The organism is Campylobacter sp., assembly GCF_052169515.1.
In the GTDB taxonomy this organism is placed as follows: domain Bacteria; phylum Campylobacterota; class Campylobacteria; order Campylobacterales; family Campylobacteraceae; genus Campylobacter_A.
Map to the genome: position 1 here is coordinate 1 of NZ_JBQNCH010000014.1, position 56,934 is coordinate 56,934.

The 56,934-nt window shown below is 38.6% G+C and carries 58 protein-coding genes, 1 tRNA gene and 1 pseudogene (1 of these 60 only partly in view); 33 read left to right on the plus strand and 27 right to left on the minus strand.

What is annotated here, in order from left to right; translation table 11 throughout:
* Both ACTTKV_RS06210 and ACTTKV_RS06215 read left to right on the plus strand, forming a co-directional pair.
* On the plus strand, positions 1-1,676 hold a 1,676-nt coding region (locus ACTTKV_RS06210), incomplete at its 5' end, for a 4Fe-4S dicluster domain-containing protein (RefSeq protein WP_442549744.1).
* A 132-nt stretch (positions 1,677-1,808) separates the two neighbouring features.
* A complete protein-coding gene (locus ACTTKV_RS06215) occupies positions 1,809-2,315 on the plus strand; it encodes a DNA-deoxyinosine glycosylase (protein WP_442549745.1) in 507 nt (168 codons plus the stop codon).
* A 238-nt stretch (positions 2,316-2,553) separates the two neighbouring features.
* Here the strand turns inward: ACTTKV_RS06215 and ACTTKV_RS06220 are convergent, their stop codons facing one another.
* From ACTTKV_RS06220 to ACTTKV_RS06255, 8 genes and pseudogenes are all read right to left on the minus strand, one after another.
* Entirely contained in the window at positions 2,554-2,976 is a 423-nt protein-coding gene (locus ACTTKV_RS06220) for a Sua5 YciO YrdC YwlC family protein (protein WP_442549746.1), read from the minus strand.
* 2 nt (positions 2,977-2,978) lie between these two features.
* Positions 2,979-3,092 (minus strand): annotated as a pseudogene (locus ACTTKV_RS06225) (DMT family transporter); the annotation flags it as partial.
* 20 nt (positions 3,093-3,112) lie between these two features.
* Positions 3,113-3,790 (minus strand): DUF799 domain-containing protein, encoded by a 678-nt coding sequence (locus ACTTKV_RS06230; protein ID WP_442549747.1) that lies wholly within the window; start codon positions 3,788-3,790, stop codon positions 3,113-3,115.
* Positions 3,780-4,184: a DUF4810 domain-containing protein gene (locus ACTTKV_RS06235; protein WP_442549748.1), complete on the minus strand. Its 405-nt coding sequence runs from the start codon at positions 4,182-4,184 to the stop codon at positions 3,780-3,782. The genes ACTTKV_RS06230 and ACTTKV_RS06235 overlap by 11 nt, the downstream gene beginning before the upstream one ends.
* Positions 4,169-4,837, minus strand: a complete 669-nt coding sequence (locus tag ACTTKV_RS06240) for a CsgG/HfaB family protein (protein WP_442549749.1) — start codon at positions 4,835-4,837, stop codon at positions 4,169-4,171. The genes ACTTKV_RS06235 and ACTTKV_RS06240 overlap by 16 nt, the downstream gene beginning before the upstream one ends.
* A gap of 177 nt (positions 4,838-5,014) precedes the next feature.
* On the minus strand, positions 5,015-6,346 hold the full coding sequence (locus tag ACTTKV_RS06245) for an acetyl-CoA carboxylase biotin carboxylase subunit (protein WP_442549750.1): 1,332 nt from the start codon (positions 6,344-6,346) through the stop codon (positions 5,015-5,017).
* Positions 6,346-6,798, minus strand: coding sequence for an acetyl-CoA carboxylase biotin carboxyl carrier protein (gene accB, locus ACTTKV_RS06250; protein WP_084109605.1), 453 nt, complete (start codon positions 6,796-6,798; stop codon positions 6,346-6,348). Before accB ends, ACTTKV_RS06245 begins: the two co-directional genes overlap by 1 nt.
* Positions 6,799-6,929: 131 nt before the next feature.
* Entirely contained in the window at positions 6,930-7,766 is an 837-nt protein-coding gene (locus ACTTKV_RS06255) for a DUF3737 family protein (RefSeq protein ID WP_442549751.1), read from the minus strand.
* A gap of 124 nt (positions 7,767-7,890) precedes the next feature.
* On the opposite strand from ACTTKV_RS06255, the gene dcd reads away from it, so the two are divergent.
* From dcd to ACTTKV_RS06310, 11 genes are all read left to right on the plus strand, one after another.
* The gene (dcd, locus tag ACTTKV_RS06260) at positions 7,891-8,451 is read left to right on the plus strand and encodes a dCTP deaminase (protein WP_107788670.1); all 561 of its coding nucleotides are present in this window, start codon (positions 7,891-7,893) and stop codon (positions 8,449-8,451) included.
* A gap of 190 nt (positions 8,452-8,641) precedes the next feature.
* Positions 8,642-10,612, plus strand: a complete 1,971-nt coding sequence (locus tag ACTTKV_RS06265; RefSeq protein WP_442549752.1) for a motility associated factor glycosyltransferase family protein — start codon at positions 8,642-8,644, stop codon at positions 10,610-10,612.
* A 2-nt stretch (positions 10,613-10,614) separates the two neighbouring features.
* The gene (locus ACTTKV_RS06270) at positions 10,615-11,802 is read left to right on the plus strand and encodes a UDP-N-acetylglucosamine 4,6-dehydratase (RefSeq protein WP_442549753.1); all 1,188 of its coding nucleotides are present in this window, start codon (positions 10,615-10,617) and stop codon (positions 11,800-11,802) included.
* Positions 11,789-12,940, plus strand: coding sequence for a LegC family aminotransferase (locus tag ACTTKV_RS06275; protein WP_442549754.1), 1,152 nt, complete (start codon positions 11,789-11,791; stop codon positions 12,938-12,940). Before ACTTKV_RS06270 ends, ACTTKV_RS06275 begins: the two co-directional genes overlap by 14 nt.
* A 35-nt stretch (positions 12,941-12,975) precedes the next feature.
* On the plus strand, positions 12,976-13,863 hold the full coding sequence (locus ACTTKV_RS06280; RefSeq protein WP_442549755.1) for a methionyl-tRNA formyltransferase: 888 nt from the start codon (positions 12,976-12,978) through the stop codon (positions 13,861-13,863).
* Positions 13,853-14,854 (plus strand): N-acetylneuraminate synthase, encoded by a 1,002-nt coding sequence (neuB, locus tag ACTTKV_RS06285; RefSeq protein ID WP_442549756.1) that lies wholly within the window; start codon positions 13,853-13,855, stop codon positions 14,852-14,854. The genes ACTTKV_RS06280 and neuB overlap by 11 nt, the downstream gene beginning before the upstream one ends.
* Positions 14,851-16,011 (plus strand): UDP-N-acetylglucosamine 2-epimerase, encoded by a 1,161-nt coding sequence (neuC, locus tag ACTTKV_RS06290; protein WP_442549757.1) that lies wholly within the window; start codon positions 14,851-14,853, stop codon positions 16,009-16,011. The genes neuB and neuC overlap by 4 nt, the downstream gene beginning before the upstream one ends.
* A complete protein-coding gene (locus ACTTKV_RS06295) occupies positions 16,008-17,054 on the plus strand; it encodes a nucleotidyltransferase family protein (protein ID WP_442549758.1) in 1,047 nt (348 codons plus the stop codon). The genes neuC and ACTTKV_RS06295 overlap by 4 nt, the downstream gene beginning before the upstream one ends.
* Before the next feature lie 13 nt (positions 17,055-17,067).
* Positions 17,068-17,970 (plus strand): Gfo/Idh/MocA family protein, encoded by a 903-nt coding sequence (locus ACTTKV_RS06300; RefSeq protein WP_442549759.1) that lies wholly within the window; start codon positions 17,068-17,070, stop codon positions 17,968-17,970.
* The gene (locus ACTTKV_RS06305; protein ID WP_442549760.1) at positions 17,963-18,670 is read left to right on the plus strand and encodes an acylneuraminate cytidylyltransferase family protein; all 708 of its coding nucleotides are present in this window, start codon (positions 17,963-17,965) and stop codon (positions 18,668-18,670) included. Before ACTTKV_RS06300 ends, ACTTKV_RS06305 begins: the two co-directional genes overlap by 8 nt.
* The gene (locus tag ACTTKV_RS06310; RefSeq protein WP_442549761.1) at positions 18,657-19,427 is read left to right on the plus strand and encodes an oxidoreductase; all 771 of its coding nucleotides are present in this window, start codon (positions 18,657-18,659) and stop codon (positions 19,425-19,427) included. Before ACTTKV_RS06305 ends, ACTTKV_RS06310 begins: the two co-directional genes overlap by 14 nt.
* Positions 19,428-19,640: 213 nt before the next feature.
* Here the strand turns inward: ACTTKV_RS06310 and ACTTKV_RS06315 are convergent, their stop codons facing one another.
* Positions 19,641-21,149, minus strand: coding sequence for a flagellin B (locus ACTTKV_RS06315; RefSeq protein ID WP_442549762.1), 1,509 nt, complete (start codon positions 21,147-21,149; stop codon positions 19,641-19,643).
* A 186-nt stretch (positions 21,150-21,335) separates the two neighbouring features.
* Between ACTTKV_RS06315 and topA the strand changes: the two genes are divergently transcribed.
* The 3 genes from topA (at position 21,336) to crcB (ending at position 24,899) form a co-directional block, all read left to right on the plus strand.
* Entirely contained in the window at positions 21,336-23,453 is a 2,118-nt protein-coding gene (gene topA / locus ACTTKV_RS06320; protein ID WP_442549797.1) for a type I DNA topoisomerase, read from the plus strand.
* Positions 23,454-23,698: 245 nt separating this feature from the next.
* Positions 23,699-24,538: a biotin synthase gene (locus tag ACTTKV_RS06325; protein WP_442549763.1), complete on the plus strand. Its 840-nt coding sequence runs from the start codon at positions 23,699-23,701 to the stop codon at positions 24,536-24,538.
* Positions 24,513-24,899 carry a fluoride efflux transporter CrcB gene (gene crcB / locus ACTTKV_RS06330; protein ID WP_442549764.1) on the plus strand — a complete coding sequence of 129 codons (387 nt, stop codon included), beginning with the start codon at positions 24,513-24,515 and terminating at the stop codon, positions 24,897-24,899. The genes ACTTKV_RS06325 and crcB overlap by 26 nt, the downstream gene beginning before the upstream one ends.
* Positions 24,900-25,017: 118 nt before the next feature.
* Here the strand turns inward: crcB and ACTTKV_RS06335 are convergent, their stop codons facing one another.
* Together ACTTKV_RS06335 and ACTTKV_RS06340 are read right to left on the minus strand one after the other, a co-directional pair.
* Positions 25,018-25,356: a hypothetical protein gene (locus ACTTKV_RS06335; RefSeq protein ID WP_442549765.1), complete on the minus strand. Its 339-nt coding sequence runs from the start codon at positions 25,354-25,356 to the stop codon at positions 25,018-25,020.
* 3 nt (positions 25,357-25,359) lie between these two features.
* Positions 25,360-26,682, minus strand: a complete 1,323-nt coding sequence (locus tag ACTTKV_RS06340; protein ID WP_442549798.1) for an NFACT RNA binding domain-containing protein — start codon at positions 26,680-26,682, stop codon at positions 25,360-25,362.
* 169 nt (positions 26,683-26,851) lie between these two features.
* Between ACTTKV_RS06340 and leuC the strand changes: the two genes are divergently transcribed.
* Positions 26,852-28,117 carry a 3-isopropylmalate dehydratase large subunit gene (leuC, locus tag ACTTKV_RS06345; RefSeq protein ID WP_442549766.1) on the plus strand — a complete coding sequence of 422 codons (1,266 nt, stop codon included), beginning with the start codon at positions 26,852-26,854 and terminating at the stop codon, positions 28,115-28,117.
* 453 nt (positions 28,118-28,570) lie between these two features.
* Here the strand turns inward: leuC and ACTTKV_RS06350 are convergent, their stop codons facing one another.
* Positions 28,571-28,777 carry a hypothetical protein gene (locus ACTTKV_RS06350; RefSeq protein ID WP_442549767.1) on the minus strand — a complete coding sequence of 69 codons (207 nt, stop codon included), beginning with the start codon at positions 28,775-28,777 and terminating at the stop codon, positions 28,571-28,573.
* 66 nt (positions 28,778-28,843) lie between these two features.
* Here ACTTKV_RS06350 and mobA point away from each other — a divergent pair, with 66 nt between their 5' ends.
* The 6 genes from mobA to ACTTKV_RS06380 all read left to right on the plus strand — a co-directional run bounded on the left by mobA (position 28,844) and on the right by ACTTKV_RS06380 (position 36,995).
* On the plus strand, positions 28,844-29,419 hold the full coding sequence (mobA, locus tag ACTTKV_RS06355; protein ID WP_442549768.1) for a molybdenum cofactor guanylyltransferase: 576 nt from the start codon (positions 28,844-28,846) through the stop codon (positions 29,417-29,419).
* Positions 29,412-30,377 carry a phospholipase A gene (locus ACTTKV_RS06360; RefSeq protein WP_442549769.1) on the plus strand — a complete coding sequence of 322 codons (966 nt, stop codon included), beginning with the start codon at positions 29,412-29,414 and terminating at the stop codon, positions 30,375-30,377. The genes mobA and ACTTKV_RS06360 overlap by 8 nt, the downstream gene beginning before the upstream one ends.
* A 169-nt stretch (positions 30,378-30,546) precedes the next feature.
* Complete coding sequence (locus ACTTKV_RS06365; RefSeq protein WP_442549770.1) at positions 30,547-31,941, plus strand: GntP family permease; 1,395 nt, start codon at positions 30,547-30,549, stop codon at positions 31,939-31,941.
* On the plus strand, positions 31,938-33,071 hold the full coding sequence (locus tag ACTTKV_RS06370; protein WP_442549771.1) for a glycerate kinase family protein: 1,134 nt from the start codon (positions 31,938-31,940) through the stop codon (positions 33,069-33,071). The genes ACTTKV_RS06365 and ACTTKV_RS06370 overlap by 4 nt, the downstream gene beginning before the upstream one ends.
* Positions 33,072-33,253: 182 nt before the next feature.
* Positions 33,254-33,991: a 4Fe-4S dicluster domain-containing protein gene (locus ACTTKV_RS06375; protein WP_442549772.1), complete on the plus strand. Its 738-nt coding sequence runs from the start codon at positions 33,254-33,256 to the stop codon at positions 33,989-33,991.
* Between the two features lie 13 nt (positions 33,992-34,004).
* Positions 34,005-36,995, plus strand: a complete 2,991-nt coding sequence (locus tag ACTTKV_RS06380) for a molybdopterin-dependent oxidoreductase (protein ID WP_442549773.1) — start codon at positions 34,005-34,007, stop codon at positions 36,993-36,995.
* A 67-nt stretch (positions 36,996-37,062) separates the two neighbouring features.
* Here the strand turns inward: ACTTKV_RS06380 and ACTTKV_RS06385 are convergent, their stop codons facing one another.
* From ACTTKV_RS06385 to ACTTKV_RS06435, 11 genes are all read right to left on the minus strand, one after another.
* Complete coding sequence (locus ACTTKV_RS06385) at positions 37,063-38,124, minus strand: tyrosine-type recombinase/integrase (protein WP_442549774.1); 1,062 nt, start codon at positions 38,122-38,124, stop codon at positions 37,063-37,065.
* A 69-nt stretch (positions 38,125-38,193) separates the two neighbouring features.
* A complete protein-coding gene (locus ACTTKV_RS06390) occupies positions 38,194-39,054 on the minus strand; it encodes an AMIN domain-containing protein (RefSeq protein ID WP_442549775.1) in 861 nt (286 codons plus the stop codon).
* A 5-nt stretch (positions 39,055-39,059) separates the two neighbouring features.
* On the minus strand, positions 39,060-39,242 hold the full coding sequence (locus ACTTKV_RS06395; RefSeq protein ID WP_178140078.1) for a hypothetical protein: 183 nt from the start codon (positions 39,240-39,242) through the stop codon (positions 39,060-39,062).
* 104 nt (positions 39,243-39,346) lie between these two features.
* Positions 39,347-40,597, minus strand: coding sequence for a phosphopyruvate hydratase (gene eno / locus ACTTKV_RS06400; protein ID WP_442549776.1), 1,251 nt, complete (start codon positions 40,595-40,597; stop codon positions 39,347-39,349).
* On the minus strand, positions 40,597-41,694 hold the full coding sequence (recA, locus tag ACTTKV_RS06405) for a recombinase RecA (RefSeq protein ID WP_021085361.1): 1,098 nt from the start codon (positions 41,692-41,694) through the stop codon (positions 40,597-40,599). The genes eno and recA overlap by 1 nt, the downstream gene beginning before the upstream one ends.
* Positions 41,695-41,757: 63 nt before the next feature.
* Positions 41,758-42,246, minus strand: a complete 489-nt coding sequence (locus tag ACTTKV_RS06410; protein WP_442549777.1) for a hypothetical protein — start codon at positions 42,244-42,246, stop codon at positions 41,758-41,760.
* Between the two features lie 8 nt (positions 42,247-42,254).
* A complete protein-coding gene (locus tag ACTTKV_RS06415) occupies positions 42,255-43,052 on the minus strand; it encodes a UDP-N-acetylmuramate dehydrogenase (protein ID WP_442549778.1) in 798 nt (265 codons plus the stop codon).
* Positions 43,049-43,318 carry a flagellar biosynthesis protein FliQ gene (gene fliQ, locus ACTTKV_RS06420; RefSeq protein ID WP_223154533.1) on the minus strand — a complete coding sequence of 90 codons (270 nt, stop codon included), beginning with the start codon at positions 43,316-43,318 and terminating at the stop codon, positions 43,049-43,051. Before fliQ ends, ACTTKV_RS06415 begins: the two co-directional genes overlap by 4 nt.
* A complete protein-coding gene (locus ACTTKV_RS06425; protein ID WP_442549799.1) occupies positions 43,315-44,130 on the minus strand; it encodes a menaquinone biosynthesis family protein in 816 nt (271 codons plus the stop codon). The genes fliQ and ACTTKV_RS06425 overlap by 4 nt, the downstream gene beginning before the upstream one ends.
* Positions 44,131-44,242: 112 nt before the next feature.
* Positions 44,243-44,740 (minus strand): hypothetical protein, encoded by a 498-nt coding sequence (locus ACTTKV_RS06430; RefSeq protein ID WP_442549779.1) that lies wholly within the window; start codon positions 44,738-44,740, stop codon positions 44,243-44,245.
* An 8-nt stretch (positions 44,741-44,748) separates the two neighbouring features.
* Positions 44,749-45,837, minus strand: coding sequence for a nicotinate phosphoribosyltransferase (locus ACTTKV_RS06435; protein ID WP_442549780.1), 1,089 nt, complete (start codon positions 45,835-45,837; stop codon positions 44,749-44,751).
* A 129-nt stretch (positions 45,838-45,966) separates the two neighbouring features.
* Here ACTTKV_RS06435 and modA (ACTTKV_RS06440) point away from each other — a divergent pair, with 129 nt between their 5' ends.
* Both modA (ACTTKV_RS06440) and ACTTKV_RS06445 read left to right on the plus strand, forming a co-directional pair.
* On the plus strand, positions 45,967-46,665 hold the full coding sequence (modA, locus tag ACTTKV_RS06440) for a molybdate ABC transporter substrate-binding protein (RefSeq protein ID WP_442549781.1): 699 nt from the start codon (positions 45,967-45,969) through the stop codon (positions 46,663-46,665).
* A gap of 8 nt (positions 46,666-46,673) precedes the next feature.
* Entirely contained in the window at positions 46,674-47,333 is a 660-nt protein-coding gene (locus tag ACTTKV_RS06445) for a molybdate ABC transporter permease subunit (RefSeq protein ID WP_442549782.1), read from the plus strand.
* Positions 47,334-47,341: 8 nt separating this feature from the next.
* Here the strand turns inward: ACTTKV_RS06445 and ACTTKV_RS06450 are convergent.
* Positions 47,342-47,439, minus strand: a tRNA-Sec gene (locus ACTTKV_RS06450).
* 76 nt (positions 47,440-47,515) lie between these two features.
* Between ACTTKV_RS06450 and ACTTKV_RS06455 the strand changes: the two genes are divergently transcribed.
* Positions 47,516-48,091, plus strand: a complete 576-nt coding sequence (locus ACTTKV_RS06455; protein WP_442549783.1) for a BON domain-containing protein — start codon at positions 47,516-47,518, stop codon at positions 48,089-48,091.
* 5 nt (positions 48,092-48,096) lie between these two features.
* Here the strand turns inward: ACTTKV_RS06455 and ACTTKV_RS06460 are convergent, their stop codons facing one another.
* Genes ACTTKV_RS06460 through ACTTKV_RS06470 form a run of 3 tightly spaced genes read right to left on the minus strand, consistent with a single transcriptional unit; the run spans position 48,097 to position 51,853 of the window.
* Entirely contained in the window at positions 48,097-50,538 is a 2,442-nt protein-coding gene (locus tag ACTTKV_RS06460; protein WP_442549784.1) for an efflux RND transporter permease subunit, read from the minus strand.
* Positions 50,538-51,140 carry a Tgt2/MlaC family protein gene (locus ACTTKV_RS06465; protein ID WP_442549785.1) on the minus strand — a complete coding sequence of 201 codons (603 nt, stop codon included), beginning with the start codon at positions 51,138-51,140 and terminating at the stop codon, positions 50,538-50,540. The genes ACTTKV_RS06460 and ACTTKV_RS06465 overlap by 1 nt, the downstream gene beginning before the upstream one ends.
* Positions 51,141-51,142: 2 nt before the next feature.
* Entirely contained in the window at positions 51,143-51,853 is a 711-nt protein-coding gene (locus ACTTKV_RS06470; RefSeq protein WP_442549786.1) for an MlaA family lipoprotein, read from the minus strand.
* 161 nt (positions 51,854-52,014) lie between these two features.
* Here ACTTKV_RS06470 and ACTTKV_RS06475 point away from each other — a divergent pair, with 161 nt between their 5' ends.
* The 7 genes in view from ACTTKV_RS06475 to ACTTKV_RS06505 are tightly spaced (at most 48 nt apart) and all read left to right on the plus strand, a layout consistent with a single transcriptional unit that may run on beyond the window.
* Positions 52,015-52,797 carry a TOBE domain-containing protein gene (locus ACTTKV_RS06475; protein WP_442549787.1) on the plus strand — a complete coding sequence of 261 codons (783 nt, stop codon included), beginning with the start codon at positions 52,015-52,017 and terminating at the stop codon, positions 52,795-52,797.
* Positions 52,798-53,553, plus strand: coding sequence for a molybdate ABC transporter substrate-binding protein (gene modA / locus ACTTKV_RS06480; RefSeq protein WP_442549788.1), 756 nt, complete (start codon positions 52,798-52,800; stop codon positions 53,551-53,553).
* Entirely contained in the window at positions 53,550-53,945 is a 396-nt protein-coding gene (locus tag ACTTKV_RS06485; protein WP_442549789.1) for a TOBE domain-containing protein, read from the plus strand. Before modA (ACTTKV_RS06480) ends, ACTTKV_RS06485 begins: the two co-directional genes overlap by 4 nt.
* A complete protein-coding gene (locus tag ACTTKV_RS06490) occupies positions 53,942-54,799 on the plus strand; it encodes a sulfate/molybdate ABC transporter ATP-binding protein (RefSeq protein ID WP_442549790.1) in 858 nt (285 codons plus the stop codon). Before ACTTKV_RS06485 ends, ACTTKV_RS06490 begins: the two co-directional genes overlap by 4 nt.
* Entirely contained in the window at positions 54,796-55,473 is a 678-nt protein-coding gene (gene modB / locus ACTTKV_RS06495) for a molybdate ABC transporter permease subunit (RefSeq protein WP_442549791.1), read from the plus strand. Before ACTTKV_RS06490 ends, modB begins: the two co-directional genes overlap by 4 nt.
* 48 nt (positions 55,474-55,521) lie before the next feature.
* Positions 55,522-56,019 (plus strand): redoxin family protein, encoded by a 498-nt coding sequence (locus ACTTKV_RS06500; protein WP_442549792.1) that lies wholly within the window; start codon positions 55,522-55,524, stop codon positions 56,017-56,019.
* A gap of 8 nt (positions 56,020-56,027) precedes the next feature.
* On the plus strand, positions 56,028-56,934 hold the 5' portion of the coding sequence (locus tag ACTTKV_RS06505; protein ID WP_442549793.1) for a methyltransferase regulatory domain-containing protein. It continues 650 nt past the right edge of the window; the window shows 907 of its 1,557 coding nt (coding positions 1-907); its start codon is at positions 56,028-56,030; its stop codon lies off the right edge, out of view.

Genomic DNA, 56,934 nt, shown 5'->3' on the forward strand with positions numbered 1-56,934 from the left:
ACGAATTTATAGAAAAAATCGTTAAGCCTATCAACGCCGCTAGGGGCGATAGCTTGCCCGTTTCGGCGTTTGTGGGCTACGAGGACGGACACTTTAAATCAGGCACGACGGCGTACGAAAAACGCGGTATCGGCGTGATGGTGCCCAAGTGGATCGAGGAAAATTGTATCCAGTGCAACCAGTGCGCCTTCGTCTGTCCGCACGCGGTGATCAGGCCGTTTCTAATCGATGAAAACGAGCTAGCCGCCGCTCCGCAAACGGTGCAAGATCACGTCCTAGACGCCAAAGGCAAAGAGGTAAAAGGGCTAAAATATAAAATCCAAGTAAGCCCGCTTGACTGCACCGGCTGCGAGCTGTGCGCTCAAAACTGCCCGAGCAAGGAAAAATCGCTCGTCATGGTGCCTCTGGCAGAGGAGATGGAGAAAAACGAGCAGGAAAACGCGGATTATCTATTTAAAAAGGTAACCTACAAAGACGACCTGATGAGCAAAGAAAGCGTCAAGGGCGTTGGCTTTGCGCAGCCGCTATTTGAGTTTCACGGCGCATGCCCGGGATGCGGCGAGACGCCTTATCTAGGGCTTGTTACGAGACTGTTTGGCGACCGCATGATAGTGGCAAACGCCACCGGATGTAGCTCGATCTACGGCGGTAGCGCGCCTTCGACGCCTTATACGACGAACAAAGAGGGCAAGGGCGTAGCGTGGGCAAATTCGCTGTTTGAGGATAACGCAGAGTTTGGCATGGGTATGAACGTCGCGGTAGAGACGCTACGCCACCGTATCGAGGACGTCATGCTACGCACCAAAGACGCCGCGCCAAATGCCTTAGCCGCGCTATACTCCGACTGGATCGCTAATAAAAACGACGGCGAGAAAACGACGCAAATAGCTAAAATTTTGACCCCTCTTTTGGAGCAAAATTTAAGTGTAGAGGGCGTAAAAGAAATTTTAGAGCTAAAAAGATATTTGGTTAAAAAATCTCAGTGGATCATCGGCGGCGATGGCTGGGCCTACGACATCGGCTTTGGCGGGCTTGATCACGTGCTAGCTAGCGGCGAGAACGTAAACGTGCTCGTACTTGACACCGAGGTCTACTCAAACACCGGCGGCCAGAGCTCAAAATCAAGCCGTGCTGGCTCGATAGCGCAGTTTACCGCTAGCGGCAAGCCGATGCAGAAAAAAGATCTAGGCTACATCGCGATGACCTACGGAAATATCTTCGTCGCGCAGATCAACTCAAACGCGAGCCAAGCAAATACGATAAAAGCCATCGCCGCAGCCGAAGCATACGATGGTCCTAGCCTCGTGATCGCGTATTCGCCGTGCATCGCGCACGGTATCAAGGGCGGTTTGGCGCTCTCTGGCGATCAGGGCGAGCTAGCGACCAAATGCGGCTACTGGCCGACCTACGTCTACGATCCACGCCTAATCAAAGATGGCAAAAACCCGCTAAAAATGACCTCAAAAGAGCCTGATTGGTCGCTTTACGAGGAGTTTTTGCTAAACGAGGTTCGCTACAACTCGCTTAAAAAGACTAATCCACAGCACGCGGACGAGCTGCTGGCTAAAAATAAGGCCGACGCGCAAAGACGCTACCGCCAGCTAAAACGCCTAAGTCTAGCCGACTTTAGCGATGAGGTTGAGACTAGCGTGGAAGCTTCCCAAAGCGCCGAGTAGGGCGCAAATTTCTCCCGTCCAATTTTGATGGGCGAGGGAAAATATCTGTAAATTTAGCCGCTCGTTTGGGCGGTTAAATTTACTTTCAAATTTGAAAAATACCGAAATCACGGCAAATTTAAAAGGCATAAAATGAGCCAAACCCATCCTTTTAAACCTATTTTTGATAAAAACTCTAAAATTTTAATCCTCGGCTCCTTCCCTTCCATAGTTTCTCGTAAAATTGGCTTTTATTACGCAAATCCGCAAAATCGCTTTTGGCGGGTGCTGGCCGGAATTTTAAACGCTACGCCGCCTGTGAGCACGGACGAAAAGATAAAATTCCTGCTCACTCACCGCATCGCTATCTACGACGCTGCGATATCCTGCGAGATAAAGGGCTCTAGCGATGCCAAAATAACCGCCGTCGAGCCCGCAAATTTAGAGTCGATCTTTAGCGGAGCGCACGTCGTACAGGTGTTCGCCAACGGCGGCAAGGCGCATGAAATCTGCAAAAAACACCTAAAAACTCAAATTTTAAACGCAACGGGCAGAGAAGTAGTCAAGCTACCCTCAACTAGCTCTGCAAACGCAAATTTTAATTTTGAAAGGCTCGTGCGCGAGTGGGCAGTGGTGGCTGAGGCATTAAAATACAGCTGAATTTAGCAAGGATTGTCAAATTTAACTCATCCAAAATAAAAATAACCGCATCTTCATCTTAAATTTAGTTTCAAAAATTGGATAGAAAAGCATGAAAATCCTAAAATTTCTATTTTTAGCATTATCTTGCAAAATATATCAAAAATAAAAAAGCACGAAGGAGACAATTAAGAATACTTAAAAATATAGGAAAAGGCGAGTTCTGCTTAAGCATAGTAGATATACAGATTTTTGATGGCTACCTTAATCGCTTTATTTTTGTTTGTGAAATTTTATAAATTTTTGATGGTGCGTCTTCAAAAAAATAATCATCCACCACTTCATCAGCTACACTTCTAGCCCAAGCTTCATTAAAATTTTGTCCATTTTGATTTGCGCTACTTGAATAAAACCAGTCAAATTTGCTTAAAAACTTCGCATGCGAACAATCTTTAACGACCCTAATGGCCTTTAAATTTGGATATAAAAATGTCGTCTTTCTCGAACGGCGTATGAAATTTTTATACTTTTTTGGCACTCTAACAAGCTCGTTTAAAAAGCTAAATTTTGCCGTCGTGATAAGGCAAGGCTTGTTTATATCGCGCATTTTTGCTCTATTTATCTCTTTGTGGTCCTTGCTTAAAAAGCCAGCTGTCGTATCGGTTTGAGCTAAAAATATCATCTTTATTCTTTTTTTGATAGCAAAAATATGCAAGATATTATTAAGGCAAAGCCTAAAAAGTCCCAAAATACAAATTTTCTCCCAAGCCAAAAATAACCAAAAAGTGGTGTACTTACATGATGACTAGTCATTAAATTTATCTATCTTTATGAAGCTGTGCATCTTTGCCATAATATGGCGAATACGGCCCATAAAGTATGCAGTTGCGACAATTTCTTGAGAACAAGTAGGCATCGGCTCTTACTGCTAAGTCGTAGGATCTGTCAGAGATGGTGTTTGCCACCTGCGAGATAACGGCTGAGACTAGCATACCAAGCAGACTGCTTTGGCCACGGCTACTATCCTCTGCCGCTGCTGCCTGACCCTGCCAAAGCGTAGTGCCGCTTTTTATATCGACAAGCTTTGCTTCAAGAACGACCTTTGTAGAGCTTGAGATGACTGCATAGCTCGTACCATAGTCTTTTATATTGATGTAAAGTACACTATCGGCATGAAAAATTTTGTCAAGTTTATTAAGTGGAACGGCTGCAATCTCGCTTGGCTCACTTATACCATTTTGTCTAAATGTATCATTTACAAGAGCTACTGGAAATACATAGTATCCGGCCTCGCTAAGCGGTGCTACCGCATTTGCCAAAACGGCTGCCGGGCCTGAAATTTCGGTGCTATCATTTGTCGGCATAAGCACTAAGATAGAGTGAGGTCTCTTTTGCAAAAAAGCTGAGTAGTCATATGGCTCAGGCTCCCTAAAAGAACATCCTGCAAAAAATATCGCCAAAAGGATCACAGCTATAAATTTCAGGCTATTTTTCATTATTTACTCCCTCTTTTTGCTCTACTTTTTTTGGAGTTAAATTTTTAGAGCCTTTGATGAAATTTATATACTCCCTTGACTCTGGGAAATTTTCTACTTCTTTATCAAAATTTGTACTTGCGGCACCTAAATTTCCACTATTTAGATATAAAAGTCCAAGGTGTGCATATACTCCAGGGGCGATCTTATAGCCATTTTGCGCTGAGATCTGTACTAAATTTTCTAAGCGCGAAATTTGCTCGCTCGTATCGCCCTCTTCGTTTAAATAGCTGTATAGCGAACTACTATATGATCCATCCCAATAATAAAGCGATCTTGGAGCGCTTGAATGGCCACAGCCCACTAAAAGTAGTGCGAAAAGTGCAAGACTGACAAACCTTATTTTACTTGCCATGCTCCGCTTTCTATGCCATTTATTAGGTTATTTACAGCTTCTATAATAGCCAGGCTTAGCACTTTGCCATTTAGCGTTGAATCGTATCCTGCTGTGCCGCCAAAGCCAATGATCTCTCTATTTGAAAGGGTGTATTCGCCAGCTCCGCTAACCGAATAAACTACCTCTGCAGTCTTTGTATCAACGACGTTTAAATTTACCTTTGAGTACGCAATTTGTTGTTTGCCTTTGCCAAGTATGCCAAATAACTGATGATCGCCTGTTGTCTTACGGCCAAACTCGGTCACATCGCCAGTGATCACATATCGTGAGCCTTTTAAATTTTGAGCCTCTTTACTTAGTTCGCTCTCTTGCTTAATCACCTTCATGTTTGATCTATCAAGAACTAAAAATCTACCACTTTGCTGTAAATTTGTGATCAAAATGCTTTGAGCTTGATTGCCAAGTCTGTCCTCACCATCACTAAAAGCACCGTTGTTGTAAGCTGATTGGTTATTGAATCGTCCTATCGAGACTGAGACCTTTTGACCGTTATAAATTGTGCCATAGCTTGCTACTTTTGGAGTTTCTACTACTCTTGAGCTCTCGCTCGCACATCCAGCAAAAAGTACTGCTACCGTCAAAATCGTACTAAATTTAAATACATTTTTCATTTTTTATCCTTTGCGACAAAATCGTTTGTATATTACTAAATTTCTTTTTAAATAGCTTTAAATATTATACTCAGAGTAAAAAATTTATTTAATAATCAAGGGCTTATATAGGATTTTAAAAAATATACAAAATTTAATAAGTCAAGATCTGCTTTTTGCAAATCCTGACTCAAAATTTTAGTGTCTTGAAAGATAGTTTGTATCGTAATTATTGCTTAAAAAGTCTTTATTCTCCATCATGGAGATGTGAAAATCTTTTGTTGTTTTTATGCCGTTTATTATGAGTTGGTCAAGAGCCACTTTCATTTTATGTATAGCTTTGTTTCTATCAATATCCCACACGATAAGCTTACCAATCATACTGTCATAATATGGCGGTATAGAATAATCTTGATAGATATGACTATCCATTCTCACATTGCGGCCACCTGGGCAGACATATTTTGTGATCTTGCCGGGACACGGAGTAAAGGTATTTGGATCCTCAGCTGTTATTCTGCACTCGATAGCATGGCCTTTTAGTTCGATACTCTCTTGCGCTGGCAATGCCTCACCCTCAGCTACTTTTATCATAAGCTCGATGATATCAAGACCGCTTACCATCTCACTCACTGTGTGTTCAACTTGAAGCCTTGTGTTCATCTCAATGAAGTAAAAGTCTAAATTTTTATCAACCAAAAACTCAAACGTACCAGCTCCCTCGTAGCCTATCGCTTTTGCTGCTCTTATGGCAGTTTCATGAAGTCTCTCTCTTGTCTTTTCATCAAGAAGTATCGCTGGGCTTTCTTCGATAAGCTTTTGGTGACGACGCTGCATAGAACAGTCGCGCTCGCCGATGTGAAGCACATTGCCATGGCTATCACCTATGACTTGAACTTCAATGTGGCGTGGGTTTAGGATATATTTTTCCATATACATTGTTCCGTCACCAAACGCACTCATAGCTTCACTTTCAGCCGACCAAAATGCTTTTTCTAAATCCTCTTCACGTTCAACTACACGCATACCGCGTCCACCGCCGCCTGCTGCAGCTTTTAGTATGACTGGATAGCCTATTTTTTTAGCTAGCTCTTTTGCTGCTTTTGTATCGGCCACTGCTCCATCTGAACCAGGGATTACTGGTACACCAGCTCTTTGCATAACCTGCTTTGCCTTGCTCTTATCGCTCATTAAAGCCATCGCAGCAACACTTGGTCCTATAAATTTGATCTTATGATGCGAACAAATTTCTACGAAATTTTGATTTTCACTTAAAAAGCCATATCCAGGGAAAATAGCATCTGCTTCGCTAATCTCAGCCGCACTTATAATAGCTGGGATATTTAGATAGCTATCACTTGAGCGCTCTTTACCGATGCAAATAGCCACATCAGCATATTTTACGTAAAGTGCGTCTTTATCAGCAGTTGAGTAAACCACAACAGCTTCTTTACCCATCTCCTTTATCGTTCGCAAAGCACGAAGAGCGATTTCGCCGCGGTTTGCGATTAAAATTCTTTTTAATTCCATTAATTTTTCTCCACGCCAAATAACGGCAATCCAAACTCAACTGGCTGTCCGTCAGAGACTAGCATCTCAGTGATCTGGCAATCAAACTCAGCCTCGATCTCATTCATGATCTTCATAGCCTCGATAATACCGACTACATCGCCCTTTCTTACCCTTTGACCTACTTTTACAAATGGAGCCGCGCCTGGGCTTGGAGCAGCGTAAAAAGTGCCTACCATAGGAGATTTTATGCTATCTTTTGGCGTATTTGATGCTGGTTTTACCTCTGAGCTAACGACTACATTTACAGGTGTTGGTGCTGGAGCTGCTGCTTGTGCCACTGGCTTCGCAGGCGCGCAATAATCTGCAAATTTCTCAAGCTCTACTTCAAAATCACCGCTTTTTATCTTGATATGATTCATCTCCATATCATTAAAAAATTCGATAAGCTCTTTTATGTCTTCTTTTTTCATAGAAATTTCTCCTAATTTTTTATATAAGCGCCTAATTGTACCGAAAAATAGATAAAAAAAATTTTTATAAACAAAAACAAGAGTTCAAGATCGCTCTTTTGGCTAAGCTAGTTTAAAAATATTTTTTATTTTTATGCGGTAATTATCTTGATATTTTTAGTATCAACTAAACTTTCATCGATAATTATTTCATCTATTTGTTCTGCCATTATCAGGCCACTTTTAGGATTTTTTATACTTTTTATCGCTCCGTTTATGCTCACATCAACACTTGAATACTCAAACGCAAGACTTGTATCCATAAAAATGCAATCTTTTACAATCAAATTTTCCACGTAACAAAGGGCTTGTAAGCTCTTTATCATGCAGTTTATAAGCGTCACATTTTTTGAGTTCCAGGCTAGATATTCACCTGAAATTAGGCAATTTTGTGCAACCACGTTTTCGCAGTTCCAAAATGCATCTTTTGAGATGAGTTTTGAGTTTACGATGCGGACATTTTTACAACCATCAAAGCAGTAGTTGCCATCAAGGTTTAGACCTTCTATCTCCAAATTTTCGCTATTTGCTCCAAAATAATCACCTCTCGCAAATACGTTTTTTATCTTTACATCCGTACATCCCCAAAGTGTCTCGCCAGCATCTGAAAAATTTACATTTTCTAGTAAAATTTGTGAGCTTTTTCTAAAGCTTTTTGGAGCATTTATGGCCATATCTTTAAAGCTTAAATTTGCACTGTACCACATGCCAGCCCTTGCCAGAGGTTCTAGATAGCCGCCATTTAGCGTTATGTCATTTGCGTACCAAAGCGGATATTTGTAGGCAAAAACACAATCGTTTAGCTTTAAATTTGAGCTATGCTTTAATGGCGATTCACCATTTTTAAAGATACAATTTGCAAAGTTTACACCTTTTACACCAAACATCGCGCGCTCGCCAGTGAAAATTTCTTCTTTTCGCTCTTGCATTTTTGCCCCTTTATTAATTTTTACTGTTAAATTTATACTAATTTCCTTAAATTTTATTGCAAAATGCTATTAAATTTACTTTAAAGACGCAAAGCGTTATAATCTCCATCAAAAAGGAGCAAAAATGGGCTTAAAATCAGACTCTTGGATACGCAAAATGTCGCACGAAAAGGCGATGATAGTGCCGTTTGCCGAGGAGCAAGTCGGACGCGGCGTGGTTAGCTACGGAGTGTCTAGCTACGGCTACGATATCCGCGTGGGCGACGAGTTTAAAATCTTTACGAACATCGGCGGTACCGTGGTTGATCCAAAAAATTTCGACGAGAAAAACGTAGTAGATTTTAAGGGCGATGTGTGCATCGTGCCGCCAAATTCGTTTGCTCTAGCGCGCACGATCGAGTATTTTAATATGCCCGATAACGTGCTAGCCATCTGCCTAGGCAAAAGCACCTACGCTCGCTGCGGCATCATCGTAAACGTCACGCCCTTTGAGCCCGGATTTAAGGGGCACATCACGATCGAAATTTCAAACACGACGCCGCTGCCGGCTAAAATCTACGCGAACGAAGGCATCGCGCAGGTGCTATTTATCGAGGGTGACGAGCCGTGCGAAGTAACCTATGCTGATAAAAATGGCAAATACCAAGCTCAAGAGGGCATCACACTACCAAGAATTTTGAAGTAATTTTTATGTCTTTGCCAAGGTCAGATTTATTGTCCGCTTTTGTAGAAACTATAAACATTAATGAAAATTTGACGAAATAGAAGCTATAAAGAGCAAAGTTTCTGATGAATAAGTTACTAAAAATTTGGTACAGCTTTTGCTTTAAATTTGGCAATTTAATACAGTATACAAACACATTTTAAGGATATTTATGTCTGATAAAAAAATCAAGCTAGAGACAAAAGAAAAAAAATTAAGCGGAATTACAAATCCTATTTTTGAAAAAAATCTTCAAGCATTATTTCAGCAAGATGAGGTCTTAGCTGCGAGACTTTTTGGAATGAACCTACAAACTAAATACGAAGTTATTTTAGATAAAAGTGATCCAATATACATAAATATTATCAACAAAGAATCAAATAAAACAATATATAAAGATCCGGTTGAAGAAGTAAGCAAGATGCTTGCTGATATAGAAAAAAAATACAAAAGATATCCGGGACTTTTCTTTTATGGCTTAGGTAATGGCATACTTTATAAAGCTTTGGCAAAGAATGAAACTCATAAGAAAATTATAGTTGTAGAGCCAGAGCTTGAGATTATACATCTTGTTTTAAATATAATTGATATATCAAACGAATTAAAAGATGAGCAGATAGTACTGTTTTATTCCAAATTTACAACATATACACAATTCTATCATCTCATATCAGACTCTAGCCTAGACTTATATGCCAAGACCTACAATCTAATGATTCATTCTGACTATTACGATAATTTTTCAGAAGACTGTATAAAAATAAACAAAGACATAACAAAAGCCTTTTCACAAAATGTCGTATCTCATGGCAATAGCATAGATGACCTGCTAATAGGAACAAGGCAGCATATCTTCAATTTACCTCAAATGCTTACTAACTATTGCTACACAAATTTAGTTAAAAAAAGACACAGTCTTATGGATACAGCGATCATTGTCTCAACTGGACCAAGCCTAGACAAACAACTAGAAACGCTTAAAAAATTTGCACCTTATGTAAGCATTATAAGCGTCGATGCATCCTATCCGATACTTGCAAAAAATGGAATAAAACCTGACTATGTAACATCAATTGAACGGATGATACCTACTTCTACTTTTTTTGAAAAAAAACACCCTGGATTTGATGATGATATAAATTTTATTGTAGCTTCAGTCACACACAGCCAAACTGTAAAAAATATACTACCTAGACGTTTAGTGCTTACAATGAGACCTCAACAAGAAGAAAAAATGTTCAGACTCAACAAATATGGATATCTTGGTGTCGGACACAGTTGTGCAAATATGGCCTACCAGCTAGCGTATGTCCTAGGGCATAAAAATATCGTTTTTATAGGTCAAGATCTTGCCTTTGGTAAAGATGGTGCAAGTCATGCCAAGGGCCACACTATCGCTCAGCCTGATGAAAATTTATACACCACTGCCTATGGTGGCGAAGGCGAAGTAAGAACGACATATGTGTGGACACTATTTAAAAATCAATTTGAGAACGATATAGAACACGCCAAGCTAGAAGACGTGACTTCATACAACTGTACAGAAGGTGGAGCTAGGATAAATGGGGCTATCGAAAGACCATTCTTGGATGTAATGAATGAACTTTGTGCAAATAAAAAAGTAAAAAATTTGCCAAATATCAAAAAAGATAGCGATAAAGTAGCTAATAAAAATTTACTAAAAGCCTATGAAGTAATACAAAACAAAATAAGAGTTCAAACACAAGCTAAAGAAAAAATAGAAAAAGTATTTTTAGAACTAACACCAAAAATTGATAATTTTATGCTTTTAAGAGATAAGGGCGAAATAAACACAAAACATTTTAAAGAGCTTGTAGGAATATCAAATAAGATAGATAAGCTTAAAAGTCGTATCTCTCATAAAAAATATATGAGATATATAGAAAATATCTTTGTTATCTCAACTTATCACCAAGAATTAGAACTTGCTAAAGTATCAGTAGCTCCGAGCGATACAGACGAAGAAAAAACTAATAAACTAGTTGAGTGGATAGAATTTCATAAATACTGGTTATTTTCAGCGGCTGGCGGCATAAATGCAGATATAGAAACAACAGAAGAAGCCTCAAAACCTCTTATAAAAGAACTTAAAAAACGTGGCATCTTTCCAAAAGAAGACTAAAAATGGATATCTTAAGCCTAATAGGGCGCACTAAAAATCTCTTTGAAGATGATATAAAGATACTTGATAAAGATTTAAAAGAGATAGTTTCAAACTCAAGCTTTCTAGTTATTGGCGGTGCCGGTTCTATCGGTTCAGCTGTGACAAAAGAAATTTTTATAAGAGATCCAAAAAAGCTCTACGTCGTAGATATCTCTGAAAACAATCTTGTAGAGCTAGTGCGTGACATAAGAAGTGAGTTTGGATATATAAACGGCGACTTTAAAACTTTTGCCATAGATGTTGCAAGTGCCGAATTTGATGCACTTTTGGCACGAAGTGATGGATTTGACTACGTATTAAATTTATCAGCGCTAAAGCACGTTAGAAGCGAAAAAGACCCATTTACACTCATGAGAATGCTTGAAACAAATATCTTTAACACCGATAAAACGCTGGCTCAAGCTCTCGATATGAAGTCAAAAAAATATTTCTGCGTCAGCACCGACAAGGCCGCAAACCCTGTAAATTTAATGGGAGCTAGCAAGCGCATCATGGAGATGTTTGCGTTTAGACACTCTTTAAATATCGACGTCTCGATGGCTAGGTTTGCAAACGTGGCATTTAGCGACGGCTCACTTCTTTTTGGATTTCAAAAACGCATAGAAAAGTCTCAGCCAATAGTCGCTCCAAACGACGTCAGACGCTACTTTTTGACACCAAAAGAGAGTGGCGAGCTCTGCCTTTTAAGCACTATTTTTGGCGAAAATAGAGATATATTTTTCCCAAAACTGGATGAAAATTTAGACCTCATAACATTTAGTGAGATAGCCAAGAGATACCTACAAAATTTAGGCTACGAGCCATTTTTGTGTGAAAATGAGGAGGAGGCAAGAAAGCTTGCAAAAGTGCTTCCGAAAGATGGCTTTTACCCTTGTCTTTTTGCACCTAGCGACACGACCGGAGAAAAGGACTACGAGGAGTTTTTCGTTGACGGCGAGAGACTTGACATGCAAAGACTTCAAAATATCGGCATAGTCAAAAATGATGCAAATTTTGATAGCGAAAAGCTAGAAATTTTCAAAAACAATATCTTAAATTTAAAATCAAGCTTGACATGGAGCAAAGAAGACGTTTTGCGCGAAGTTTTCGAGCTCATACCAAATTTTATGCATAAAGAAACAGGAAAATATCTCGATGAAAAAATGTGATTTTGACGAGGTTTTGAAATTTATAAAAAGCACCTTTGGCAAGGACAAAGTTCCGCTTCATGAGCCTAAATTTATAGGCAATGAGAAAAAATATCTGCTCGAGTGCATCGACTCTAGCTTTGTCTCAAGTGTCGGTAAATTTGTCGATGAGTTTGAGAGCAAGCTAGCTCAAATGGTCGGTGCCAAATTTGCAGTTGCCACGACAAATGGCACCTCTGCGCTTCACATCTGCCTAAAACTAGCTGGAGTAGAGCAAAATGACGAAGTGATCACCCAGCCAGTTACTTTTATAGCCACTTGCAACGCCATTAGTTACCTTTTTGCAAAGCCAGTTTTTGTGGACGTTGATCTTGACACACTCGGTATGTCGCCAGCCTCACTTAGTGCGTTTTTAGAGAAAAACTGCGAGCTAAAAGACGGCAAATGTGTAAATAAAACTAGCGGCAGGATAGTGCGTGCCTGCGTGCCTATGCACACTTTTGGTCTGCCTTGCAAGATAGTTGAGATAGCTGAAATTTGCGAGCGTTGGAACATCGTTTTGGTAGAAGATAGCGCCGAGAGCCTTGGCAGCTACTATAAAGGCACTCATACAGGGAATTTTGGCAAGCTTGCAGCGATGAGCTTCAATGGCAATAAGATCGTCACAAGCGGAGGTGGTGGAGCTATCATCACAAACGACGAGAAGATAGCAAAGCACGCTAAATGTATCACTACGACTGCTAAAGTGCCACATCCTTTTGAGTATCGTCACAGCGAGATCGGCTACAACTACCGCTTGCCAAATTTAAACGCGGCACTTCTTGTGGCACAGCTAGAAAATTTGGAGATATTTTTAAAGAGCAAACGCGAACTTGCGATGATCTATAAAGAGTATTTTTCTAAATTTGATGATGTGAAATTTATAGATGATCCAGCGGACGCTAGGTCAAATTTTTGGCTAAATGCGGTACTTTTTGAAAGCCACGAAAGAAGAGATGAGTTTTTGAAATTTAGCAATGAAAATGGCGTTTTTACACGCCCTATCTGGCAGCTTATGAACGAGCTTGATATGTTTAAGAACTGCCAAAGAGATGAGCTAAAAAATGCTAAATTTCTAAGCAATAGGATAGTAAATATCCCAAGTAGCGCAAGGGTGTAGCTTATGTATATGCAAAATAATATAAGGAGATTAGCATGAAACTAAAGATAGGTTATTTTGCAGATGGTATTTGGAGCCATAACGCATTTGATAAGCTTATTAAAGACAAAAATATAGAGATAAAATTTATCTGTGCTAGATATGATTCAAATGATGAAAAACTTCTAAACTATGCAAACGAATTTAAAATTGACTATTTAAAGCATAAAGATATAAATTCTGATGAGTTTATTGACAAAATTAAACAATATGATTGCGATTTGTTCGTGTCAATGTCTTTTAATCAAATTTTTAAATCCAAGATCATAAATTTACCAAAATATAAAACTATCAATTGCCACGCAGGTAAATTACCGTTTTATCGAGGCAGAAACATCCTAAACTGGGCTTTGATAAATGACGAAAAAGAATTCGGAATAACTGTACATTATATGGATACTGGTATAGATACCGGTGACATAATCTTACAAAAATGTTTTGACATAACAGACAATGATGACTACAAAAGCATACTGACAAAGGCGCACAGCGAGTGTGCAAATATACTATACGAAGCCATATGTTTATTTAAAAATGGAAAGGTAGAGTCCAAAAAACAAGAAGATGTTGGATTTTACTGTTCAAGACGTATAGAAGGCGATGAAAATTTAAATTTTAACCAAACAAGTAGAGAAGTATTTAATTTTGTACGTGCCATTTGTTGTCCGGCCATAGTAGCAAGGGCATTTTTAAATGGTAAAGAAATGAAAATAAATAAAGTAGAATTTATAAAAGACGCGCCGCTATACAAATGTATTCCTGGTGCAATTTTGTGTAAAGACGGTGATACTTTTTTGGTAAAAACGCAAGATAGTTTCGTAAAAGTTGTAGAATACGAGTACTATGGAAAGATTAAGGTAGGAGATAGGTTTGATGTCAAATAAGGTTTTTATCATAGCTGAAGCCGGAGTTAACCACAACGGTGATATAAATTTAGCCAAAAAACTGATCGATGTAGCAGCCAGCGCTGGCGCTGATGCAGTGAAATTTCAGACCTTTAAAGCTCAAAATCTTGTTTCAAAAAATGCGCAAAAGGCTAGCTATCAAAAAGAAACTACCGATAAAAACGAGAGTCAGTTTGATATGATAAAAAAGCTCGAGCTAAATGAAAATATACACAAGGAGCTCATTGCCTACTGCAAACAAAAAAATATCACATTTCTTTCAACTCCTTTTGATAGTGATAGTATTAAGTTACTTGATGAGCTTGGGCTTAGTACATTTAAGATCCCAAGTGGCGAGATAACAAATTTACCTTATCTTAGGCAGATAGGTGGGCTTAATAAAAAGATCATTCTCTCAACCGGCATGGCAAATTTAGGCGAGGTGGAATCTGCGATAGAAGTACTTATAAAAAGTGGCACGAAACGTGAAAACATAAGCCTTCTTCATGCAAATACGCAGTATCCAACGCCAATGGAGGATGTAAATTTAAAGGCGATGATAACTCTTAAAAATGCCTTCGGTCTTGAGGTCGGATATAGCGATCATACGCTTGGCGTTGAGGTCGATATCGCAGCGGTTGCCATGGGTGCAAAGATCATAGAAAAGCACTTTACGCTTGATAAGAGCATGCCTGGACCTGATCATAAGGCGAGCCTTGAGCCAGATGAGCTAGTAGCGATGGTCAGAGCAATTAGAAATATAGAACTAGCACTTGGTGATGGGTTAAAGCATTTTAGTAAAAGTGAAAGTGAAAACATCAAAATCGCTAGAAAGTCGATCGTGGCAAAGTGTGATATAAAAAAGGGTGAAATTTTTAGCGAGCAAAATATCTGCGTAAAACGCCCAGGAGATGGTATAAATCCCATGAGGTGGGATGAGGTGATCGGACAAATTTCACAAAAAGATTACAAGCAAGATGATCTGATATGAGAAAAATTTGTGTAGTAACAAGCACTAGAGCGGAGTATGGTCTGCTTTACTGGCTTTTAAAAGAAATAAAAGCGGATAGCAAACTAGAGCTTCAAATAATTGCCACCGGCATGCATCTAAGTCCTGAGTTTGGACTCACATACAAAGAGATCGAAAAAGAATTCAAGATAGATAAAAAGATAGAAATTTTAGGCTATTCGCACTCAAAGCTTGATATATGCACTGAGATGGCAAAGGTTTATGAGAAATTTGCCCCAGCTTTTAGCGAACTTAAGCCAGATATATTGGTACTTCTTGGAGATAGATACGAGATATTTGGCGTAGCAGGCGTGGCTAGCATCATGCAGATCCCAATAGCACACATACATGGTGGAGAAACTACCCAAGGGACATTTGACGAGGCCTTTAGACATAGCATAACAAAGATGAGCCATATTCATTTTGCAGCTACAAGAGAGTATGCAAACCGCATAATCCAGCTAGGAGAAGAGCCTAGCAGAGTTTTTAATGTAGGTGGGCCTGGCATTGAAAATATAAAAAAGCTAAATTTACTAAATAAAGATGAGTTTGAAAAATCAATAAATTTCAAGCTTGCTAAAAAAAATATACTAATCACATTTCATCCGGTAACGCTTGAAAATAGCAGTGCAAAAAAGCAATTTAGCGAGCTTTTAAAAGCAATAGATGAGTTAAAAGATACAAATTTTATCTTTACAAAAGCAAATAGCGACATAGATAGTGATGTGATAAATAAAATGATAGATGAGTATATTAGTAAAAATTCACAAAAAGCTGTGGCGTTTGCTTCACTTGGGCAGCTGAGATATCTAAGTGCGATAAAATTTGTTGATATTGTCCTAGGAAATAGCTCAAGTGGCCTCTTGGAGGTTCCAAGCTTTAAAAAAACAACCATCAACATAGGCGACCGCCAAAAAGGACGCACTAAAGCCATTAGCGTTATAGATGCTAGGCCTATGAAAGATGAAATTTTAGCGGCTATAACAAAAGCATATTCGAAGGAATTTGAGCAAATTTTACGAGACACAATCAATCCATACGATGGTGGTAGTCCAAGTAAAAAAATGCTAAAAATTTTAAAAGAGATAGAGCTTGATGATATTTTGAAAAAGAAATTTTATGACATGGGTTTAAAATGAGAATAGTAAACGATATAAAGCTAAGCATAAACTCGACTATAAAAGATGCTTTACAAACTATAAATAACGGTGGACTTCAAATAGCAATCGTTGTTGATGAAAATGATAGCCTTGTAGGCACAGTAACAGATGGAGATATCAGGCGTGGACTACTAAATGGACTTGATCTAAACAGCAATATAAATCTTATAGTACATAAAAGCCCAAGCACTGCAAATGTCGGTGATACAAAGGAGTCAATACTAAAAATAGCTCTTGCCAAAAAACTTCACAAAATTCCACTAATAGACGAACTTGGAAAATTAGTTGGCATAGAAGATATCGAAGATATTATAAAACCGGCCAGCAAGACAAATAGAGTCATTTTAATGGTGGGAGGTCTTGGCACAAGGCTTAGGCCGCTTACGCAAGATACTCCAAAGCCTATGCTAAAAGTTGGAAACAAGCCGATCCTTCAGACGATAGTTGAAAAATTTGCAGAGTATGGCTTTGTAAATATCACGATGTGCGTAAATTTTAATGCAAGTATCATCAAGGACTATTTTGGTAACGGCAAAGAATTTGGAGTAAATATTGACTACGTTTTAGAGCAAAAAAGGATGGGTACAGCAGGAGCACTTAGCCTACTAAAAGAGCGTCCAAGTGAGCCATTTTTTGTAATGAACGGCGATCTTCTTACAAATGTAAATTTCGAGCATATTTTTAACTATCACACACTAAATAAAGCGACAGCTACAATGTGTGTAAGAGAGTACGATTACGAAGTGCCTTATGGTGTTGTGAAAATGAACGACAACAAGATAATAGAGATCTCAGAAAAACCAGTGCAGAAATTTTTTGTAAGTGCTGGAATATATATGCTCTCACCTGAAATTTTAGACTTGATACCACAAGATGAGTTTTACGATATGCCGACTCTTTTTGAAAAAGTGATAAGCAAAGGAAAAAACGTCATCTCGTTTCCTATACATGAGTACTGGATCGATATCGGACGCATGGAAGAATATCAAAGAGCAAATGAAGAATATGCAAAAATATTTTGATGAGGCATTTTAGATGAAAGCCCTTATCTTAGGCTATGGCTCGATTGGCAAAAGACATTGTGAAGTATTAGAAACTTTACTACAGATAGACAAGATTTGCCTTGTTACCAGCCAAGACATTACTGGGAAGGCTTGCTATAAAAGTCTAGAAGATGTGCCAAATTTAGATGAATTTGATTATTTTGTCATAGCAACTCCCACATTTTTACACCTACAAAATTTAAAATTTTTAGACGAGAAAGTAAAAGATAAAATAATACTTTGCGAAAAGCCTTTGTTTGAGAAATTTTATGATTTTACGCCAAAAAACAACAAAATTTTTGTAGGCTACGTTCTTAGATTTCATCCACTTTTACAAAAACTAAAAGAGCTTTTAAATGGTGAGAAAATTTTATACATAAATGCTAGTTGTGGTCAGTATCTACCAAGCTGGAGAAATGGAGACTATACAAAATGTTATAGTGCTAGCAGAGAAAAAGGTGGTGGAGTTTTGCTCGATCTTAGCCATGAAATCGACTATGTCACATGGATATGTGGTAAATTTAAAAGTATACAAAGCTTTCAAGGTAAAATCTCAGATTTACAGATAACAAGTGATGATTTATGTTTGATTTTTGGTAAAACAAACAAAAATGTAGTAGCTAATATAAGCATTGATTATCTAAGCCATATGACGCATAGAAACGTGCGAGTGGAGTGCGAAGCCTCCACCTACGAGCTTGATTTTATAAAAGGCACTCTCATAAAACAAGGTGACAAAAAGCAAATTTTTAATATGTCAAATTTAGCAAGAAACGAGATGTTTTTAGCTATGCATAAAGATGTCTTAGGCGAACAAAGATATATCTGCCACTTTAGCGAAGGACAAGACACAATGGGTGCAATAGATCAAATTCAAAGGCAAAATAATGAGTAATGTTTTATGTACAATATGTGCAAGAGGCGGTAGTAAGGGCGTAAAAGGGAAAAATGTACGTGAGCTTTGTGGAAAACCACTTATTGCTTACACCATAGAGCAAGCCAGGGCGTCAAATTTATTTGAACATATAGTTGTTAGTACCGATAGCGATTTGATCGCAGAAACAGCAGTAAAATACGGAGCAGAAGTCTTTTTTAAAAGAGATGCTGCTATGGCCAGCGATACAGCTGGAAAGCTTGATGTGATAAAAGATGCTTTTTTAAAAAGCGAACAACATTACGCACAAAGATTTGATTATGAAGTTGATCTTGATGCGACAGCTCCACTTCGTGATGTAAGCGATATCATAAATGCTTACAAGCAGTTTCTGGGCGATGAAAATGACAACCTAATAACTGCGATGCCAAGTAGAAGAAGTCCATATTTTAACCTAGTTGAAATTTATCCTGACGGACATGTGGGACTTGCAAAAACTTTAGCAAAAGCCATTGTAAGACGCCAAGACGCACCAAAAACATATGATATGAACGCTTCTATCTATGTCTGGAAACGTGAAGCCTTGCTAAATAACGATACATTGTTTTTGCCAAAAACTGGGCTTTATGTGATGAGTGAAGACAGATCAATCGATATAGATTGTGAACTAGATTTTAAATTTGTAGAGTTTTTAATGAAGGAAAAAAATGCTAACAGATAAAGTCATAGTGGTAACCGGAGGGGCTGGCAGGATAGGAAGTGCTTTTATAAAAGCCATCGTTAATCAAAATGGCATTGGTGTGATAGCAGAGGTAGATACAAAAAGAGCAAATTTACTAAAAGACGAGATAGTGAGCTCAAATAAAGATGCAAGGATCGAAGTTTTACAAATTGATATCAGTGACGTAAATTCTGTTAATGAAGCCATAAATTTTTTATACTCAAAATATGGTCGCATAGATGCACTGATAAATAATGCCTATCCAAAAAACAAAAATTTTGGTAAGAAATTTTTTGATATTGACATGAATGATTTCAATGCCTTTTTAAATTTACACCTTGGTGGATACTTTAATATCTCACAAAATTTTATAAAATACTTTTTAGAGCAAGGTTACGGCAACATCATAAATATCTCATCTATACAAGGTATCGGAGCGCCTGCTTTTGAGACTTACGAAGGTACGAATATGCACTCTCCTGTCGAATATACAGTAGTAAAACATGGCCTTCTTGGCATGACAAAATACATGGCAAAGATGTTTAAAAAAGACAATATCCGCGTAAACGCTATAAGTCCTGGAGGAATTTTGGATGGGCAGCCTGAGCCATTTTTAAGCCAATATAAAAAAAGATGCGGTATGAAAGGAATGCTTAATGCAAATGATATTTGCGGTGCTTTGATTTATTTATTAAGCGACGTATCAAAATATGTAAATGGACAAAATATCGTAGTTGATGATGGATTTAGTTTATAATTTAAAGCCTTAGTTTACCACTAAGGCTTTAAGCAGCAAATTTAGCGTGAGTATTTTAAAATCTTATATACAAAGCTTAAGATATTTTATTGATTGTAAAAGTATAAAACCCCAAAGCTAGGCTTTGGGGTGTGGGTTTGCGTATTGTAAAAGCATTAACACTCTTAAGGCTTTGTACTGCAACAAAGCCTCTACTTAAAAAACCTTAATTAACTACTGTAGTAGCTTCATTACGTTTTGTTGTACGCTGTTTGCTTGACTCATAGCATAAGCACCTGACTGAGCTAGGATGTTATGTTTTGAGAAGTTAGCAGACTCGCTAGCAAAGTCAACGTCTCTGATTTGAGACTCTGCTGATTTTACGTTAACTTGAGTTACAGTAATGTTATTAACTGTAGCTTGAAGTTGGTTTTGAACCGAACCAAGGTCTGAACGAACTTGATCTAGTGTTTTTTGAGCAGACTCAGCGATACTCATAACAGCCATCGCACCACGAAGTGTCATAACACCCGCTGATTGATTTACTGCTAAAGCAGCACTCATTCTTTGGAAGCCCATAGCTGTTGCTAGGTTTTTATCTATTTGTCCTCTTATATCTCTTAGAGATACTGATTGTTGAGCTCCACCATTAGCAGAGAACGCTATTGATAGTTTAGTAGCGCCACCACCATTTAGTTTGATATCTCTACCATCAAGGCGAACTAAGTTTAGTCTACCTACAAAGCCAGCTGTTAAAGATGTACCAGCACCTGGTGTACCCTTGCCACCAAGACCATTTGAGATATCTTTACCAGTTGCAACAATAGCACGACCATCACGGCTTGTTAGGACCATTTTACCTGTTTCAGCATCAACAGAAGCCTCAACGCCAGTTTGATCTTTAACAGAGTTGATAGCATTTACAAGTGCACCGTTTGAATCGTTTGCTTTAACATCTAGATCTCCGATTTTAACGCCGTTGATTGTTAAAGACTGAATTAAACCACCAGCAATAGCAGCACTAGCTTTCCAAGTAACGTCAGCTGTAGCTCTAACACCAGTTCTATCGGCAACTTTGTTGATATTCTCAGCTAGAGCACCAAGGCCTTTACCGATACCTGTTGAGATAGTAGCAGCTGTAACACCAACATCATTTACACCATCAACGTTTAGGAATTTAAGATTTACTGTACCCATAGCTGTAAGTAATCTTGAGCTCTCAAAACGTGTAAGGCCTATCTTATCAGACGTAGTCGCACCAATACTTGCTTTAACAGTTTGGTTTGAATAAGCACCTATTTGGAACTCTTTATTAGAGAATGTTCCGTTTAGTAGTTGCTGACCGTTAAATGAAGTAGTGTTACCGATATTGTCAAGCTCTTCCATTAGACGAACGATATCAGCTTGCAATGCTTGGCGTGATTGAGTTGTTTGGCCGTCTTGAGCTGATTGAGTAGCTTTTGTCTTGATAGTATCAAGAATTTTTAGCTGCTCGTCCATAGCTTTATCGGCAACTTGAATGATACCAATAGCATCATTACCGTTTGCAATAGCTTGACCTAGAGCTGAAGCTTGACTTCTTAAACTATCTGCAATAGATAGACCTGAAGCATCGTCTGCAGCTGTTTGAATTCTAAGACCTGAACTAAGTTTGTTAAGTGACTTAGATAGATCAGTGTTGTTGCTAACTGCGTTAGCGTGTGTGTTAAGTGCGTTTACGTTTGTGTTAATACGAAAACTCATTGTAAATCCTTTTAATTTTTAGTTACGACTTCTTGTCGCACAAAAACTATATCGTGAATTTTTTAAAAAACTTTATAGGTATGAATGAAAAATTTTTAAAAGATAGATCGTGGACTTGATTTTTATGCCTTGATACTTTAAAAATTATTTTTGCTACAATTACGCCAAAAAAATTAAAGGCTATATATAATGAAAAGCTTAATCATCGTGGAATCCCCCGCAAAAGCAAAGACCATCAAAAATTTCCTAGACAAAAGCTACAACGTCATTGCCTCAAAAGGCCACATCAGAGACCTGCCAAAAACTAGCTTTGGCATCAAGATAGAAGATGATAAATTTACCCCAGAGTATCGTATTAGCAGTGATCACTCAGCCATCGTAAAAGAGATAAAAGAGCTCGCCAAAGGTGCTGATGAAATTTACCTAGCGACCGATGAGGATAGAGAGGGTGAGGCCATAGCATTCCACATCGCAAACGCTATCGGCAAAGAGCCAACTAGCCTGCCTCGCATCGTTTTTCACGAGATCACCAAAAGCGCTATACAAAACGCCCTAAAAAGCCCAAGGCGTGTCGATATGAATAGCGTCAATGCCCAGCAAACAAGGCGCCTACTTGACCGCATAGTTGGCTACAAGTTAAGTCCGCTTTTAAGTTTAAAGATACAAAAAGGCTTAAGCGCTGGCCGTGTGCAAAGTGCAGCCCTAAAAATAATAGTCGACCGCGAGCGTGAAATTCAGGCATTTAAGCCAGTTGAATACTACACAATCGATACATTTTTTAAAAAAGATCTAGACGCTGAGCTGGTTAAATTTGAAAATCAAAAGATCGAAAAGCTCACTATCCAAAATCCAGACCGCGCAAAATACATTATAGAGAATTTACAAAATGAGAAATTTAGCGTCAGTGAGATCGAGAGCAAGGATAGAAAGATCCAGCCAAGCCCGCCATTTATGACCTCTACCCTTCAGCAAAGCGCGAGTAACCGCCTTGGCTTTAGCCCTAAAAAGACAATGATGATCGCTCAAAGCCTCTATGAAGGTGTACAAACTCACGATGGTTTCATGGGTGCGATCACCTACATGAGAACGGACAGTTTAAATTTAGCCAAAGAAGCCGTCACAGCCGCTAGAGAGCATATCTTAGAAAACTACGGTAAAGAGTATCTGCCAGCCAAAGCTATAAGCTACACGACAAGCTCAAAGGCCGCACAGGAGGCTCACGAGGCGATACGTCCTACAAATTTAAGCTTTACGCCGCAGATCGCTGCTAAATTTTTAGAAAAAGATGCGCTAAAGCTTTACACTCTCATCTATAATAGATTTTTAGCTTGTCAAATGAGTGCTTGTGTTAGCCAAACACAAAATGTCTACGTTGCAAGCGAAAAAGGCGAGTTTAAGATAAGCGGCAGAAAGGTGCTATTTGACGGATTTTATAAGGTTTATGGCGAGCTTGATAAAGATAAAATTTTGCCAAATTTAAAAAAAGGCGATGAGATGAGCCTACAAAGCATTAAAAGCACGCAAAATTTTACCGAGCCACCATCTCGCTACTCTGAAGCTGGCCTTGTTAAAAAACTAGAAAGTCTAGGCATCGGTCGCCCAAGTACATATGCGCCAACTATATCGCTACTAACATCAAGAGACTACGTCAGGATCGAGAAAAAGCAGCTCATACCAAACGAGATCGCATTTAGCATGATAGGTGTTTTAGAAGAGCACTTTAGCAATATCGTCGATAGCGAATTTACCTCTCATCTCGAAGAGAAGCTCGACGAGATCGCACTTGATAAGGCTGACTGGCAAAAGGTGCTAAGCGACTTTTACTATCCATTTATGGAGAAAATAAGCGCTGGCAAAACTGGCATAAAAAGCCTAAAAACAGCCACTCCGATCGGAGAGAAGTGCCCAGATTGCGGAAGCGAGCTATTGCTTAGAAAAGGTAGATACGGCGAATTTATTGCTTGTTCAAATTTTCCAAAATGCAAATATTCAAGAAATATTGCAAAAGATAACGAGAAAAGTGCCGAGTCTAGCACTTCTGCTACTTCAAAGCCAAAACGTGAGCTTAAAAAGCTTGACGTACCATGTCCAAAGTGTGGCGGCGAGATCGTGGAGAGATTTAGCAGGCGCGGTAAATTTTATGGATGTGCCAACTATCCAAAATGCGACTTCATCTCAAACTACGAGCCAGTGGCTCAAAAATGCGACGAATGTGGCGGAGATATGATCAAAAAAGAGCTTAAAAAAGGTACATTTGTCGAGTGCACAAAGTGTAAGAAAAAGACGTTAGTCGCTGAAAACTAAAAAATTTATAGTCGAATTTGAGCCATTTTGGTTTGGATTTGACTTTTTATTTATAAAATCTGTTTTTAATTATTTTGGATTGGTGGTTCGTAAATTTTATACACAGACAAAACAAATCCATTCCATTATAAATTTCTGATTGTTTACTAATTTGAAATCTACTTAACCAAAAAGAAAATTTTACTTGCTTATCTACTCAAAATTTAAACCTATCAAAGTTATAATACGCCAAAAAAGGATGAAATATGAAAACAATTATGCTCTGTGCGATATGCTCGGTGACTCAAGGAAATTGCGGTGAGGACTGCGCTTATTGCACGCAAAGTGCCAAAGCTGGCGCTGATATAACGAAATTTAAAGAAAAAAGCGTGCAGCAGGTGGTGGACGAGGCTAAAATGGCTTATAAAAACCACGCTCTTGGATTTTGTTTAGTCACGAGTGGTGCTAGGCTAAATGATAAAAAGACTGACTACATCGCATCTTTAGCAAGAGCCGTGAGAAAAGAAGTGCCAAATTTGATGCTTATCGCATGTAACGGCATGGCGACTTACGAGCAACTTTGTGAGCTCAAAAAAGCTGGAGTTTTTAGCTACAACCACAACCTTGAAACTAGCCGAGAATTTTTCCCAAAAATTTGTAAAACACACACTTGGGACGAGAGATATCAGACAAATTTAGATGCAAAAAGAGCAGGTCTTATGCTTTGCACTGGTGGAATTTATGGCATTGGTGAGAGTGAGTCCGATAGAGTGAGCTTTAGAGCTAGTCTAAAAGAGCTTGAACCATTTTCATCGCCGATAAATTTTTTCATAAAAAATGAATCTCTAAGTCTTGATCTGCCCCCTCTTAGTGTGGATGAAGCCCTAAAGATCGTACGTGACACCAAAAGCGCTCTTCCAGAAACTAGAGTCATGATAGCTGGTGGCAGAGAGAAAATTTTAGGAGATAGACAATACGAGATCTTTGAAAATGGCGCAGATGCGATCGTCATTGGTGACTATTTGACAGCAAAAGGCGAGATGGCAAGCAAAGACATAGAAGAGCTTAAAAGGCGTGGATTTGACTTTGCTAGCATTTGCCACTAGATATCTAATGTTTACAAATTTTTTCCTTGCAGGGGTTGGAGGTTTCATTGGAGCTGGTTTTAGGTTTTTGGCTGGCGAGCTCCTAAAATTTAGCCATTTCCCACTAACCACGCTTGGCGTAAATGTGCTTGGTAGTTTCATTATCGGCGTTTTATTTTGCTTAAATTTAAACCAAAGCGTGAGGGTATTTCTCGTTGTTGGTATACTTGGTGGATTTACTACATTTTCTAGTTTTAGTCTTGATAGCATGAAATTTTTAATCGAGGGCGAACTAGTAAAGGGCTTTTTAAATATCTTTTTAAACCTTAGCCTCTGCTTGCTTGCAAGCTATCTTGGTATCTTGTTTGGCAGAAATTTATAAATTTTTACTCGCAAATTTAGCATCACTCTCATAATGATGACCCACGCTTATCTACTTAAATTTTAAAATTAGCGTTGCTATGAATATTTTGATACATATTGGCGTTTAGTGAGCCAGATTATATCGATATGTCTAGTATGTGATGCTCACTAACTTCACTTTCATCGCTATTATCTTCATTTTCTACATTTTCACTTATGTTTTTATTTTCTTCCTTGCTTTCAAACCCACTTGCTTCTTCTTCGCTTTTTTGGCGTTCATGTTCCTTTTCGGGGTCTATTTTATAAGACTCTTCCATCGGACGCACCTCTTTTATCTCTTCACTTTGCTGTGTGGCAAGCTCGGCTGCCATTAAAGACTGCATGTCAAATCTGGCTTGTTGATTTGCATGCACTTGAGATACCACTGGGGCATTTTGGTTTATAAAGTTACTATTTCCTAAAGGTGTTACAGCCATTTTTTAGCCTTTATTTATGATGATAGTTTTATAGTTCGTATAGGTGACATTTGCACCGTTTTCACGTTTTAAATTTTCACGCTTAGTGTAGTCTACCTCGTACCTGCCAGCTCCCTTTACACTAAATTCCACGCAGAATTTAGCTGCCATTTCTAGCACATCTTCAGGCACCCTACTCTTGTTTGTCTTGATGATGACATGGGCGCTTGGGCTATCCTTTAGATGTAACCATATATCGTCTTTTTTGGCAAGGTCAAGCAAATTTATATTGCCTTTTTCGTTTCTACCAACTAGTATTTTAAACTCTCTAACGTAAAAAATTTCAGCATTTTCGCTCACATCTTTTACGTGGCGTTCTCTTTGTTTTGCCTTGTTTTTTGGGCTTAAAATTTCAAGTTCATAAAAACTACTCGCTTCTTTTAAGAGAGACTTTAAGCCTTCAAAAAACTCTATTTTTTCTTTCAAATTTCTCTTTTCTATATCTACACCAATGGCTTTTGCACGAAATTTTTTTGATCTTGTGTAAAACTCATTTGCACTATTTTTTGGTGTATCGCTAAGAGTTAATTTTATCTCGTTGCCATCAAAATCTTTTAGACAAATTTCCCTCTCATAGCCCTTAAAATTTCCCAAATTGGCAAGCAAAAGCGATCCTAAATTCGAAGCTTCCTCGCTCTTTTTTATCAGCTCATCTTTGTCTTCAAGCGAGTTTAAAATTTCACTCATGCTATCTATCTTTTTTTGCACGCTTGCGAGCTTTGCCTCTTTTAGCGCGGCTATCCTGGACTCATTTACTCTAGCCGCTTCGCTTTTAAAAAACGCCTCAAAGTCCGTTATTTGCTCGCACGGCTTTTCTTTTATCTCGATAGTTGGTAGCTCTTTTAAAATTTCTCCAGTTTCTATTTTTCGGTAGCTATTATCGATATGTCTTAGTGCCTCGATTATCACGTTGTTTTCGTCAGTTATCACAGCATTTGTAAAGCGGCCAGTAAATTCAAGATAGAGGATAAAATTTTCACTTTTATATGAGCCACTTTGCGTGCAAATAAATTTTAAAATTCTATTGTTTTTTAGGCACTCAACGCTTTTTATATGTGAAGCGTTAAAGCGCTTTTTTAGTACATTATCAAAAGGCGCTTGATAAATTTTTGCCTCTTTTTGCTCATCATCTTTATAAATTGCAGAGTTTGATTTATTTAGGTCAAAAATGATCTTTTCGCCATTAAATTCGATCAAAATAGCCATATCATTAATGCGTTTTGCTTGGTTTATCTTTGTAAAATTTGATAAATAACTTGCTATTTGAACTAAATGTGCGTACTTCATGCTAAAGATTATATCAGAAATGTTGCAAAAATGTTTTAACAAGTACTTCATCACCTGCCGTGATCAAATTGGACTGTAACTGATAAATTTTACTAAGCCTTTTAGCTTAGTAAAATTCCTTTAAATTTAGCTATTTTTGTTAAAATCGTCCAAAATTTAAAGGAAATTTATGAAACAAACTATCACAGAGAAAATATTTTCAGATCACGTTGGCAAGGCAGTAAGCGCAGGAGAGATCATCGAGAGTAAGATCGATATGATCATAGGTAATGACATCACGACGCCTATTTCGATCAAGCAGTTTGAGCGAAGTGGCGCTAAAAAACTAGCCAATCCGGATGGCTTTGCTATCGTTATGGACCACTACATCCCGACAAAGGACATCCTAAGCGCAAATCAAGCCAAAATTTCACGTGAATTTGCCTACAAACACGACCTTAAAAACTATTTTGACGAAAAAGATATGGGTATCGAGCATGCGCTTTTGCCTGAAAAAGGGCTAGTCATCCCAGGCGACGTCATCATAGGAGCTGATAGCCACACCTGTACACATGGCGCTCTTGGGGCGTTTAGCACCGGCATGGGTAGCACTGACCTAGCCTACGCTATGATCACTGGCAAAAACTGGTTTAAAGTGCCTGAGAGCATCAAGGTCGTATTTAAAGGCAAGCTTGACAGACACGTCTACGGCAAGGACCTCATCCTAGAGATCATCCGTCAAATAGGCGTTGATGGTGCACTTTATAAGTCACTTGAGTTTTGCGGCGAGGTGATAGAGGGCCTTAGCATGGATGATAGATTTTCTATGTGTAACATGGCGATCGAAGCTGGTGGTAAAAGCGGTATCATCGCGGTTGACGAGATCACAAAAGAGTTTTTAAAAGATAAAAATTTGCGTGATAAACCAAAATTCTTCTACTCAGACGAAGGTGCAAAATACGACAAAATTTTAGAGATAGATGTTACAAATCTAGATCCGGTCATCGCATATCCATTTTTGCCAAGCAACGGCAAGAGCGTAAGAGAAGCTGTAAAAGATGATCTTAGCGTAGATCAAGCGTTTATTGGCTCTTGCACAAATGGCCGCCTAAGTGACCTTCGCATCGCAGCGCAGATCCTAAAAGGCAAAAAAGTAGCTCGCAAAACAAGGCTTATCATCACTCCAGCGACGCAAAAGATCGCAAGAGCTGCTGAAAAAGAGGGGCTTATCGACATTTTCATCGAAGCAGGTGCGGTTGTAAGCAACCCAACTTGTGGTGCTTGCCTTGGCGGATATATGGGAATTTTGGGTGCAAATGAGCGCTGTATCTCAACGACAAATAGAAACTTTGTCGGTCGTATGGGCGATAGAACGAGTGAAATTTATCTGGCTAACTCGGCAGTTGTGGCAGCGAGCGCGATAGCAGGTAAAATCGCCGATCCGCGTGATCTTTAGAAATTAGCGGCTCGTCTCGTGAGCGTTTTTAACGGAGCTAGTAGAAATTTAGCTTGATAGACTAAATTGTCTTATCTTTACTAAATTTTTACGTCACTTCTGCTTGCAGTTGCGACCGAAAGGGGAGCAAAGCCATTAAACCCATCTCACGATACTTTGCCCTATATATGTGACAAAATTTGGTGAAATTCCTTCTGAAAATTTCGTCACAACATCCAAATCTATCTTAAAATCTTGCCACTAAATTTTAAAATAAGAAAAGAGCTAGCTAATTGGTAATTTAAATTTATTAACCGATAAATTTGGCTGTTTTGCAAATTTATCGGTTATTTTTAGTATAAGGAGCTTGGAGTTAGTGCGACTTAGCTCTGTGGCTAAAGCCTGAATAAATGGCTTTTTATTGCCGTCAAGGCTGCCCATTATTTGTGGAATATATGAAAAATACATACCAAGCTAGCCTAAAATTTGTAAATTTCTTTCACTTATATTTTCTCCTAAAAATTTATCGATAAAAACTGCAATATTACCAAGTATTTGACGTCCTAGAAAATCTCTTTTTATAGACTCAGGCTCTGGAGTAAAAAATATCTCTCCTATTGCTAAATTATTAGCTTGCTGTGGAAAATTTTTAAAAGATAGATGATCACTCTTTGTTTGCAAATTTAAAACCACCATGCAGAAATTTTGGTTATACTTTTGTAATTTTATAAAATTAAAAGGACATCAATGCAAACTTGCGTCATTTTAGCAGGTGGCAAGAGCTCGCGCATGGGAAAAGATAAAACTCTTTTGCCATTTGGTGGCTTTGATACGCTCACACACTACCAGGTCGCTAAATTTAGCAAGGTCTTTGACGAGGTTTACGTAAGCTCTAAATTTGAGAAATTTAGCCCACCGCTAAATCTCATAAAAGATGAGAGCACTGGTAGCTATTCTCCTATGCTTGCACTTTATTCTGTACTTAAAAATTTTGATCACAGTGTCTTTATAATTCCAGCCGATATGCCATTTTTTGATCTTTCTAGCCTTAAAGAGCTAGCTAAATTTAAAGATAAATTTGACATGGTTATAGCTGGCGACGATGAGCATATTCACTCACTTTGTGGATTTTTTAGCCCAAGATTAGCTACCTTGGCTCATGAGTTTTATTTAAAAAATGAACACAAAATAGGACTTTTAAGAAAAAGTTGCGAGTGCAAAATCGTAAATTTTAGTAACAAAGATCAGTTTTTTAACGTAAATTTTCCACAAGAGTATGAAATAGCAAATGAAATCCAAAAGGGGAGATTAGACCATGAGTAAATTTCTATTATTTTTAAGCCTTAGCTTTAGCCTCTTGATGGCAAGCAGGCTGGATGATTTTCAAAGGGCACAAGAGCTAGAGCAAAGTGGCGATACAAAGGCTGCAATACAAATTTATAAAGATTTGGCCGCAAACTCTTTAAAAGAGTTAGACAACCCACAAACCACTCAAGATAGTGAGCCCATACCAAAAGATGGCAAGTTAAAGCAAGCAGGAGTTTTAAGTGGCGACAAAAGTGGCAAAACTTTACAAAATGCTCTTGGTATCGAGCTTTATAAATTTAACTACCTTTTGCCAGCAACTTATGCTAAAAATGTGCCAAATGATGGGCGAAAGAGTGTTGAAACAAAATTTCAAATAAGCCTTGCAAAGCCGCTATTTTACGATGTTTTTGGTTTTAGAGAGAGCCTAGTAGCGGCCTATACGCAGACTTCTTGGTGGCAGATCACAAGGGCTTCAGCACCATTTCGCGAGACAAACTACCAGCCAGAAATTTACTTAAATTTTGCCTCGCCAAAATATCTAGAGAAAATCGGCATTCAAAACCTAAAATTTGGACTTTTGCATGAGTCAAATGGACGAGATGGCAAAAAATCAAGAAGCTGGAATAGAGCCTATGTGCAAAGTGATTTTGTTTACGGCAAGCTTAATATCTCGCCAAGAGCTTGGGTAGTGATCGGTGACAAGGGTGACAATAAAGACATCCTAAAATATATCGGACGTGGCGATGTAAGACTTAGTTACAATCTCAATGATCACATATTTAGCCTTATGCTAAGAAACAACTTACATTTTGATAAAACAAATAAAGGTGCGGCTGAGATTTCATATATGTTTCCAATATTTTCAACCGGCGTTTATGGCTATTTGCAGTATTTTACTGGATACGGCGAGAGCTTGATAGACTACAATAGACACACGGATAAGATTGGACTTGGTTTTGTTATCTTGAAATAAACTTAAAAAGTTTATCCTATATAAATGACTAAATTTGGGCAAATAATCATAAATTTTGCTCAAATTTGTCAAAAATTTTAATTAATTAAAAAACTTAAAATATTAGAAAAAATATAAGCAAAATTTGCTAAAATCGTCTTCAATAATCTCTCAACAAAAGGAGCTTTTCATGAGCGGAATTGCTTTGATCGTATGTTTTGTTATCGCGATCATACTTATGATCGTTATGATCTCTAAGCTAAAAGTGCATCCATTTTTAGCACTTATGAGCATATCTTTGATGCTAGCAATCGTTGCAGGTATCGATCTATCCAAGATCCCAGCAATGATAGGTGTCGGCTTTAGTGGCACATTTAAGAGCATTGGTATCGTTATTATCTTTGGAACGATCATCGGCACTGTGCTTGAAAAAACAGGAGCTGCTTTAAAACTAGCTGACATGGTCGTAAAACTAGTCGGACAAAAGCGTCCAGAGCTTGCCATGCTTATAATGGGCTGGGTTGTCGGCATTCCGGTATTTTGCGATAGCGGTTTTGTCGTTTTAAACTCTATTCGCGAAGCACTTTATAAGAAAATTTCAGCAAGTCCTGTTGCGATGTCAGTCGCACTTAGTGGTGGTCTATACGCATCTCACGTCTTCATCCCACCAACACCAGGCCCAATAGCAGCAGCTGGTACACTTGGTCTTGGCGGAAATTTACTCCTTGTCATCATCATGGGAACAGTCGTTTCTATCCCAGTTTTACTAGCTGTCTATTTCTTTTCAAAGAGTATTGGCAAAAGCGTAACAATAAGCGACAAAGAGGCTGACGCTACGATATCGGCTAGCTACGAAGAGCTTTTAAAGAAATTTGGAACACTACCTAGCGGATTTTTAAGCTTAGCTCCTATTATCATGCCTATTATTTTTATGGCAATTGGTTCGATAGTTGATGTACTAGCAAAACAAGGCATGCTTGATAAGGCTTCTTTTTTACCAAAAGTACTTTTATTTTTAGGCAACCCTATCATAGCCCTAGCTATTGGCGTGATCTTTTGCGTATTTTTACTGGCCGAGTCTAAAAAGATAAAAGAATTTGACCATATCACGAATGAATCTTTAAAGATTGCTGGTCCTATACTTTTCATCACAGCAGCTGGTGGTGTTTTGGGCAACGTTATCACTGAAGCTGGATTTGTAAATTTCATAAAAGAAAATGCCTCTACTATAAAAGCTATAGGAATTTTCTTCCCATTCATCATCTCAGCCGTGTTAAAAACCGCTCAAGGAAGCTCAACTGTGGCTATCATCACAACAGCATCTATCATGGGTGCATTTAGTGCTGATAACTCACTCATGCAAACTCTTGGCTTTACGACTGAAATTTCAGCCGCTCTTTGTGTTATGGCGATAGCATCTGGTGCGATGTGTGTATCTCACGCCAACGACAGCTACTTCTGGGTTGTGACAAATTTCAGCAAAATGACTGCCGATCAAGGATATCGCACACAAACAGCGATAACGTTTATAATGGGTATCGTTGGTATGATTAGCGTTTACATATTATCTTTGGTGTTTTTATGAGAATTTTAGTTGCGATTGATTCGTTAAAAGGCTCGCTTAGTTCGCTTGAAGCGGGCCTTGCCATAAAAGAAGGGCTAGAAGAGATCGACTGTGAAGTAGTAGTAAAGCCCATCGCAGATGGCGGTGAAGGTAGTGTAGAAGCGATGGCTGATGCACTTGGTGCAAAATTTATAGATACAATAGTGAAAAATCCACTTGGTACTGAAATTCTGGCGAGATATGCACTTAAAGATGATCTTGCCATACTTGAGATGTCAAGCGCTTCAGGTCTTACACTAATAAATCCAGACGAGAGAAATCCACTAAAAACTAGCACATTTGGCTTTGGACAAATGATAAAAGATGCCATCAGTAAGGGTGCTAGAAAATTTATCATTGGCATTGGCGGAAGTGCGACAAATGATGCTGGTACAGGTATGCTTAGTGCACTTGGGTTTAATTTCTATGATGAAAACGGTGTTTTGCTCGAAGGAAAAGGCGAGGATTTATCAAAAATTTGTGAGTTTTCGGACGAGAATGTCTCAAAAGAACTAAAAGAATGCGAGTTTTTGATAGCTTGTGACGTGGACAATCCACTTTATGGTACAAACGGAGCAGCTCACGTTTATGCTCCCCAAAAGGGTGCAAATGGCCGCATGGTAAAAGAGCTTGATGATGGACTAAAACACTTTGCAAGCCTTGTAAAAGAAAAAAATAGCACCAAATTTCACACACAAAAAGGTGCTGGTGCGGCCGGCGGACTTGGCTTTGCCTTTGTGGCATTTTTGGGAGCGAAACTTAGACCAGGTATTGAGATCATCACGCAGACTATTGCACTTGAGGATGAGATCAAAAAAGCTGATCTAGTCATCACAGGAGAAGGTCGCATGGATTTTCAAAGCTCAATGGGTAAGACTCCAACAGGCGTGGCAAAGATTGCCAAAAGACACCACAAGCCAGTCATCGCACTTGCTGGAAGCGTGCAAAAATGTGCCAAAGATTGCCATAAAAATGGAATTGATGCCTATTTTTGTATATTAAATGAGCCAGTTAGTCTTGAAGAGGCGATGAGAAAAGACATTGCTATTAGAAATTTAAAGATGACAGCAGAGCAAGTCGTCCGCCTTTATATGCTAAACCGCAAAGTATAAATTTAAAAAGATAGAAGTTAAATTTCTATCTTTTTACCTAAATTTTACTATCCAAATTTCTGCCCTTTAAGTGCTACAAAAATTCTCAAATTCTAATATATTTTGCAAAAAGCTAAAATAAAATTTAAAAAAAATTTTTACTATGTTAGAATAAGAAATACTTTTTTGAAAAGGAGAAATATATGCAACAAGGGCTAAATTCTCGTCGCAGCTTCATTGCAGCTGCAGGATTATTTTTCGCTACGACCGCACTAAAGGCAGCACCAAAGGACTTTAGTGGTAGTGGCGTTCGCTACGGCATGGCGATAGACCTTACAAGATGTGTTGGCTGTCAGTCATGCACTATGAGCTGTATGATGGAAAATGACGTTCAGCCAGGTGCTTTTAGAACCATTGTCTCAGAGTATGAAGCAAAGGATAAAAGCGGCAAAATGGCAGTCATAGCATCACTCCCAAGACTTTGCAACCACTGCAACAATCCAGCCTGTATTGATGTTTGTCCAACAGGAGCAAGCCATCAAAGAAGCAACGGCATCGTAAAGATCGACACAAAAGAGTGTATAGGCTGTGCGCTTTGCGTGGAGGCCTGTCCGTATCACGCAAGGTATCTTAGCCTGCATACCTATAAAGCTGATAAATGCACATTTTGCGACCATAGACTAAGAGCAGGACTCTTGCCAGCATGCGTAGAGAGCTGTGTGGGTGGTAGTCGTATCATAGGAGATCTTAACGATCCTAACTCAAATATCAGAAAATTTCTAGCCACACATGAGACTATGGTCATCGATAGTCCTAAAAATACAAATCCACAGGTGTTTTACCATGGCGTTAGTGAAATTTTGGCTAAAAATGATAAGAAACTCGAGCTTGAAAACGGATATCAAAAGGTTATCAGCTGGAGCGAAGAGATAGCGCAGTAAAAGGAAATAAGTAATGCAAAGAAGAGAATTTTTAAAAAGATCAGCCGTGCTCTCAACAGTAACTGCGAGCGCTGTGCTAGCAGATGGCGAAAAGGACGACTATAAACCACAATCAAACTCGCTCGAGCCAGAATTTAACGTAAAGGACGGCAAAATTTCACTTAGTGATGGACATAGTGTTATCTTTTCGATGTGCCATGGCTGTACGACGAAGTGTGGTATAAGGCTTCACGTAGATGATAAAAACGACCGAGTTTTAAGATGTAGCGGCAACCCATACCACCCACTTGCAAATTTACACTGGGCAAATTTTGATACCTCGATAAACGACGCACTTCTTGCCACAACACTAAGTGGCGAAGACGAAAAGCGAGCCACAGTTTGTGCTAGAGGAGCGATATTGCCTGAGATGATAGACTCGCCTGCAAGGATACTAACACCACTAAAAAGAGTTGGTAAAAGAGGTGAGGGCAAGTGGAAGAGTATAAGCTTTGAGCAGCTAGTAGAAGAGGTAGTGGAGGGCGGAGATCTCTTTGGTGAGGGGCATGTTGATGGGCTAAGAGCAATATATAGCGACGAGCTAATCGACAGCGAAAACCCAGAATATGGCACCAAACGCAATCAATTTTTAAGCTTTTACCTATACGACGGACGCTCTGACATCGTTGATCGCTTTGTCAAAAAGTCATTTGGCACTATAAACCACTACTCACACGGCGGAATTTGCGGCGGTGGCTTTAGGGTCGGTGGCAAGATCGCACACAACGCAAAGGGCTTTGCACACACTAAGCCAGACTATGAAAATTCTAAATTTATCATCTACTGGGGTACTTCGCCATCAAACGCCAGCAACCCTTTCCAAAAGCAAGCAAAAATGCTCTCTTACACAAGGGGCATGAGAGATGACTTTAGCTACGCGGTAGTCGATCCAAGCGTTACAAACGCAGTAAAATACGCATCATCAGACAAAGGCCGCTGGATAGCGATAAAGCCTGGCACCGACTCAGCTCTAGCCATGGCGATGATACGCTGGATCATAGAAAATAAAAAATACGCTACAAACTACCTTATTCAGCCAAATTTAGACCAAGCAAAACTTGCAGGCGAGATACATTGGTGTAACGCCACTCACCTAGTCATCACCGAAAAAGGCCACAAAGACTACGGCAAATTTGCACTTATAAATAACGAGTGGCAGGTCTGCTCGCAAGATGGCAAAATACAAAGCTACAAGGTAAATGAGCCAGCTAAGCTCTACTACAAAGGCAAAATTTTAATAGACGGCAAAAAGGTCGAAGTAAAGAGTTCTATGCAGCTTTTAAAAGAGTCAGCCTACAAGCACAGCTTAGAGGAGTACTCAAAAATTTGCGGTGTGAGCGTAGATGATATTTTGTGGCTTTGTGAAAATTTCACCAAAAATGGCAGACAAGTGAGTACAAACGTGCATGGCGGCATGATGCATACGCAAGCTGGCATGACTACCTACGCGATCCTTTGTCTAAATACGCTAATGGGCACTTACGGCTACAAAGGTGGCAACGTCAATGCAAGTGCTGGCACGCACGAGTTTTTAAAGGGTAGATATGACCTTGAGAGCTTTGAGGGTGCTTATAAGCCAAATGGACTAAATTTATCAAGATCTGGCAAATACTACGAAACTAGCTCGGAGTTTAAGCGTAAAGTGGCAGCTGGCGGCAGCGGCTATCCAGCACAGCAGCCGTGGTATCCTATCTCTATGCCACTGGTAAACGAAACGCTCACTAGCCACAAGGCTGGCTATCCATACAAAGTAAAAGTCTTCATAAACTATATGACAAACGTATTTTACGCTCAAGCTGGACTTGAAAGAGCGGTCTTAGATGCACTAAAAGATAGTAAAAATTTACCACTTTTTGTTGGTATAGACGCCTTTATGAACGAGACAAACGCCTATGCTGACTACATCGTGCCAGATGGAGTAAATCTAGAAAACTGGGCACTTCCAAATGCCCTTTGGGGAACAATCGCCAAAACCTCAGTCGTACGCTACCCAGCCGTTAGCCCAAGGCAGGCAAAAGATAAAAACGGCGGAGTTATCGACGTTGAGGCATTTTATATAGCTGTGGCAAAGAGACTTGGCCTAAAAGGCTTTGGCAAAAATGCATTTAAAGATAAAGACGGAAATTTCATGGATCTTGACGTAAAAGAGCAGTATTATGCAGCTGCTTTGGCAAATTTAGCCTTTGACGGCGAGGGTGTAAAAGATATAAGCAACGAAGATAAAAAGCTTAGTAAAATTTCAAAGATTATGGACAAGCTTGATCCTTATTTAAAAGACGAAGAGAAGCCAAAAGTGGCGCACGTGCTAGCAAAAGGCGGTAGGTACGATAGCTACGAGAGTGCGTACAAGGGCGATAAGATGACCTTAAAGGTGCCAGCGCCTACGCCAGCCTCCATCTACTACGAGCCACTTGGCGGACACAGACACTCAATAACAGGCGAATATATGCCAGGAGTGCCAACTCTAATGCTTCCAGTTGCAAGCGATGGCACACCACTTGAGAAATTTTTCCCACGCTCTGAGTGGAAATATGTGGTGAGCTCTAGAAAGTCAAATATCCAGCACTTCTACACATTTGTTAGCCCAAGGCTTAGAGCTGTTCATCCTAAAAACTTCATTAGGATTGCAACAGACGTGGCTAAAGAGCAAGGCATAGTCTCAGGCGACAAGGTCAAAGTGACTACGCCTTACGGCGCGCAAGTGGGTGAGGCATTTGTGACAGATGGCGTTGCAAGGGGTGTTATTAGTATCGAGCATGGGTTTGGTCATGATGAGTTTGGTATAAGAACACACCTCGTCGATGGAAAGCCAGCCTTTGGGATTGCCAACCTAGAAAAAGGCGTCAATCACAACAAGCTTGGACTTCTTGATCCAAAAAGAAATGGAGAATTTAGCCTAAATGACTGGCTGGTGGGCACCTGTGCTAGACAGGCACTTCCTGCAAAGATAAGAAAGATCGGCTAGTTTAATATAAATTTGGCGAGCAGAATAAATTTGCTTGCCAAATTTTACTTTTTAAAGCTTTTCAACTCTAATTCGCCAGATCCTCAGCCACTTTTGCAGCTAGTTTTAGCTTGTCACTATCAAAGTGCGTGTAAATTCTTGAGGTATTTAGGCTTGCATGCCCTAGAGCTTCTTGCACCAAAACAAGGTCCTTTTGCTTTTTGTAAAGCATCGTTGCAAAGGTGTGGCGCAGCATGTGAGCACCATTTTTCTCTTTTCTGATCCCAGCTTTAAAAAGGATTTGCTCCACTATGCGGCTTACGTAAGCCTGCGTCAGCCTCGTGCCTTTTTTGTTTATAAAAAGATAACCTTCCTTATTGATGTAGTTTATTGCGATCGCGTTTAGATGAGATTCTATTAGGTGACGTTTTATCATAACGATGCGGTATTTATTACCTTTGCCACGAATTCTAATGATAAAAAGATCACCATCTTCAGTGATATCTTTCCTCTTTAAATTTAGGGCCTCACTTACACGAATGCCAGTAAAAATTATCGTTTTTATTATGAGCTTATTGCGATTTGAGTTTTGCTTAAAGTCGCTCTGCTCGATCGCATCTAGAAATTTCTTAACCTCATCCTCGCCCATAAACTCAGGTAACTTTTGCCCTTTATTACTGCTTACGCCACCCCAGTTTTTTAAATTTATATCAAAGACATGGGCTTTGCCGTCCTCTTCGTTTTGTTTGTCTAAAAATGCAAAGAAATTTATCACTGAGATGCGGTAATTTTTCTTGCTAGCATCACTTAATCCACCAGTTGTACTAGCTAGTATTTCGCTTAGTAGCTCTTCATCAATCTGCTTTAGGCTGCTAAGCTCGTAAAATTTCATCGTTTCATATATTTTTTTAAGTGGATTAAAGTAGGTATTTATACCAGTAAGCCCTGCATTTCTTGCGCTTTTTACTAGGCCGTCAAGCTGATCAATGTTCTTTACCTCGCGGCTTAGGGCGTAATTCACACTTGCAAGCGCCTTTGGATCTCGCAGCTCTTTATTTGAAAGCGAGCTAAGTTTAAATTTTACGTAGCGAGTTAGCCAAAATATAAATGAGTTTTCAAAATTATCTTTACAGTCAAGTGGATATTTCAAAATAATAACCTTAAATTTTTTATTTTGAAAAGTATTATATTTGAAATTTTATGAAAAGAAATTCAAAAACTATAAAAGTTTAAGCACATACCCATTTTCTGTGGCTTCAAGCTTATATTTACGCATTTTATCAAGCTCCAAAACCACTCTAAAATATCTATCGTGCCAACCGATTATGACATTTTTAAATATCTCGCTTTCAAGTTTTAAATTTTTGGTCTTAAAGCTTCTTGGAGGCTTTGCAAAATCAAGAACAATCTTGTTTTTTTCATAAGCAAAATGCTTTAAATTTTTAGCTTTTGTGACGACTTTTAGCTCTTTTTCGCTAGCTAAAAAGCTTATAAAGTTTAAAAATTTAACCAACTTTTCATTTTTAGTATTTTCAACTGGTTTTGCATTAGGCTCTATTTTTACTTCGACTACTTTTTGTTCAGCATTCGTGCTAGTTTCTTTTATCTTTTTTGCTCCAAGATCGATAACCACGACATTTGGGGCTGGTATATCTGAAGTTTTATTTCTATCTTTGTTTAAAATTTTAGTCTCATTTTTTTCTATAATCACAGGAGTGCTTAATTTCTGAGTAGGTATCTCAGCCATCGTTACTGAAACATCCAATTTTTTGGCTGCGACTGGCTCTGGAGTTTTCATCTTTGTTAGAGCGAATTCATCACCATGATCAATAGTTTTATTTATATCGGTTAGTCTTTTTTCTTTTATACTGCCGTCGTTTGCCCTGTATCTTATAGTAACATCTAGCAAAAGCATTGCATCGCTTGGAAATTTAAATGAAAGTGAATTAAAACTATCAAATTTCTCAATGATATTTGTTGTCATAACACTTGTATTTAGCTCGCTCATAGGCATAAATGGATTTTCTCTAGCATATAAACTTGCCGTCAAAATAGATAAAACTAACCAAATTTTTTTCATCGTTCCTACTTTTTGTTGGAGTCTGGCTCAAGGCCTTGCAATTCAAAATAGTCTTTTTGCAGACGCGCATTCATTTTTTTTAAAATTTCTACGTCTTCACTAAGCCTCTCTTTTTTACTCTGAAGGCTTAGCATAACATCAAGTGAGCGTTTGCCAAACATCATATTACCCACATAAAAGGCAAACATAGCCACGCAAATGGTGGCTATGACATAACGTAATGTTGGTCTAATATATTTTACAATTTTATGAAATATGCCATCAGTGCTGCCATATTCGTCTAAAATTTCGCTCAAATATTATCCCCCAAAAACTCTCCAGCCTCAAGTTCGATCTCAAGCAATCGATTATATTTTGCATTACGCTCGCTTCTTGAAGTTGCACCTGTCTTTATCTCGCCGGTATTTAGAGCAACCGCAAAGTCAGCTATAAACGCATCTTCGCTCTCGCCGCTTCTGTGGCTCATGACGCAGCGGTAGCCGTTTCTTTGAGCAAGGCGGACAGTTTGCATAGTTTGAGTGACTGAGCCTATTTGATTTGGCTTGATAAGGATCGCATTTGCTATGTTTTTCTCAATGCCTTCGCGTAAAATTTTCTCATTTGTGACAAAAAGATCGTCGCCAACTAGCTGCACTTTGCTTCCAAGCCTTTTTGTAAGCTCAGCCCAGCCGCTCCAGTCGTCCTCACTAAGGCCATCTTCGATAGAGAATATAGGATATTTTTCGCAAAGTTTTTCGTAGTAGCTAATGAGCTCGTCGCTGCTAAATTTCTTACCTTCAAGCTCGTATTTGCCATCTTTATAAAGCTCGCTTGAGGCAACGTCAAGAGCTAGCTTTATCTGACTACCAAGCTCATATCCAGCCTCTTTTACAGCTTGCGAGATGAGCTTTAGTGGCTCTTCATTGTCTTTTAAATTTGGAGCAAAACCACCCTCATCGCCGACAGCCGTACTGTGGCCAGCTGCGTTTAGGATAGATTTTAGTTTGTGATAAATTTCAGTTGCGGCCCTTAGCGCATCACTAAATGTACTAAAGCCAAATGGCATGATCATAAATTCTTGAAAATCAACGCTATTGTTTGCGTGTGCACCACCGTTTATGATGTTAAACATCGGCACTGGCAAGATACTAGCATTTGCACCGCCAAGGTAGCGGTAGAGTGGGATATTTAGGCTCTTTGCAGCTGCACGAGCTACTGCCATAGATACGCCAAGGACTGCATTTGCGCCTAAATTTGAATAGTTGTGCGTGCCATCAAGCTCAAGCATCTCTTCATCTACTGCTTTTTGGTTATAAGCATCAAGGCCGATGATAGCCTCTGCGATCTTTTCATTTACATTTGAAACGGCTTTTAGTACGCCCTTGCCAGCATATCTCTCGTCTTTATCACGAAGTTCGAGCGCCTCACGCTTGCCAGTGCTTGCACCACTTGGTACGATCGCACTTGCCTCGGTTCCATCACTTAGTCTAACTGTCGCGCGGACTGTTGGGTTGCCCCTACTATCTAAAACCTCGTGAGCTTCTACATCTTCAATAAATACCATTATTCATCTCCTGCTTCGTTTGTGTCGTCGTCTTCGTCTTTTGCGCCGCTGCTTATTAGGTGGTCTATGCCCATTGAGCCTTTTATCGCCGCTACTATCTCATCAGAAATTTCTGGGTGCTCTTTTAGGTAGGCTTTGGCGTTTTCTCTGCCTTGGCCTAGTTTTTCGGCCTTGTAGCTAAACCACGCGCCTGATTTGTCGATAATGTCGAGCTTTACGCCATAGTCGATGATCTCGCCCTCTTTACTCACACCCTCGCCAAACATGATGTCAAATTCAGCCACTTTAAACGGAGGCGCGACCTTGTTTTTAACAACTTTTGCTTTCGTGCGGTTGCCGATAGGCTCGTCGTTTTGTTTAAGTGTGGCTATCTTTCTTACGTCTATTCTTACTGATGAGTAAAATTTAAGTGCATTGCCGCCAGTTGTAGTCTCAGGCGTGCCATATCCCATCATACCGATCTTCATACGAATTTGGTTGATAAAGATAACAGTTGTCTTCATCTTGCTTAAAATTCCAGTTAGCTTTCTAAGTGCCTGGCTCATAAGTCTTGCCTGAAGGCCCACGTGCTGATCGCCCATGTCGCCATCTATCTCGCTCTTTGGAGTAAGCGCAGCGACGCTATCAACTACGATAAGATCGACCGCGCCACTTCTGGCAAGCGTTTCAACGATCTCAAGTGCCTGCTCGCCAAAGTCTGGCTGAGAGACGTAGAGATTGTCAGTATTTACGCCTAAATTTGAAGCGTATTTTACGTCTAGTGCGTGTTCTGCATCGACAAACGCACAAATTCCGCCAGCTTTTTGCGCTTCAGCGATGATGTGAAGTGTAAGAGTGGTTTTACCTGAGCTTTCTGGTCCATAGATCTCGATGATCCTGCCTTTTGGAACGCCGCCTATGCCAAGAGCTAGGTCAAGTCCTAGCGAGCCAGTCGGTATAGACTCGATAGCCTCAACCTCTTTATCGCCAAGTCTTAAAAGCGTGCCTTTGCCAAAAGCTTTATCGATCTGCTTTAGCGCAAGCTCAAGCGCCTTTTTCTTGTCCGCTTCGCTCTCTGGGATAGCTATCTTTTTGTCACTATCTTTTTCTTTTGCCATTTTTTACCTTATAAGTTGAAATTTGGCTTGATTCTATCTAAAAAGAGATGAATTTTACTTGATTTACTCGCAAATTATAATATTTTCGTCAAGCAGCGCAGCGCTATCTATGAGAGCAAAAAGGTGCTCTTTTTCAAACAAAAATCCATAAATTTGATCTTCGTTTTTTAGTATCGCAAGCTTAAGCGGCTCTACAAGCGAGCTAGCGCAGAGATTAAGAAAGGCTTCGTCGATACTGTTTTGTGAAATTTGGGGTTTGGTTTTGAAATTCTCATCTTTTATAAAAGAGATAAATTTCTCTTTAGTAGTAGATTTATTAAATTTAAAAATTAGTTTTTCTTCTAAGGCCTCGGCTAAAATTTCATCAAATTTAACTAGGTCTATGCGATCTTTTACACCTAAAATTTTGGCAAAATTTAGTAAATTTTTATCATGATCAGCCACATTTTTCTCGTGCTCGCTTTGCGCCTTTTTAGCCCTATAAACAGCGTAGAGACCAATAATCATAAACAAAACTGAAAGGGTAAAAACTTCTATTAAAAACTCACTCATCATCATCCTTATAAAATGCAAACTTCAGTCTTAAGCTCTACGCCAAATTTCTCTAAAACTCTAGCCTTTGCCAAATTTATAAGGCTAGTAGCGTCTTCAAAACTTGCATGGTTAAAATTTATTAAGAAATTCGCATGCTCTTCGCTAAATTTCGCTCCGCCTATAGCGTATCCTTTTAGCCCAACTGCCTCTAGCATTGCCCCTGCAAAGTGGCCCTGGGGATTAACAAAGCAGCTACCAAAGCTAGCCCCTTTTGGCTGATTTGCCCTTTTAGCACTTATAGCCTCAGATATACTCGCGTCAAAGCCGCTATGAAGCTCAAATTTAGCCCCCAAAATAGCCTCGTCTATGCCGCTGTGGCGGTAGCTAAAGTTTATCTCATCTTTGCTGACCCAGCCACGAGCTAGCCGCACATGCGTGAGGTTATCGCTTATGCTAAATTTAAGTAGACCAGCGTTCATTTTTATAAGTCCGCCAAGCGTGCCTGGGATATTTTTTAAAAACTCAAGGCTAGCTATGTTATTTTGCTTGGCAAAGTTATAAATTTTAGCTGATTTTGTCGTAGCACCTATCTCAAGGTAAATTTTATCGCCTAAGCGTTCTAAATTTATATAGTCAAAACTCTTGCCAAGTATTGACATTTTTGGGGGATTTGGCGAGATAAGTAGGTTGTTGCCCCCGCCTATCATCACAGTACCCAAAAATTCAGGCGAATTTAGATCATCAAGACTATTAACCTCAAAAATTTCATGCACGCCGCCTATCTTAACTGAGGTAAATTTAGAAAAGTCAACAAGTCTCGTCACTGGATAAATTCCGGTATAAACTCAAACATGCGAGTGGTAAACTCAACCATCATCGAGATCATCCAAGGCATCAAAAATATGATAACAACGACGACTAGCAAAATTTTTGGCACAAAGCTTAGTGTGGTTTCGTTTATCTGCGTGGTCGCTTGAAAAATGGAGATGATAAGACCAGCTATGAGTCCGCTTAGCAGCATCGGAAGGCTGATGTAAAGGGCGATCTTAAAAGTTTCAACTCCAAGAGAGACAAGCGTACTTTGCATCAGCTAAACCTTACTTCGTTATATTCAGTCGGGATGAGGTAGTCGTTTACGTCGATTGGTTTTTCAAAAAAGCCTTTGTCATAGCCTATTTGATAGAGCTTATTTAGCGCTTTTAGCTGAGTTTCGTTCATGCTTATAGACTCGTCATTTGCGTATAAATTTAGATATGTTTTTAGCTCGTCTTTGCCAACTCTGATGAGATTTCGCTCCATTAGCATGTGAGATAAAAATGGCTTGTGCGAAGTGGCGATCCTAACGGCCTCGCTAAGCACTCTCTCGCACTCGATGGCGTCAGTTATGGGCAGGCTTCGTCTAAGTGCCATGCCACCAAGTGGAAGTGGTAAATTTTCGCCGTTTAGCTCGCTCCAGATGTCCCAAATCTCGCGCTCTACGCAGAGCTCGCCTGAGAAATTTAATATACTTTCATGTATGAGCACGCCAGCATCGACCTCGCCGCTAAGCACGGCATTTTCGATCTCTAAGAAATTTTTATAAACGATCCTTGCCTCTGGATAGGCTATGCGAAAGAGCAGGGCGTTTGTCGTGTTTTTGCCAGAGAGTGCGACCTTGAAATTTCGCTTTAGCTGCTTGCCTTTTAGCTTGATAAGCTTTGGGCCATATCCTTTACCAAAGCTCACCGCACATCGTAAAAGTGCAAATTCGTCGCAAATTTTAGGATAGAGCGCAAAGCTGATCGCCGTTGCCTCATAAGTGCCTTTTAGCGCCTCTTCGTTTAGCGTTTCTATATCAAGTGCCTTTGATGTGAAGACTAAATTTTTACTGCTGACCCAGCCAAATTTGACCGCGGCATACATGAAAATATCGTCAGCGTCCGGCGAGTGAGCGACGTTTATGGTTTTTAGATTATGCAAAGGTGATCCTTTTTTTGATTACGCCATTTTAATGAAATTTATTTAAAATAAAGTTTTAAGGGCGGTTTTGAAACGATTTTACCAGCTTTGCCTCTTTGAAATTTAGCACGTATTTCACGTCTATGGCGTCCTTAGCCCCTTTTCTTCGAGCTAAGATTGTTGAGTAAAACGGATGCTTAAGTTCTAGCATCTTAAGCAGTTTTTGATCGCTATCTTCTTTTTTTATATTTTCAACGATTATTGTCGTTATAAATTTGCTCTCAAACTCGTAAAATGGCCAGACCATAACGCCAGCGTCGCTTGTTTTAAAGTCCGTGATTTTAGATTTTTTAGGGATATTTAGCATGGAGATGATCTTTTTGCGTGAGTTGTCCGCATTTTGCACGGAGATCACCTTTACAAGTAGGTCTTTTTTGACACCGATACCATTTTGACTAAAGCGATAAACGCCGTCTTCAACTATGCCAACCTTTTCAAAGGCATTAGCGTAGTTTGCCGCGGAGCAGGCGGTCAGCAAAAGCGCTAGAAACATTAAAATTTTTATAAATTTCATCCTCTCTCCTAAAATTTCACTCTTTTTAGTCTATCTGAAACGAAATTTTTCCTACCAAATTTAGCCTCACTTTTGCCGTTTAGCTCGACTAGATCGCCTGTAAAGCCACAAATGTCATTTTTAACAAGATAGCTTCCCACGCCGTAAATATCAACTGGGGTGTTAAATTTCTCAAATTCGCTCATTTTTTGCGGATTAAAGCCTGAGCTAACTACGATCTTAACGTGCTTAAAGCCAGCCTTATCAAGCGCCTCTCTTAGGGCAAATATAAGCTCCTTGCAAACGCCATGCGGATCAAATTTGCTCGTATCTTTGTCCTCAAAATACCTATCTATCAAATTTTTACTAGTATCCACCCTAACCGCGCCAAGCCTCTCTTTTAGGGCATTTGCAGCCTTTAGCGCATCCGTGATCACGTCGTTGTTGTAATCAACCAAGGCCGTGATCTGCTCGTTTTCAAAGGTTTTAGCGTAAATTTGGCAAGCATTCACCACATCTCCGCCACACATTTGAATGAGCGCGTGAGGCATGGTGCCACCACCTTTTAGCCCTGTAAGCTCGCCCTGAGCGTCTGTGGCGACCTTTTTTATGCCGCCCACAAAAGAGGCGTAGCCGTCACCTGGCTGCGTGCAGATGTCATCTTGCCTGTCTGCCATGCTAAAGACATCCTTACCATTTGCCGCTTTTATCACGTCTCTAGAGTTTGTCGCCACGCAGCTTCTTCTAGTAAGCGTCGCGTCGATCACGTTTTCTAAAAAGCCGAAATTTTCATACTTGCCGCTTATCTTTAAAACTGGCTCGTTTGCATTTATGATATCCCCATCATCAAGTGCATAAATTTCAAGCTCACTTTGGTTTTTGGCAAATTTATTGATAATAGCTAAAACCTCATCAATGCCACAAAGCACGATATCATCACGCCTTTGGAAAAATTGCATCGTAACATGCTGACCTGGTAAGTTTTGCTTAATTATCTCATTTACTTTTAGAAAATATTTCGCGGTAAAGTAGCCCTCGCCAATCCTTGGATCCAACTTAAAAGTATTATCTGTTAGCCTATCTATCTTGCCTTGCATCTTTAGCTCAAGTTCGTTCATGCCCATCCTTTTATTTTGTTGGGATTATACCATTTTGGCAAAAAGCCAAATAAGTTATAAAAATATATTTTAAGAATATATAAGAGTATATTTTATAAAATCGTGAAATTTTACTTTTAAAGGAAAAATATGAAAAAATTTTTACTTCTACTGGCCGCAATTTTTGCATTTGGCAATGAAAATTTGCTAGTAAGTGCTGGTGGCGGATATAAAAAGATAGTTGAGGCAGTCGCACAAAATCTTAAAAAAGATGGCGTAAATATCGACACTTCTTTTGCGAACATCACAGCTATCATGGCTCAGGCAAAAGAGGGCAAAACTGACATAATCGTAGGCGATGAGGACTTTTTGAAAAAGTCTGTTCTAAAGATAGCTGAGTATGTAAATTTAGGCTCAGGCGCCTTGGTGCTGGCTACCAAAAAAGGTGTGAAAATTGAAAAAGTTGAAGAGCTAAAAGCACTTTCTAAGATCGCTATGCCAGACGCGGTAAAGACAGTTTATGGCAAAAGAGCAAATGAATTTATGCAAAAAGCAAATTTAAGTGGCGAGCTAAAAGATAAAATTTTAGCAGTTGCTGGTGTGCCTCAAGTAGTTACTTATATATTAAACGGTGAGGTCGATGCTGGTTTTATCAACCAAACTGAGCTAAATGCGCACAAAGACGAATTTGGTAGCTTTATCCTGATAGACAAGGCTCTTTACGCACCAGCAAATATCGTAGCTGCAAAGCTTGAAGGATGTGATAAAAAGACTGATTGCGTTAAATTTCTGGATGAGCTAAAAAGCGAGAGATCAAAAGAAATTTACACTAAATTTGGCATAAGATAAGGCTAAATTTGCAAGAGCTCGCATGGCTATTTGATCCTCTGGTTTTAAGCATAAAGGTCATTTTATGCCAAGGGGCTTTGCTCGTCGTTTTTGGGCTAGCTTTAGCCTATCTTTTGGCCTTTTATAAAGGTAAATTTAGAGCCATTTTAGAGATGATCGTAACTTTTCCTCTCATCTTTCCACCTATTGCGACTGGATTTTTACTGCTTTATCTGCTTGGCAAAAATGGTATCGTAGGCAAGGCTTTAAATTTAGAAATTATTTTTAGTTTTAAGGCTCTTGTATTAGCTGCTTTTATAGCTTCGCTGCCGCTATTTGTAAAGCCTGTCGCTTCTGCTCTTGGTTCACTTTCAAAGAGCCTAAGTGAAGCAGCATACAGCCTTGGGAAAGATAGATTTCAAACAGCTATTTTTGTTCTCTTTCCATGTGTTGCAAAAAGCGTAGCAGCGGCTTTTATCTTAGCGATCTCGCGTGGGCTTGGCGAGGTTGGCATAACACTTATACTTGGCGGAAATATAATAGGAAAGACTGACACTATTTCACTTGCCATTTATAATGCTGTATACGATGGCAAAAGCAATGAAGCACTGGTTTTAAGCCTTGTTTTGGTTGTGTTAAGTTTTATTTTGTTTGGGATTATAAATTTGCTTGATAAAGGTAAAATTTAAAATGAGAGTGGCGAGAGGATGAGAGAATCGAACTCCCCACCAGACGGTCAACCGCCCAGTCATCGGGTTTGAAGCCCGTGAGCATCACCAGATTACTTTATCCTCCGTGCGTGTTATTCTAGCAGATTTATATAAATTTTAGCCCATTTTTTATAAACTTTTTTTAATTACAAAAAGGATCTATGATTTTAAAATTAGGCATTTTCGCATTTTTGGTTTTATTTTTTTGCGCTTGCTCTTCGGTACTAACCCCGGCAACGGCGCCACTAAATGTCTATGATGCGTACTCGATTTCACGTGATAAAAGGGGTATTTACTCTATCACTCGTGACAAATTTATCCAAAGTAAATTGCAAAGCAAAATATTATTTTCAAAAGGTCTTAGCAATATAGATATTGAGATCGAGTGTTTTTACGGCGATGTCTACCTTATAGGGCTGGTTGATAGCAAAGAGCTTGAAGATAAACTAGTAGAACTAGCCAAAAATACAGATGGCGTACGAGAAATTTATACCTATCTTCGCATTAAAAAGCCAGAATACCCATGCGATAGTCTAAAAATCCTTGCAAATTTAAAACAAAACCTTTTCAAAGATAGTATAGTTGAAGGAACAAACGTACGTGTCAGTATCGTCGGCTGCGATGTTGTTTTTAGTGGCGTGGTCGATAGTATAGAACAAGAGAAGCACGCCATTTGGTATGCCAAACACATTAATGGTGTGGCTGATGTCTACTCATTTATGAAAGTTATAAAATAAAATTTCTATTTACTCTTTTTTACAAAGCTTGCAATGAGGCTTGGCAGAATAATAAGTGCACCAAGCAACATAAAAATCATAACCAAATCAGTTAGCAAACCAAAATAAATAGTTGGAATAAAGTTGCTCGTTATCATCACACTAAAGCCAAGAAAAATGGTAAATGAAGTGTAATACATCGCATATCCGATGCTGGCATGAGCAGCTTTAATGCTCTCAAAAACACTTTTTGTTAGCAACTCTTCTTTAAAACGGTGGATGTAATGGATAATATCATCAACGCCGATGCCTATACTAATAGCCGCGATAGTTATACTCATCACATCAAGCGGAATACCAAAAAATCCCATCACGCCAAAGAGTGTACAAAGTGGGATTAAATTTGAAACAATCGCAATGGTTGCTAGTTTGATACTTCTAAAAACAAAGCAAAATATGACAAAAAGTATAGCCACCGTTAGGCCAAACGTATCAACCTGTGAGCTAAGTAAATTTTGAAGCATATTATTATAAAGCACCATCATGCCAGCCACTTCAATACTAACGTTATCATTTTTGCTCAGCTCATCAAGTCCAGCTCTTAGCTCTTTTAAAAACTCATTTCGCCTAAGTTTTTCATCGCTATCAACGACTCTTAGGCTAAATCTAAGCTCGTTATTTTCGATACTCACATAAGGGCTTAGTAAGATACTTCTATACTCTTGCGGAAGTTTCTCATACATAGCGGCAAGTAAAAAGTCATCACTAACGCCATTATTTAGCTCTTTTATGGCTTTGATCAGAGTTGCTAGCGAGCTTACGTGTCCAACGAATTTTTGCTCTTTTAAATAGTCGTGAATTTTCTCAGCAACCCTTGTATGATAGCTATTAAACCAGTATTTTGCATCTTTTGCGTTGCTTTCAAATTCGTTTTCAAACTCATCTTGTTCGGCATTTTTATCTTCTTTTTGCTCTTTAAATTTTACTATCACGTCAACTGGTATAGTACCGCCAAGCTTAGTGTCGATAACTTGCATGCCTTTACGAATTTCAGTACTCTCTTTAAAGTAGCCAATAAAGCTATTTTCAACCTTTATCTTACTTATGCCATAAACTCCAAACGCAACCACCAACACACAAACTGTATAGATAATCTTTCTTGAGCCTAGTGCCAGATTTGCACAGTGTCTTGTAAATTTAAAGCTATTTTCAAATGTTCTAACAGGGGCAAGCTTTTTTAAATTTACATTGATTGCACCAAATAGCAAAAATGCAAGCACAAGCGAAACGCTAATACCAGCACTCATCATGATGCCAAGCATGATAACTGGCTTTATATCGGCACTCATGAGTGAGCTAAAGCCAATAACTGTTGTAAATATCGCCCAAAAAGATGGAGAAAATTTATCACGAAGCGTTAGGTAGATGAGTTGATTTTGGCTGTATTTTGGATGTTTTGCGTAAAATTCTCGGTAGCTAACGACAAGATGAATCACTGTTGAGATAGTAATGATGAGCTGAAGCGCGATGTAGTTTGAGCTAATAACCGTAACTTCCCAGCCAAACATACCAAAAATTCCGGTCGTAAAAACGGCACTTACCGTACAGATAAACATCGGTAAAATAATCCATCTTAACTGTCTAAAAAATAACCATAAACTAAAGCTAAGAAGTGCAAGCACGCTTAGACCATAGATGAAAAGATCGCCTTTTATAAAACCTATCATATCATCAGCGATCATATTTGCTCCACCTAAAAAGAGCTCACCATTTGTGTTAAATTTGGCAATAGTCGCTTTTATGGCTTCAAGACTTTCATGATCACTCTTTCTAAGTTCATCACGGTAAATCTTAAACTCTATCGTGAGTGCTGCAAATCTTTGTTTTTCTGCCTTTGTGATAGTACCATTTGACTCTTTTTGACTAAGCAAATTTCTCTCGTTTACAAGTTCATTAAATTTCTCATCTTGCTTTAAATTTAGAGCAATAGCTGTGGTTTTTAGATCTTTACTTATCAAATTTCCGCTGTAAATCGGGCTTTTGGTAAACTCAAGTTTTGCTTTTGAGATATTTATATCTGTATCATTTAGTGTTGGCGTGTGTTCTAGTATGCCAGTTACGCCACCTTTTACACTATTTAAAAGTGGAACATTTAGTATAGAAATGACGCTGCTAACCATATTATTTTTAGCTAGCTCATCGCTTAAATTTTTGATAAGTTCTAAATTTTTAGATGAAAAAAGATCGTCCCTTGGTGTAAAAGCGACCACTAAAAACCCAGGTGAGTCATAGCGTTTAGCTATCTCTCTGTAAGCTTTTAAATCAGGGTCGTGCTCAAGTAGTAGCGTCTCAGCAGATGCATCTACACTAAGGTTGGTGCTAAAGTAGCCACAAAGGACGCCTAAAAGCAAAACAAGTGAGATAACAAGCTTGCTTTTGGCAATAATAAATTTAAAAATTTTTCGCATTAAGGATTGGTTTTGTTTTGATCAGGCAAGACAGCTTCGTTTAGCTTTTGCAAAAGGGTATTAAAATCAGCGTTATTTAAGACATCGCCAAACTGACTTCTGTATGTTTGAATAATACTAACGCCAATAATATCAAGATCATAAATGAGCCAACCACGCTCTTTTGCATCATAAAATTTATAGACAAACTCATAAATTTTTCCGTCGTTTACAAGCTCGGATGTAATCCAATATCTATTTTTTTGAGGTTCACTCTCACCTACTATTCGTATCTCTTGGTCTTTGTATCCTAAAAGCTTGTCGATGTATGAGCTTTTTAGCTTTTGCTCAAATGCTGCGTCAAATTTAGCCTGCTCATCGCTACTTAGACCATTGTAACGTTTGCCAAGGCTGATCTTTGCCATTTGTTTGTAGTCAAAAAATGGATCAAGAAGAGCAAAAATTTCTTTTGTTTTTGCACTATCATCCAAATTTGTATTTTTCAAAATTTCGATAACTTTTACGGTTTTAGCTTCTATCTCTGGTTTTATTTGTTCTTTTGAAAGAGCAAAAAGGCTAGTTGTAAAAAGTAAAATCGCAGTTAGAATTTTTAAAATTTTCATATTTATTCCTTAATAAGCTTGTCGCGTCTTTGCTCATAAGTATCGCGTAAAAATGGATAAAGATCAATAGCGTCTTTTCGCAGCTTCTCATAAGCAGTTGGATCGTGAGAAAAGCTATTAAAATACCTATAAGTTTTAAGCCCAGTCGATAAAATCTTTGGATCTACATAGCTTACCGGATCGGCAAAATAATCTCCGATCATACCGCCAGTGTCCCTTAAATTTGATGGTCCAAACAATGGCCAAACTATATGAAAGCCACTTCCAACTCCCCAATATCCAAGCGTTTGTCCAAAGTCTTCATTGTGTGGTTTTAGATCATAGTATTTTGCCCCATCGGTTAATCCGCCAAAACCAACTATCGTATTTGCCAAAAATCTCAATGTCTCTTCACCAGCATTTTTAAATTTAAACTGAAGCAAATTATTTACAAAACGCACTGGAAAAAGGAGATTGTCAAAGAAATTTGAAACCATCGTCCTAGCTGTGGCTGGCACAACGTAAGCATAGCCCTTTGCCACAGGAGTTAGTATATTTAGATAAACAAAGTCATTTGCGTTTGTCATCACTCTATTGTAACCACTAAGTGGGTCAAAAACATCTTTTCTTGCTTCAAATTCGACATCAAAATCATCGTTTTCAGCACTAGCATTTACATCTGTGCTCGCACAGGCTAGAAGCAAGCCAAAAAAGATAGCAAGTAAAAATTTCATACCAACCCTTATTTTTATTTATAAAATGTAGCTAGATTTTATCTTTTAAAAACTTTACAAGAAATTAAGAGAAATTTATAAATTGGCTTAAATTTTAAGCTTGAGAATTAATATAATTAGATATACTTCACAAATTATTCTTTTATACTAGAAGGTAAATTTTGAAAGCAGATATAAATTTAGAACTATTTTTAGGTGAAGACACACAGGTTTTAGCAAAACATATTGCTTTATTAAAGGCCATAAAAAAGACAAAAAGTATTACAAAAGCAGCGGAATTGGTTGGAATATCATACAAAAATGCTTGGGATTGTCTTGATACGATAAATAATAAAAGCAGTAAGCCACTTATCATTAGAGCCGACGGAAACAAGAAAAATAGTGGCTCTGAGTTAAGCGAATATGCTAATAAACTGATAAAAATTTATGACACGATCCTTGAGACTCAAAAGGATTTTTTACAAAAGATTTGTCAAAAGGTAGATGTTGAGGATGTGGATATCATCAACCTTCAAAGAATGAGCATGAACTTAAGTGCCAGAAATCAGCTCTCATGTGAAATCACTGGTATAAACCGCGGTGCGGTAAATTCTCAAATAATCGCAAAACTAAGCAATGGCTGTACGCTTGAATCAAATATCACGGTCGAGAGTGAGAAAAATTTAGGTCTAAAAGTTGGTCAAAAAGTTATTTATATTTTTAAAGCTCCAGCTGTCATTTTAGCCAAAGATCTAAACATAAACATAAGCACTAAAAATCAGTTAAAAGGCGAAGTCATCGAAGCAAAGATAGGTGCCGTAAATGCTGAAGTCACCCTAAAACTAAGCGATGAGCAAACGCTTACCGCAATCATCACAAAAGATAGTGCGATGGATATGCAAATAGGTGTTGGCGATACACTTTTAGCAATAGTAAAATCATCGCAAATCATTATAGGAGTTTAAATGAGAAAAGTTTTTAAATTTTTATGTGTGACAGCTTTGCTTGCCATAAACGCATTTGGCGCTGAAGTAAATGTATATGCTGCGGCAAACACAACATACGCATTTCCAGAGCTTATAAAAGAATTTAACAAGCTTCATCCAAATGCCAAGATCAACTTAACACTCGGTGCAAGTGGCGGTCTTGTTACTCAGGTACAAAACTCAGCTCCAGCCGATATATTCATGGCTGCCGATATGGGCTTTGCACAAAAAGCTTATGACACAGGTTTTGCAAGCACCGAACCAAAAGTTTATGCACAAGGCGCTGTTGCTATTTTTTCTATTAGAGATGTTGATTTTAAAAAAGGTATTGAGGTTGTTCGTGGCTTAAAGGCGATTTCTATTGCAAATCCACAAACAGCACCATACGGTAAGGCCAGCATAGAAGCACTTAAAAATGCAAAACTTTATGACGAAGTAGAAAAAAATATCGTTTATGCTCAGAAAATTTCTGAGACTCTATCTCAGGCGTTAAGTGCATCTGATGTAGGTTTTATCGCTGCTAGTGCACTTTTTGATGAGAAAATGTCAAAATACAAAGAGGGCGTTAACTACATCCTTGTTCCACAAGAGCTATACACTCCGATTGATCAAGGCATAGTTCTTCTAAAGCGTGCTGATAAGAATGATGACGCAAAAGCATTTTACGAATTTATCTTGGGTGATAAATCAAGAGAAATTTTTAAGAAATTTGGTTATAACGTCCCAGCTAAATGATAAAAGCAAAGATCGTTAGGATTTTAGCCAAAGATGATGTCAGCTTATTTGAGCTAAAGGGGCTAAATTTAGAGGCAAATTTATTTATGCTAGTCTTGAATGAGGCTAGCAAATTTGCCTTAAATGATGAGATTGGCTTAGGTTTTAAAAGCTCAGATGTCGTCTTGGCAAAGAATAGACTTGACACCAGCTCGCTTGAAAATGAATTAAGATGCATGGTAGAGGCTATAAATTTTGGTGAAGTTTTAAGCGTTGTTAGCCTAAAGTGCGATCAAATTTACTTTGAAGCTATCATTTCAAATCATGCTTTAAAAGCGCTAAATTTGAGTAAAAATGATAGTGTTTTTGCCTATATAAAATCTACTAGTATTCATATAAGTACTCAAAAATGATAGAAATTTCTTGTAAAAAAGAGCTAAATGGCGGCGATGGTAAATTTATGCTTGAGGCAGACCTTAGCTTTGAAAATGGCGATTTTGTCGCACTTTATGGAGCAAGTGGCGGCGGAAAGACCACTATTTTAAGATTGATTGCCGGTTTTGAAACGCCACAAAGTGGTTTTATAAAGGTTGGGGATAAAATTTTCTTTGACAATAAGATAAATTTGGCTCCGCAAAAGCGAAATATCGGCTTTTTATTTCAAGATTATGCTTTGTTTGAAAATATGAATGTCTTTAAAAATTTACTCTTTGCAAAAGATGACGTAAGTCTAGCAAATAAACTCCTTGATATCTGCGGTCTAACAAGTCTCAAAAATACAAAGATTAGCACCCTTTCTGGCGGCCAAAAACAACGCGTAGCACTTGCTCGTGCCGTCATGCGAAGGCCTGAAATTTTACTACTTGATGAGCCGCTAAGTGCACTTGATAATGCTATGCGTGAAAAATTACAAGATTATCTGTTGGCACTTCACGACGAATTTAAAATGAGCATTGTCTTAGTAAGCCATGATATCGCAGAAATTTACAAGCTTTGCAATAAAGTCTTTGTTCTTGAAAATGGCAAAATTTCAAGATCTGGCACAGCAAGCGAGATATTTTTAAAGACTGCCGGATCTCAAAAAATCGCCTTCAATGCCAAAATTTTAGAGATAAAAAAATGTGATGCGATCTTCGTAGCAAACGTACTAATAAACCGCCAAATTTGTGAAGTTGTGCTAAGCAGTAACGAAGCAATGAATCTAAAAGCTGGCGATATGGTGGTAGTTAGCACAAAAGCATTTAGCGTAAATTTGGAAAAAGCATGATAGACGAGCTTAAAAATATCGATTACGAACCATTTTGGCTATCGTTAAAACTATCTTTTATAACTACTTTTATTTTGTTTTTTGCCTGCATTGCGCTTGCTTATTTTATGTCGCAGAAAAAATTCTTTGGAAAATCATTTTTAGAGTCGATAATCTCACTGCCTTTGGTTTTGCCGCCAAGTGTTCTTGGCTTTTACCTGCTCATTTTTCTTTCGCCTTATTCCACCTTTGGTAAATTTATCGAAGAAATTTTTGGGGTTAGGCTAGTTTTTAATTTCACAGGTCTTGTTGTGGCAAGTTGTATCTATTCATTGCCATTTATGTTTGGCCCGATTTATGCTGGACTAAATAGCCTAAAAAAGAGCCTTTTTGAAGCGAGCTATAGTCTTGGTAAGAACAAGCTCACGACTATTTTTAGGGTGATTTTGCCAAGTATCAGATCAAATTTATTAACAGCTACTGTCGTTAGCTTTGCTCACACTATGGGTGAGTTTGGCGTTGTTTTAATGATAGGTGGTAGCGTAGCTGGAGAGAGCAAGGTCGCAAGTATTGCGATATTTGAAGCAGTTGAAATGCTTGATTACACCAAGGCTCATGTCTATGCACTTTTGATGTTAATAATTAGCTTTTTTGTCCTTTTTGTAGTTTATCTTTTAAATTCTAAAAAAGCTTAAGACAAAGCTTATAGAGATATAATAGTAAAAAATTTTAAAGGATAAAATATGATAAACGTGCCTACAAATATATATTTAAATACCTTAGATGGTAAGGAATTTGATTTTTCTGCCTTTACAAGGACGCATGATTGCGTTATTTTTATCTACCCAAAGATAGGTGATGACTTTGAGCTTTTAAGCGAGGAACTGCAAAATACAGCTGGCATGAAGGGTTGCACCAAACAAGCAATAAACTACAAGAAATTTTTAAAAGATTTTAACGATCTTGGTTTCATGGTAGTGGCTATTGGCTCCCAAGATATCGCAGCTCAAAAGAAATTTCAAGAAGAGACTTCAGCTGGAGTTATGTTCTTAAATGATAGTGAGTTTATGCTTGAGAGAGCACTTGAACTTCCGGTTTTTTCTGCATCAAATGGCCATAAATTTTACTTTCGCCAAACACTTATCATAAAAGATGGTAAGGTAAGGCGTGCATATATAGTGGATGATCCAGAAAATGATGCTAAAAATATGTTAGAAAAACTCAAAACAAAAGACTACTAGGAGCTAAAATGAGTCAAAATAGCAAAATCGAAAAGTCTTATGACGAGCTAACTTACAAATCCATAGCTTTTGCACAATCATCACCTTATAGGCTTGAAGCTTGTGCCACACTTCTTGGCGTAAATCCGCCGCCATGCAAAAATGCAAGAGTTTTAGAGATAGGATGTAGCTTTGGTGGAAATTTGATCCCCTTTGCAGTAAATAATAAAAATGCGAAAGTAGTTGGCATAGATCTTAGTGGTGAGCAGATAAGACGTGGGCAAGAGATCGTTAAAGAGATGGGGCTTGCAAATTTAGAGCTTATCCATGGCGATATTTGTGAGTTTAAGAGCGATGAGAAATTTGACTATATCATTGCTCATGGTGTTTTTAGCTGGGTGCCAGACTTTGTAAAAGAAGCTATTTTAAAAGTTGTAAGAGAGAATTTAAGCACGAACGGCGTGGCATTTATATCCTATAATGTTTATCCTGGCTGGAAGGTCAAAGATGTCATAAGAGACATAATGCTGCTTGCTGCAAAAGACAAAGAAACAATGCAAGAGAAGCTAAAAGCGGCCAAGGAAGCACTTTTGGTTTATAAAGAGTATTTACTAACAAGAAACAAAGAAGTTTATGAAAATAAAATGCCACTTACTATACTTCTATTTACAATAGAAAATTTACTTACAAAAGATGACTTTTATATTGCTCATGAATTTTTAGAAGATGTAAATAATCCATTTTATTTCAAGGATTTTAATGCCATGCTTGCCAGAAATGAGCTTGCTTATCTTTGCGAATATACACTTGATGATATCTTTGTTCCAAACATTGGCATAGCCACAGTAGATGAATACAAAAACAATAAATTTAAAGATAGGATCGATTTGGAACAGTTTATGGACATAGTTAGCAATAAAGTCTTCAGACAAAGCC

What these genes read in the sequence shown, in the direction of transcription:
- ACTTKV_RS06215 (WP_442549745.1), top strand. Translation starts at nt 1,809, where the DNA reads ATGAGCCAAACCCATCCTTTTAAACCTATTTTTGATAAAAACTCTAAA.
- ACTTKV_RS06220 (WP_442549746.1), bottom strand. Translation starts at nt 2,976, where the DNA reads ATGATATTTTTAGCTCAAACCGATACGACAGCTGGCTTTTTAAGCAAG.
- ACTTKV_RS06230 (WP_442549747.1), bottom strand. Translation starts at nt 3,790, where the DNA reads ATGAAAAATAGCCTGAAATTTATAGCTGTGATCCTTTTGGCGATATTT.
- ACTTKV_RS06235 (WP_442549748.1), bottom strand. Translation starts at nt 4,184, where the DNA reads ATGGCAAGTAAAATAAGGTTTGTCAGTCTTGCACTTTTCGCACTACTT.
- ACTTKV_RS06240 (WP_442549749.1), bottom strand. Translation starts at nt 4,837, where the DNA reads ATGAAAAATGTATTTAAATTTAGTACGATTTTGACGGTAGCAGTACTT.
- ACTTKV_RS06245 (WP_442549750.1), bottom strand. Translation starts at nt 6,346, where the DNA reads ATGGAATTAAAAAGAATTTTAATCGCAAACCGCGGCGAAATCGCTCTT.
- accB (WP_084109605.1), bottom strand. Translation starts at nt 6,798, where the DNA reads ATGAAAAAAGAAGACATAAAAGAGCTTATCGAATTTTTTAATGATATG.
- ACTTKV_RS06255 (WP_442549751.1), bottom strand. Translation starts at nt 7,766, where the DNA reads ATGCAAGAGCGAAAAGAAGAAATTTTCACTGGCGAGCGCGCGATGTTT.
- dcd (WP_107788670.1), top strand. Translation starts at nt 7,891, where the DNA reads ATGGGCTTAAAATCAGACTCTTGGATACGCAAAATGTCGCACGAAAAG.
- ACTTKV_RS06265 (WP_442549752.1), top strand. Translation starts at nt 8,642, where the DNA reads ATGTCTGATAAAAAAATCAAGCTAGAGACAAAAGAAAAAAAATTAAGC.
- ACTTKV_RS06270 (WP_442549753.1), top strand. Translation starts at nt 10,615, where the DNA reads ATGGATATCTTAAGCCTAATAGGGCGCACTAAAAATCTCTTTGAAGAT.
- ACTTKV_RS06275 (WP_442549754.1), top strand. Translation starts at nt 11,789, where the DNA reads ATGAAAAAATGTGATTTTGACGAGGTTTTGAAATTTATAAAAAGCACC.
- ACTTKV_RS06280 (WP_442549755.1), top strand. Translation starts at nt 12,976, where the DNA reads ATGAAACTAAAGATAGGTTATTTTGCAGATGGTATTTGGAGCCATAAC.
- neuB (WP_442549756.1), top strand. Translation starts at nt 13,853, where the DNA reads ATGTCAAATAAGGTTTTTATCATAGCTGAAGCCGGAGTTAACCACAAC.
- neuC (WP_442549757.1), top strand. Translation starts at nt 14,851, where the DNA reads ATGAGAAAAATTTGTGTAGTAACAAGCACTAGAGCGGAGTATGGTCTG.
- ACTTKV_RS06295 (WP_442549758.1), top strand. Translation starts at nt 16,008, where the DNA reads ATGAGAATAGTAAACGATATAAAGCTAAGCATAAACTCGACTATAAAA.
- ACTTKV_RS06300 (WP_442549759.1), top strand. Translation starts at nt 17,068, where the DNA reads ATGAAAGCCCTTATCTTAGGCTATGGCTCGATTGGCAAAAGACATTGT.
- ACTTKV_RS06305 (WP_442549760.1), top strand. Translation starts at nt 17,963, where the DNA reads ATGAGTAATGTTTTATGTACAATATGTGCAAGAGGCGGTAGTAAGGGC.
- ACTTKV_RS06310 (WP_442549761.1), top strand. Translation starts at nt 18,657, where the DNA reads ATGCTAACAGATAAAGTCATAGTGGTAACCGGAGGGGCTGGCAGGATA.
- ACTTKV_RS06315 (WP_442549762.1), bottom strand. Translation starts at nt 21,149, where the DNA reads ATGAGTTTTCGTATTAACACAAACGTAAACGCACTTAACACACACGCT.
- ACTTKV_RS06325 (WP_442549763.1), top strand. Translation starts at nt 23,699, where the DNA reads ATGAAAACAATTATGCTCTGTGCGATATGCTCGGTGACTCAAGGAAAT.
- ACTTKV_RS06335 (WP_442549765.1), bottom strand. Translation starts at nt 25,356, where the DNA reads ATGGCTGTAACACCTTTAGGAAATAGTAACTTTATAAACCAAAATGCC.
- ACTTKV_RS06340 (WP_442549798.1), bottom strand. Translation starts at nt 26,682, where the DNA reads ATGAAGTACGCACATTTAGTTCAAATAGCAAGTTATTTATCAAATTTT.
- leuC (WP_442549766.1), top strand. Translation starts at nt 26,852, where the DNA reads ATGAAACAAACTATCACAGAGAAAATATTTTCAGATCACGTTGGCAAG.
- mobA (WP_442549768.1), top strand. Translation starts at nt 28,844, where the DNA reads ATGCAAACTTGCGTCATTTTAGCAGGTGGCAAGAGCTCGCGCATGGGA.
- ACTTKV_RS06360 (WP_442549769.1), top strand. Translation starts at nt 29,412, where the DNA reads ATGAGTAAATTTCTATTATTTTTAAGCCTTAGCTTTAGCCTCTTGATG.
- ACTTKV_RS06365 (WP_442549770.1), top strand. Translation starts at nt 30,547, where the DNA reads ATGAGCGGAATTGCTTTGATCGTATGTTTTGTTATCGCGATCATACTT.
- ACTTKV_RS06370 (WP_442549771.1), top strand. Translation starts at nt 31,938, where the DNA reads ATGAGAATTTTAGTTGCGATTGATTCGTTAAAAGGCTCGCTTAGTTCG.
- ACTTKV_RS06375 (WP_442549772.1), top strand. Translation starts at nt 33,254, where the DNA reads ATGCAACAAGGGCTAAATTCTCGTCGCAGCTTCATTGCAGCTGCAGGA.
- ACTTKV_RS06380 (WP_442549773.1), top strand. Translation starts at nt 34,005, where the DNA reads ATGCAAAGAAGAGAATTTTTAAAAAGATCAGCCGTGCTCTCAACAGTA.
- ACTTKV_RS06390 (WP_442549775.1), bottom strand. Translation starts at nt 39,054, where the DNA reads ATGAAAAAAATTTGGTTAGTTTTATCTATTTTGACGGCAAGTTTATAT.
- ACTTKV_RS06395 (WP_178140078.1), bottom strand. Translation starts at nt 39,242, where the DNA reads ATGTTTGCCTTTTATGTGGGTAATATGATGTTTGGCAAACGCTCACTT.
- eno (WP_442549776.1), bottom strand. Translation starts at nt 40,597, where the DNA reads ATGGTATTTATTGAAGATGTAGAAGCTCACGAGGTTTTAGATAGTAGG.
- recA (WP_021085361.1), bottom strand. Translation starts at nt 41,694, where the DNA reads ATGGCAAAAGAAAAAGATAGTGACAAAAAGATAGCTATCCCAGAGAGC.
- ACTTKV_RS06410 (WP_442549777.1), bottom strand. Translation starts at nt 42,246, where the DNA reads ATGAGTGAGTTTTTAATAGAAGTTTTTACCCTTTCAGTTTTGTTTATG.
- ACTTKV_RS06425 (WP_442549799.1), bottom strand. Translation starts at nt 44,130, where the DNA reads ATGTATGCCGCGGTCAAATTTGGCTGGGTCAGCAGTAAAAATTTAGTC.
- ACTTKV_RS06430 (WP_442549779.1), bottom strand. Translation starts at nt 44,740, where the DNA reads ATGAAATTTATAAAAATTTTAATGTTTCTAGCGCTTTTGCTGACCGCC.
- ACTTKV_RS06435 (WP_442549780.1), bottom strand. Translation starts at nt 45,837, where the DNA reads ATGAACGAACTTGAGCTAAAGATGCAAGGCAAGATAGATAGGCTAACA.
- modA (WP_442549781.1), top strand. Translation starts at nt 45,967, where the DNA reads ATGAAAAAATTTTTACTTCTACTGGCCGCAATTTTTGCATTTGGCAAT.
- ACTTKV_RS06455 (WP_442549783.1), top strand. Translation starts at nt 47,516, where the DNA reads ATGATTTTAAAATTAGGCATTTTCGCATTTTTGGTTTTATTTTTTTGC.
- ACTTKV_RS06460 (WP_442549784.1), bottom strand. Translation starts at nt 50,538, where the DNA reads ATGCGAAAAATTTTTAAATTTATTATTGCCAAAAGCAAGCTTGTTATC.
- ACTTKV_RS06465 (WP_442549785.1), bottom strand. Translation starts at nt 51,140, where the DNA reads ATGAAAATTTTAAAAATTCTAACTGCGATTTTACTTTTTACAACTAGC.
- ACTTKV_RS06470 (WP_442549786.1), bottom strand. Translation starts at nt 51,853, where the DNA reads ATGAAATTTTTACTTGCTATCTTTTTTGGCTTGCTTCTAGCCTGTGCG.
- modA (WP_442549788.1), top strand. Translation starts at nt 52,798, where the DNA reads ATGAGAAAAGTTTTTAAATTTTTATGTGTGACAGCTTTGCTTGCCATA.
- ACTTKV_RS06485 (WP_442549789.1), top strand. Translation starts at nt 53,550, where the DNA reads ATGATAAAAGCAAAGATCGTTAGGATTTTAGCCAAAGATGATGTCAGC.
- ACTTKV_RS06490 (WP_442549790.1), top strand. Translation starts at nt 53,942, where the DNA reads ATGATAGAAATTTCTTGTAAAAAAGAGCTAAATGGCGGCGATGGTAAA.
- modB (WP_442549791.1), top strand. Translation starts at nt 54,796, where the DNA reads ATGATAGACGAGCTTAAAAATATCGATTACGAACCATTTTGGCTATCG.
- ACTTKV_RS06500 (WP_442549792.1), top strand. Translation starts at nt 55,522, where the DNA reads ATGATAAACGTGCCTACAAATATATATTTAAATACCTTAGATGGTAAG.